The sequence below is a fragment of the Rhizobium sp. CNPSo 3670 genome, assembly GCF_057784555.1.
In genome coordinates, this window is record NZ_JBXSOL010000008.1 from 57,672 (window position 1) to 113,523 (window position 55,852).

59 protein-coding genes (2 of these 59 only partly in view) are annotated in these 55,852 nt (G+C 60.8%); 12 read left to right on the top strand and 47 right to left on the bottom strand.

Annotated elements, in window-relative coordinates; translation table 11 throughout:
• From flhA to AC13QO_RS10340, 18 genes are all read right to left on the bottom strand, one after another.
• Positions 1–1,054, bottom strand: partial view of a flagellar biosynthesis protein FlhA gene (gene flhA / locus AC13QO_RS10255; protein ID WP_085776975.1) — the 5' portion only. The gene continues 1,034 nt to the left of window position 1, outside the view; 1,054 of the gene's 2,088 nt are visible here — the first part of the coding sequence; it begins with the start codon at positions 1,052–1,054; its stop codon lies off the left edge, out of view.
• 89 nt (positions 1,055–1,143) lie between these two features.
• Positions 1,144–1,410 carry a flagellar biosynthesis protein FliQ gene (gene fliQ / locus AC13QO_RS10260; RefSeq protein ID WP_011424049.1) on the bottom strand — a complete coding sequence of 89 codons (267 nt, stop codon included), beginning with the start codon at positions 1,408–1,410 and terminating at the stop codon, positions 1,144–1,146.
• A gap of 90 nt (positions 1,411–1,500) precedes the next feature.
• Entirely contained in the window at positions 1,501–1,926 is a 426-nt protein-coding gene (gene flgD / locus AC13QO_RS10265; RefSeq protein WP_085776974.1) for a flagellar hook assembly protein FlgD, read from the bottom strand.
• A complete protein-coding gene (flbT, locus tag AC13QO_RS10270; RefSeq protein ID WP_012482697.1) occupies positions 1,917–2,366 on the bottom strand; it encodes a flagellar biosynthesis repressor FlbT in 450 nt (149 codons plus the stop codon). The genes flgD and flbT overlap by 10 nt, the downstream gene beginning before the upstream one ends.
• The gene (gene flaF / locus AC13QO_RS10275; RefSeq protein WP_064800698.1) at positions 2,363–2,710 is read right to left on the bottom strand and encodes a flagellar biosynthesis regulator FlaF; all 348 of its coding nucleotides are present in this window, start codon (positions 2,708–2,710) and stop codon (positions 2,363–2,365) included. The genes flbT and flaF overlap by 4 nt, the downstream gene beginning before the upstream one ends.
• 31 nt (positions 2,711–2,741) lie before the next feature.
• Positions 2,742–3,794 carry a flagellar hook-associated family protein gene (locus AC13QO_RS10280; RefSeq protein ID WP_085776973.1) on the bottom strand — a complete coding sequence of 351 codons (1,053 nt, stop codon included), beginning with the start codon at positions 3,792–3,794 and terminating at the stop codon, positions 2,742–2,744.
• Between the two features lie 3 nt (positions 3,795–3,797).
• On the bottom strand, positions 3,798–5,285 hold the full coding sequence (flgK, locus tag AC13QO_RS10285; RefSeq protein WP_085776972.1) for a flagellar hook-associated protein FlgK: 1,488 nt from the start codon (positions 5,283–5,285) through the stop codon (positions 3,798–3,800).
• Positions 5,286–5,304: 19 nt separating this feature from the next.
• Positions 5,305–6,609, bottom strand: coding sequence for a flagellar hook protein FlgE (locus tag AC13QO_RS10290; protein ID WP_085776971.1), 1,305 nt, complete (start codon positions 6,607–6,609; stop codon positions 5,305–5,307).
• A 126-nt stretch (positions 6,610–6,735) separates the two neighbouring features.
• Positions 6,736–7,407 (bottom strand): transcriptional activator Rem, encoded by a 672-nt coding sequence (rem, locus tag AC13QO_RS10295; protein ID WP_064709879.1) that lies wholly within the window; start codon positions 7,405–7,407, stop codon positions 6,736–6,738.
• 280 nt (positions 7,408–7,687) lie between these two features.
• Entirely contained in the window at positions 7,688–8,272 is a 585-nt protein-coding gene (locus tag AC13QO_RS10300) for a lytic transglycosylase domain-containing protein (protein ID WP_488540586.1), read from the bottom strand.
• Positions 8,193–9,635 (bottom strand): flagellar hook-length control protein FliK, encoded by a 1,443-nt coding sequence (gene fliK / locus AC13QO_RS10305; RefSeq protein WP_488540587.1) that lies wholly within the window; start codon positions 9,633–9,635, stop codon positions 8,193–8,195. The genes AC13QO_RS10300 and fliK overlap by 80 nt, the downstream gene beginning before the upstream one ends.
• Entirely contained in the window at positions 9,632–10,927 is a 1,296-nt protein-coding gene (motC, locus tag AC13QO_RS10310) for a chemotaxis protein MotC (protein WP_085776968.1), read from the bottom strand. Before motC ends, fliK begins: the two co-directional genes overlap by 4 nt.
• A 10-nt stretch (positions 10,928–10,937) precedes the next feature.
• Positions 10,938–12,266: a MotB family protein gene (locus tag AC13QO_RS10315; protein WP_488540588.1), complete on the bottom strand. Its 1,329-nt coding sequence runs from the start codon at positions 12,264–12,266 to the stop codon at positions 10,938–10,940.
• Entirely contained in the window at positions 12,263–12,892 is a 630-nt protein-coding gene (locus AC13QO_RS10320) for a hypothetical protein (protein ID WP_085776966.1), read from the bottom strand. Before AC13QO_RS10320 ends, AC13QO_RS10315 begins: the two co-directional genes overlap by 4 nt.
• Before the next feature lie 202 nt (positions 12,893–13,094).
• On the bottom strand, positions 13,095–14,057 hold the full coding sequence (locus AC13QO_RS10325; RefSeq protein ID WP_285193455.1) for a flagellin N-terminal helical domain-containing protein: 963 nt from the start codon (positions 14,055–14,057) through the stop codon (positions 13,095–13,097).
• A 299-nt stretch (positions 14,058–14,356) separates the two neighbouring features.
• Complete coding sequence (locus AC13QO_RS10330; protein WP_085776964.1) at positions 14,357–15,268, bottom strand: flagellin N-terminal helical domain-containing protein; 912 nt, start codon at positions 15,266–15,268, stop codon at positions 14,357–14,359.
• A 245-nt stretch (positions 15,269–15,513) separates the two neighbouring features.
• On the bottom strand, positions 15,514–16,422 hold the full coding sequence (locus tag AC13QO_RS10335; protein WP_085776963.1) for a flagellin N-terminal helical domain-containing protein: 909 nt from the start codon (positions 16,420–16,422) through the stop codon (positions 15,514–15,516).
• Between the two features lie 282 nt (positions 16,423–16,704).
• Positions 16,705–17,610 carry a flagellin N-terminal helical domain-containing protein gene (locus tag AC13QO_RS10340; protein WP_085776962.1) on the bottom strand — a complete coding sequence of 302 codons (906 nt, stop codon included), beginning with the start codon at positions 17,608–17,610 and terminating at the stop codon, positions 16,705–16,707.
• A 430-nt stretch (positions 17,611–18,040) separates the two neighbouring features.
• Between AC13QO_RS10340 and AC13QO_RS10345 the strand changes: the two genes are divergently transcribed.
• Positions 18,041–19,957: an O-linked N-acetylglucosamine transferase, SPINDLY family protein gene (locus tag AC13QO_RS10345; RefSeq protein WP_488540589.1), complete on the top strand. Its 1,917-nt coding sequence runs from the start codon at positions 18,041–18,043 to the stop codon at positions 19,955–19,957.
• Between the two features lie 79 nt (positions 19,958–20,036).
• On the opposite strand, the gene fliP is transcribed toward AC13QO_RS10345, so the two are convergent.
• The 13 genes from fliP to flgF all read right to left on the bottom strand — a co-directional run bounded on the left by fliP (position 20,037) and on the right by flgF (position 28,960).
• On the bottom strand, positions 20,037–20,774 hold the full coding sequence (fliP, locus tag AC13QO_RS10350) for a flagellar type III secretion system pore protein FliP (protein WP_085776960.1): 738 nt from the start codon (positions 20,772–20,774) through the stop codon (positions 20,037–20,039).
• Complete coding sequence (locus AC13QO_RS10355) at positions 20,771–21,274, bottom strand: flagellar basal body-associated FliL family protein (protein WP_285193452.1); 504 nt, start codon at positions 21,272–21,274, stop codon at positions 20,771–20,773. The genes fliP and AC13QO_RS10355 overlap by 4 nt, the downstream gene beginning before the upstream one ends.
• Positions 21,275–21,286: 12 nt before the next feature.
• Complete coding sequence (gene flgH / locus AC13QO_RS10360; RefSeq protein WP_488540590.1) at positions 21,287–22,003, bottom strand: flagellar basal body L-ring protein FlgH; 717 nt, start codon at positions 22,001–22,003, stop codon at positions 21,287–21,289.
• Complete coding sequence (locus AC13QO_RS10365; RefSeq protein ID WP_085776957.1) at positions 22,000–22,539, bottom strand: MotE family protein; 540 nt, start codon at positions 22,537–22,539, stop codon at positions 22,000–22,002. Before AC13QO_RS10365 ends, flgH begins: the two co-directional genes overlap by 4 nt.
• Complete coding sequence (locus tag AC13QO_RS10370; protein WP_488540591.1) at positions 22,536–23,657, bottom strand: flagellar basal body P-ring protein FlgI; 1,122 nt, start codon at positions 23,655–23,657, stop codon at positions 22,536–22,538. The genes AC13QO_RS10365 and AC13QO_RS10370 overlap by 4 nt, the downstream gene beginning before the upstream one ends.
• Entirely contained in the window at positions 23,654–24,136 is a 483-nt protein-coding gene (flgA, locus tag AC13QO_RS10375; RefSeq protein WP_085776955.1) for a flagellar basal body P-ring formation chaperone FlgA, read from the bottom strand. Before flgA ends, AC13QO_RS10370 begins: the two co-directional genes overlap by 4 nt.
• A gap of 16 nt (positions 24,137–24,152) precedes the next feature.
• Positions 24,153–24,941 (bottom strand): flagellar basal-body rod protein FlgG, encoded by a 789-nt coding sequence (flgG, locus tag AC13QO_RS10380; RefSeq protein ID WP_011424026.1) that lies wholly within the window; start codon positions 24,939–24,941, stop codon positions 24,153–24,155.
• A 19-nt stretch (positions 24,942–24,960) separates the two neighbouring features.
• On the bottom strand, positions 24,961–25,302 hold the full coding sequence (fliE, locus tag AC13QO_RS10385; protein ID WP_097600328.1) for a flagellar hook-basal body complex protein FliE: 342 nt from the start codon (positions 25,300–25,302) through the stop codon (positions 24,961–24,963).
• Positions 25,303–25,305: 3 nt separating this feature from the next.
• Positions 25,306–25,722 (bottom strand): flagellar basal body rod protein FlgC, encoded by a 417-nt coding sequence (flgC, locus tag AC13QO_RS10390; protein ID WP_064693821.1) that lies wholly within the window; start codon positions 25,720–25,722, stop codon positions 25,306–25,308.
• A gap of 5 nt (positions 25,723–25,727) precedes the next feature.
• Positions 25,728–26,120 carry a flagellar basal body rod protein FlgB gene (gene flgB, locus AC13QO_RS10395; RefSeq protein ID WP_085776953.1) on the bottom strand — a complete coding sequence of 131 codons (393 nt, stop codon included), beginning with the start codon at positions 26,118–26,120 and terminating at the stop codon, positions 25,728–25,730.
• Positions 26,121–26,279: 159 nt separating this feature from the next.
• Positions 26,280–26,822 carry a flagellar protein gene (locus AC13QO_RS10400; RefSeq protein WP_097600327.1) on the bottom strand — a complete coding sequence of 181 codons (543 nt, stop codon included), beginning with the start codon at positions 26,820–26,822 and terminating at the stop codon, positions 26,280–26,282.
• A 2-nt stretch (positions 26,823–26,824) separates the two neighbouring features.
• A complete protein-coding gene (fliI, locus tag AC13QO_RS10405; RefSeq protein WP_488540592.1) occupies positions 26,825–28,222 on the bottom strand; it encodes a flagellar protein export ATPase FliI in 1,398 nt (465 codons plus the stop codon).
• Between the two features lie 3 nt (positions 28,223–28,225).
• Positions 28,226–28,960 carry a flagellar basal-body rod protein FlgF gene (gene flgF / locus AC13QO_RS10410; RefSeq protein ID WP_285193450.1) on the bottom strand — a complete coding sequence of 245 codons (735 nt, stop codon included), beginning with the start codon at positions 28,958–28,960 and terminating at the stop codon, positions 28,226–28,228.
• A gap of 253 nt (positions 28,961–29,213) precedes the next feature.
• On the opposite strand from flgF, the gene motA reads away from it, so the two are divergent.
• The 6 genes from motA to AC13QO_RS10440 all read left to right on the top strand — a co-directional run bounded on the left by motA (position 29,214) and on the right by AC13QO_RS10440 (position 34,516).
• Positions 29,214–30,086: a flagellar motor stator protein MotA gene (gene motA, locus AC13QO_RS10415; protein ID WP_285193449.1), complete on the top strand. Its 873-nt coding sequence runs from the start codon at positions 29,214–29,216 to the stop codon at positions 30,084–30,086.
• Positions 30,087–31,037 carry a FliM/FliN family flagellar motor switch protein gene (locus tag AC13QO_RS10420; RefSeq protein WP_488540593.1) on the top strand — a complete coding sequence of 317 codons (951 nt, stop codon included), beginning with the start codon at positions 30,087–30,089 and terminating at the stop codon, positions 31,035–31,037.
• Between the two features lie 65 nt (positions 31,038–31,102).
• Positions 31,103–31,690, top strand: coding sequence for a flagellar motor switch protein FliN (gene fliN, locus AC13QO_RS10425; RefSeq protein WP_285193447.1), 588 nt, complete (start codon positions 31,103–31,105; stop codon positions 31,688–31,690).
• A 27-nt stretch (positions 31,691–31,717) separates the two neighbouring features.
• The gene (gene fliG / locus AC13QO_RS10430; protein ID WP_488540594.1) at positions 31,718–32,758 is read left to right on the top strand and encodes a flagellar motor switch protein FliG; all 1,041 of its coding nucleotides are present in this window, start codon (positions 31,718–31,720) and stop codon (positions 32,756–32,758) included.
• Between the two features lie 232 nt (positions 32,759–32,990).
• A complete protein-coding gene (gene flhB, locus AC13QO_RS10435) occupies positions 32,991–34,070 on the top strand; it encodes a flagellar biosynthesis protein FlhB (RefSeq protein ID WP_085776946.1) in 1,080 nt (359 codons plus the stop codon).
• A 5-nt stretch (positions 34,071–34,075) separates the two neighbouring features.
• Positions 34,076–34,516: a hypothetical protein gene (locus AC13QO_RS10440; RefSeq protein ID WP_085776945.1), complete on the top strand. Its 441-nt coding sequence runs from the start codon at positions 34,076–34,078 to the stop codon at positions 34,514–34,516.
• 47 nt (positions 34,517–34,563) lie between these two features.
• Here the strand turns inward: AC13QO_RS10440 and visR are convergent, their stop codons facing one another.
• From visR to AC13QO_RS10505, 13 genes are all read right to left on the bottom strand, one after another.
• Positions 34,564–35,310, bottom strand: a complete 747-nt coding sequence (gene visR, locus AC13QO_RS10445; RefSeq protein WP_085776944.1) for a transcriptional regulator VisR — start codon at positions 35,308–35,310, stop codon at positions 34,564–34,566.
• Between the two features lie 8 nt (positions 35,311–35,318).
• Positions 35,319–36,065: a transcriptional regulator VisN gene (visN, locus tag AC13QO_RS10450; protein ID WP_097600319.1), complete on the bottom strand. Its 747-nt coding sequence runs from the start codon at positions 36,063–36,065 to the stop codon at positions 35,319–35,321.
• A gap of 446 nt (positions 36,066–36,511) precedes the next feature.
• On the bottom strand, positions 36,512–38,203 hold the full coding sequence (fliF, locus tag AC13QO_RS10455; protein WP_488540595.1) for a flagellar basal-body MS-ring/collar protein FliF: 1,692 nt from the start codon (positions 38,201–38,203) through the stop codon (positions 36,512–36,514).
• A gap of 194 nt (positions 38,204–38,397) precedes the next feature.
• Positions 38,398–38,787 carry a chemotaxis protein CheT gene (gene cheT / locus AC13QO_RS10460; protein ID WP_064800665.1) on the bottom strand — a complete coding sequence of 130 codons (390 nt, stop codon included), beginning with the start codon at positions 38,785–38,787 and terminating at the stop codon, positions 38,398–38,400.
• A gap of 16 nt (positions 38,788–38,803) precedes the next feature.
• Positions 38,804–39,361: a chemoreceptor glutamine deamidase CheD gene (gene cheD, locus AC13QO_RS10465; RefSeq protein WP_085776941.1), complete on the bottom strand. Its 558-nt coding sequence runs from the start codon at positions 39,359–39,361 to the stop codon at positions 38,804–38,806.
• Positions 39,358–39,747, bottom strand: coding sequence for a response regulator (locus AC13QO_RS10470; RefSeq protein ID WP_011424008.1), 390 nt, complete (start codon positions 39,745–39,747; stop codon positions 39,358–39,360). Before AC13QO_RS10470 ends, cheD begins: the two co-directional genes overlap by 4 nt.
• Complete coding sequence (gene cheB / locus AC13QO_RS10475) at positions 39,748–40,791, bottom strand: protein-glutamate O-methylesterase CheB (RefSeq protein ID WP_085776940.1); 1,044 nt, start codon at positions 40,789–40,791, stop codon at positions 39,748–39,750.
• Positions 40,788–41,696, bottom strand: a complete 909-nt coding sequence (cheR, locus tag AC13QO_RS10480) for a protein-glutamate O-methyltransferase CheR (RefSeq protein ID WP_085776939.1) — start codon at positions 41,694–41,696, stop codon at positions 40,788–40,790. Before cheR ends, cheB begins: the two co-directional genes overlap by 4 nt.
• Positions 41,693–42,160, bottom strand: coding sequence for a chemotaxis protein CheW (locus AC13QO_RS10485; protein ID WP_011424005.1), 468 nt, complete (start codon positions 42,158–42,160; stop codon positions 41,693–41,695). The genes cheR and AC13QO_RS10485 overlap by 4 nt, the downstream gene beginning before the upstream one ends.
• Positions 42,161–42,164: 4 nt before the next feature.
• Positions 42,165–44,447, bottom strand: coding sequence for a chemotaxis protein CheA (locus tag AC13QO_RS10490; RefSeq protein WP_488540596.1), 2,283 nt, complete (start codon positions 44,445–44,447; stop codon positions 42,165–42,167).
• Between the two features lie 17 nt (positions 44,448–44,464).
• Positions 44,465–44,830, bottom strand: coding sequence for a chemotaxis response regulator CheY1 (cheY1, locus tag AC13QO_RS10495; protein ID WP_003570362.1), 366 nt, complete (start codon positions 44,828–44,830; stop codon positions 44,465–44,467).
• Positions 44,827–45,123, bottom strand: coding sequence for an STAS domain-containing protein (locus tag AC13QO_RS10500; protein WP_064809596.1), 297 nt, complete (start codon positions 45,121–45,123; stop codon positions 44,827–44,829). The genes cheY1 and AC13QO_RS10500 overlap by 4 nt, the downstream gene beginning before the upstream one ends.
• 63 nt (positions 45,124–45,186) lie before the next feature.
• Positions 45,187–46,818, bottom strand: a complete 1,632-nt coding sequence (locus AC13QO_RS10505; RefSeq protein ID WP_488540597.1) for a globin-coupled sensor protein — start codon at positions 46,816–46,818, stop codon at positions 45,187–45,189.
• A gap of 641 nt (positions 46,819–47,459) precedes the next feature.
• On the opposite strand from AC13QO_RS10505, the gene AC13QO_RS10510 reads away from it, so the two are divergent.
• The gene (locus tag AC13QO_RS10510) at positions 47,460–48,881 is read left to right on the top strand and encodes an ArnT family glycosyltransferase (RefSeq protein ID WP_488540598.1); all 1,422 of its coding nucleotides are present in this window, start codon (positions 47,460–47,462) and stop codon (positions 48,879–48,881) included.
• Positions 48,882–48,886: 5 nt separating this feature from the next.
• On the opposite strand, the gene AC13QO_RS10515 is transcribed toward AC13QO_RS10510, so the two are convergent.
• Complete coding sequence (locus AC13QO_RS10515; protein ID WP_434712063.1) at positions 48,887–49,192, bottom strand: helix-turn-helix transcriptional regulator; 306 nt, start codon at positions 49,190–49,192, stop codon at positions 48,887–48,889.
• Positions 49,193–49,225: 33 nt separating this feature from the next.
• Here AC13QO_RS10515 and ybaL point away from each other — a divergent pair, with 33 nt between their 5' ends.
• The 4 genes from ybaL to AC13QO_RS10535 all read left to right on the top strand — a co-directional run bounded on the left by ybaL (position 49,226) and on the right by AC13QO_RS10535 (position 55,007).
• The gene (gene ybaL, locus AC13QO_RS10520; RefSeq protein WP_488540599.1) at positions 49,226–51,046 is read left to right on the top strand and encodes a YbaL family putative K(+) efflux transporter; all 1,821 of its coding nucleotides are present in this window, start codon (positions 49,226–49,228) and stop codon (positions 51,044–51,046) included.
• A gap of 54 nt (positions 51,047–51,100) precedes the next feature.
• The gene (locus tag AC13QO_RS10525) at positions 51,101–51,481 is read left to right on the top strand and encodes a hypothetical protein (RefSeq protein ID WP_085776931.1); all 381 of its coding nucleotides are present in this window, start codon (positions 51,101–51,103) and stop codon (positions 51,479–51,481) included.
• A gap of 85 nt (positions 51,482–51,566) precedes the next feature.
• Positions 51,567–54,116: a protein translocase subunit SecD gene (secD, locus tag AC13QO_RS10530; protein ID WP_097600310.1), complete on the top strand. Its 2,550-nt coding sequence runs from the start codon at positions 51,567–51,569 to the stop codon at positions 54,114–54,116.
• Between the two features lie 174 nt (positions 54,117–54,290).
• Positions 54,291–55,007, top strand: a complete 717-nt coding sequence (locus AC13QO_RS10535; protein WP_488540600.1) for a sensor histidine kinase — start codon at positions 54,291–54,293, stop codon at positions 55,005–55,007.
• A gap of 124 nt (positions 55,008–55,131) precedes the next feature.
• On the opposite strand, the gene AC13QO_RS10540 is transcribed toward AC13QO_RS10535, so the two are convergent.
• Entirely contained in the window at positions 55,132–55,569 is a 438-nt protein-coding gene (locus tag AC13QO_RS10540) for a response regulator (protein ID WP_488540601.1), read from the bottom strand.
• A 29-nt stretch (positions 55,570–55,598) separates the two neighbouring features.
• Positions 55,599–55,852 carry the end of a helix-turn-helix transcriptional regulator gene (locus AC13QO_RS10545; RefSeq protein ID WP_085776927.1) on the bottom strand. 451 nt of this gene lie beyond the right edge of the window, so only the last 254 of its 705 coding nucleotides appear in the window; its start codon lies beyond the right edge, outside the window; it ends in the stop codon at positions 55,599–55,601.

Genomic DNA, 55,852 nt, shown 5'->3' on the forward strand with positions numbered 1-55,852 from the left:
CCTTCTCCAGTTCCTTGCTCTGGACGACCTTCTTTTCCTCCTGTTCGCGGCGAAGCTTGTTTTCAGCCTCGACCTGCCGCGGAATGAACCAGGCGCCGAAGGCGAGAAGACCGCCGAGGACGGTGAAGGGAATGGTCGGCAGGCCCGGCATCAGGCCGAGAACGAACATCAAGACGGCCGAGACGGAGAGCGCGCGGGGATAGCCGCTCAGCTGGTTGACGACAGCCTGGTCCGTGGAGCCCGTCGTACCGCCGCGTGACACGAGAAGGCCGGCTGCGAGCGAAACGATGAGGGCCGGCATCTGCGAGACGAGGCCGTCGCCGACGGAGAGCTTGACGAAGACGTCGGCCGCTTCGCCGATGGGCATGCCATGGCGGAAATAGCCGATGATGATGCCGCCGAAGACGTTGATCGCGGTGATGATGAGGCCGGCGACGGCATCGCCGCGCACGAATTTCGACGCACCATCCATCGCCCCGAAGAAGGAGCTCTCCTCTTCGAGCTCCCTGCGCCGGCGCTGGGCTTCCTTTTCGTCGATGATGCCGGCCGAGAGATCGGCATCGATCGACATCTGCTTGCCGGGGATGGCGTCCAACGTGAAACGCGCGCCGACTTCGGCGATACGCGTGGCACCCTTGGTGATGACGATGAAGTTGATGGTGATGAGGATCAGGAAGACGATCAGACCGATGACGAAGTCGCCGGACATCACGAGACTGGCGAAACCGGCAATGACGCCGCCGGCCGCATCGTGGCCTTCATTGCCGTGGGACAGGATGACGCGGGTCGTCGCGATGTTGAGCGCCAATCGTGTCATCGTTGCGATCAGCAGAATGGTCGGAAAAGACGAGAAATCGAGCGGCTTCTGGATCCATAGCGCGACCATCAGGATCAGCACCGAGAAAGCAATCGAGAAGGCCAGCCCCATATCGATCAGGAACGGCGGGATCGGCAGGAAGAGAATGCAGATGATGCCGATGATGCCGAGGGCAAAACCGATATCGCGCAGGCTCGGGGCGACTTTCGGAAGGGGGAGTGCAGGTGGTTGCGCCATGACGATTCCGTCTCTTCATGAGAGGAGGCGGACATGAGTCCGCCCAATTCGGATCGAGAACTAAATGGCGAAGCTTGCGCGAAGGTGGCTCAGAAACCCGACTGAATGCGCGAAAAGACCAGATTGGTGAAAATGGAGATCTGCGAGCCGACGAAGGGGGCGGTGATTCCGACCACGACCAGCACCGCGACAATCTTTGGCACGAAGGTCAGTGTCGCTTCCTGTACCTGGGTCAGCGCCTGGATCAGCGCGATGACGAGACCCACCACCATCGCAGCGAGAACCGCCGGACCGGAGGCAATCAGGACCGTCCAGATTGCGGCCTGGAACAGATCCAATGCATCAGCTTCATTCATCTGAAGGCAACCTCATATCGCCTCGAAGCAGCCCCGTATGACAGGGCTGCGATTGATCGGCATTGTCAGGCGCGCTGACACCCCTTTGCGTCAGGAGCTGCTGCTCGGCGCCTCGTCGGCGACAGTGATTCCCGCCTGCACGAGTATCTTATCGCCATCCGTGGTCGTCGCAATGATGCCGTCGGAATAAACCTTGACGGAATCGATGACGCCTTTGACGGTGCCGTCGGCGCTTTCCATATATTTGCCGACATAGCTGCTGGCCTGGGTCAGGCTCGAGCTTGCCAGGAGCGTATCCAGCTTGGTGTTGGTCTGGATCGTCTGCTCGACCTGCGAGAAGGTGGCAAGCTGAGCGACCTGTTCGCTTGCATCCATCGGATCGGTCGGATCCTGGTTCTTCATCTGCGCGATGAGCAGCTGAAGGAAGTTGTCGTAGTTCAGCGTCGCCTTGCTCTGAGTTGAGCTCGAGCTCGTGGTGGTCGAACTCGTCACGCTTGACGTTGCGTCTACCGCCATGGTGCGATCTCCCTGCGAATCTGCTCGACCATCGTCGGCGGCAGTTCGTGATTGTTGAGGATATTGTCTTCGATCGCGTAGAGACCGCGGATCGCCTTCAAGGCGTCGAAGGCGCGGCCGGTCGACACAAGCGCATCGATCCGCTTCAGCTCAGCGAGGATCTCTTCGTTCTTGAAGCAGGTGAGCAGCATGGTGATCGACTTGCGGAACATCGCCGTCGAGTGGTCCTTGCCCTCGGGATTGATGAGGATCATCTGCGCGATGAAATAGAGCTGGCGCAGGGGCGTCGTTGCGCCTTCAGGCTGGAGGACGTGATTCTCGAGAAGGAACGTCACATCGTTCAGGAATTCCAGCGCGACCTTGCGGTCGACACGCAGGACGGCGCCGTTGATGAAGATTCTTTCTCCGGCCTTCAGAGAAATGCGAAGTGTACTTTTCATTTAAGTCCATCCCTGATGATGGTGGTAACGTCGATGATGCCCTGGTAGTTATTAGACAGACGTTTTCTGATCCTGTCGCATTCCTTCAATATCCAGATCGCAATCGAGATGAGGTTAGCCCTGAGCTGGATATCCAGCTGGTTTTCCGGATGTTTCAGATCCTCGATAAAGCTGATCCAAACCCGGCGCGTATAAAACAGGGCTTCGATGGCTTCCCGACCGTATTTTTCCTTGTCGCGCGCCAACGCCAGCAGTTCTATGGACCGGTCAAGAACCTGCCATTCCCGCTCTTTCGCGTCGGCCACCGAGTCCTGCATGACTTCGGCATATGAGAACTGATACATTCATGCATCCTTCTGTGCGCGCCTTTGATCATCAAAGGTAGTTTACGAGACTCAACTGCTGGATCTTCGAGACGATCGTGTAAGCGGTTTCAAGCTGCGTTTCCAAAGTCTTGACGAGGGTCGAGGCTTCGTAGGGATCGACGCCCTGGAGATCGACCAGCTTGTTCTTGATGATGTTCGACTGAGCGTCGAGAGCGTCATTGGACTTCTTGACGCGCTCCTGGGAGAGGCCAAGCTGACTTGCCTGCGTCACGAGGCCGCTTGTGGCCTTGGCCGTGTAGCTGATCGCCTGCTTGGACACCGTCGTCATTGCATCGGTGCTGAGGTTCTGGCCGAGCAGGGCGGTGGTCATGACCGAAGCAAGCGCCAAATAACGCATGCCTTCGGAATTGGCATTGGTCGAAGATTCGATCACTTCCGAGTTGCTGATGCGGCTCGTCATGTTCTGACTCGACGCCTGCGACCAGCCGGTCCCCGCAGCCGTCCAGTTCGCTTCGCTGAACATCGGCTCGACCGTCGACGTGATGAAGGTCCCCATTTCAGCGCCGGTGAGGTCGCTGACCGCTTTCGGCGGAACGAGACCGGCCGCATAAGTGTTGAGCGCAGTAACGATGGCGGCGCTCGTGGCCGTCGTCTTGTCGGTCAGCGGCTGCACGTCCGTGTTGATGCCGGAGAACAGATATTCCCCGTTCACCATGGTGTTGGCCGTATCCATCATGGTCGAAAGTGCGCTGGTGGCCGACTGAATGGCGACGGTTATGCTGCCCGGATCGTGGCTACCCTGCAGCGCCGTCAGCTTCGAAACGAGGCCATCGCCGACGTCCTTCATCTTGGAAAGACCGAGCTGCGAGGATTCCATGCGTGCGCTGACAAGCGAATTGCTTGATTTGATTGAATCGATTCTGTCGGTCTCGCGGGTGAAATCTACGCTTCTGGCCGCATTGCCGCCGAGCGAGACGCCGATATCCGCATAGACCCCCGTGGTCGCTTCCATCGTCGCCTTCGTCATCTGGTTCTGCGCCTGACGGATCGTCAACCGCATTGCATTCTGAATGGCCGAACTTGAAATAAATGAGCTCTTCATGGCTTAACTCGCAATATCCAGCAATGACTTCAGCATTTCGTCTACGGCGTTCAGAATCTTGGTCGCCGCTTTGTAGGACTGCTCGATATCAAGGAGCAGCGTCAGCTCCTCGTCGAGGTTGACGCCGGTCTCATTGGAATAGGCTTCGTCGGAGCGCGACAGTGCCGCCGAAGTGTTTTCGGCCGCCGTCGTAGCGTTGCTGCGGTACTGCTCGAGCCAGCCGAGGGAATTCGTGGCATATTCCATGATGCTGACGTTGGAATCGATGCCCGTCGTGGCGTCGAAGCCGACCGGCGCTCCAGCTGCCGGGTCGAAATCCATGTCGGATGTCATCGCCGTATAAAGGCGGTCGAGTTCAGCCGTATAACCGCTGACGCCTGACGTGTTCAGGACGACGCCGGCGGCGTTGACGCCACCATCGCGCAGACGCATCGGATCGCCGCCCTGCGAGGTGATTACGCGGGTGCTGACCGTGATGGTCGACGCCATCCCGGCGACCGCGGTGGCGCCAGTATCGACCGTGCCGCCGCTCCAGGTGAAGAGGCCTGGCACATAGGCCGGGGGCCCTGCCGTGTTCTGCTCCTTGAAGAGCGAGACGAGGCCACGGGCGATTTCGTCGAGCTGCTTCTGGAAGTTGGGGGCAATCTCGTCGCGAATCTGCAGGAGCGACTGGAGGCTTCCCTGCCCCGTCGTCGTCGAACCCTTGCCGAGCGGCAGCGCAACACCGTCGATATAGACAGAATTGCCGATCGTGGTGGCGGTATAGATATCCTGGGACTTGAACGTCACCTTGCGCGGGATCGTCTCGAAGAGGATCGTTCCGTCCGGCGTGCTCAGCACCATGTCGTTGTTGTCGCGCGTCGTCGCACTGACGCCAACGATTTGCGAAATCTGCTTTAGAACTTTTTCGCGTTCATCGAGAGCGCCGGATGCATCCGTACCGGAGGCAGTGGCGGTCTTGACAGCATTGTTAGCCTTCTCGAACTGGCCGAGGAGCGTATTCAGCGTATCGACGGCGGTGGTGATTTCCTTGTCGGCGTTGGCGCGAACGTCCTGAACGGACTGCGAGGCATTGTTCAACGAGTTGGCGACATCCTGGGCGGCGGTGATGGCCCCCTGAGCGGCGACGGTGCTGCCCGGCGAGGTTCTGAAAGCCTGCAGTTTCTGTTGGAAAACACCGAGATAAGTCGACGGCGAGGTTTCGTAGTCGTTGCCACCCATGATCGATTTGAGATCTTCGAGGCCGCCCAGCAGGGTCTGCTGAGCGCTGTCCTGAGAGGATGTCTTCAGATACTGGCGCAGCAGGGCGTCTTCCTGTGCCCGGTTGATCTGGACGACCTGCGCGCCATTCAGGGACGTCGTGAGCATCGCCTGCCGGCGCACATAATCTTTATTGCCCGCATTCGAGATATTGTTCGATACGACACTGCTCTGCGTGCCGGTATTGTTGAATATGTTCTGCGCGGTATTAAGTGCGGACGTGAGCGACATGGCTTACCCGTTACCCTACTTATCTCTTGAGGTTGACGAGGACGTCCATGATGTCGGACCCCGTCTGGAACACTTTCGAATTGGCGGTGTAGCTGCGTTGCGCTTCGATCATCTCGGTCAGTTCGCCGGCAAGATCGACGTTCGAACCTTCCAGAGCGCCTGACTTGATCGTGCCGAGGCCGTTGGTTTGAGGGAAGCCGGTGACGGTAACGCCCGACTGGCCATTGGCACTGTAGACGTTGCCGCTCATCAGCGTCAGCTTGTCCGGGCTTGCGACATTGGCGAGCGGAATACGATAGAGCGGCTTGGTGCTGCCGTCTTCGTATTTGGCGTAGACGATGCCATCGCCATCGATCGTGACATCCTTGACCGGGCTCGCCGCCTGGCCGTTCGGTGTACCGGTGCCGGCAAAGGCGGCGCCCAGCTGCGTGAAGCCGGAGAGATCCATGTTGATCGATAGAGCATTCGTCGTATCGGCAATGGTGAGGGCGCCGCCGGTCAGCATCTTGCCGTTGCGGTCGAATGTAAGGTTTCCGGAGGCGACAACGGCGCCGGCGCCGCCGGTGTAAGGGAAGGAGGTCGTACCGCCCGACGCCGCATCGGCGTTGCGGAAGACCGCGACCTCCCAAGTGCTCGCCGTACCGGTTGCCGGCGGCGGTGTCACGACCGAGGTCTTGGTGAAGTAGAAGTCGTACATCACCTTGTTGCCGAGATGGTCGTAGGCGACCATCGAAAACTTCTTGGTGTCGGCCGTCGTGGTGGCGGCGTTCGCGCTCGGCAGCGTCGCCGGAGCGACCGGAGCGATATTGGCGCCGGAATCGAGATTGCCCTTGAAGACACCCGATGTCGAGGCGATCGCGGTCAGCCCCTCCTGATTGACGTTGACGGGAACGAGGCCGTCGAAGCCGTTGACTACGACGGCGGGAGCGCCGGAGTCGTAGGAATAACCCATCAGCTGGAAGCCGGCGGCATTGACGAGATTGCCTTCGTCGTCCTTCTGGAAGTCGCCGGCGCGGGTCAGAACCGGGGTGCCGTCGGGACCCTGGACGATGAAGAAGCCATCGCCCGAAATCGCAAGATCGGTGGTGGAGGTCGTGTAAGAAATATCACCCTGGTCGGAGACGGCCTGGCGCACGGAGGTCTGAACGCCGCCGGAATTGTAGTTGCCGCCCGAGGAGGGAAGAACCAACGAGGAGAAGCTCGTCGATACGGCCTTGTAACCGGTGGTGTTCACGTTGGCGATGTTGTCGGAGACGGTGCTGAGGCGGTTGGCCTGCGCGTTCATGCCCGACACTGCCGTCTTCATGCTGCCGAAAATGCTCATCTGAAAACCTCGTTTTACCTGTTAAACTCGAGAGTATTTGTCGGGCCTTGCGTGAAGCTGTCTGTCATGGCGAGCAGCAAGGCCAATATCGAGGTTCAGCCGGGCGCCGCCACCCGGCCGGAAAAATCAGGCCCAATCGATGCAGTAGCCGAGGAAGCGCTTGGAATCGACCGGATCGACGCCGAGCTTCTTGCGCAGCTTTTTGCGCAGCTTCGAGATGTGGCTTTCGACGACGTTCTCCTCGACCTCTTCATCGAAGATGCCGTAGATGGCGTTGAAGATCTGGGTCTTGGTGACCCGGCGACCGCGGTTGGCGATCAAATATTCGAGGATGCGGCGCTCGCGCCGGGGAAGCGCAAAGACCTCGCCGTTGATTTCGGGGTCACGGCCATCCGAGAAGACGCGGATGCCACCGATATCGGTGTAGTTGGCAATGGCCTTCAACCGGCGCCGGATCGCGGCCGCTCTGGCGAGAATTTCGCGCGGATGGACCGGTTTGCGCACCACGTCGTCGACGCCGCAATCGAAAAGCGCAAGGGTGTTTTCGAGCGAGGGCTGATCGCTGACCGCAATCACCGGCGCCATCGAACGGTCCCGGATCGCCCGGGGCAGTTCGAAGCTGCGCTGGCCCTGACCGATCAGGAAGGCCTCGACCGCCGCAATATCCGAATCGGCGGCGGTCTGCACCCACTCGCCGAATTCCGATGGATCAAAGCCGGTGGAGGGAATGCCCTCCCGGCCAAACAGGGATGTGTATCCGTCTTTTACGAGCTCACGCTCATCAACCACTACGATCATTCGTCCGCCTCCGAATCAGTGTGGCACTTCGATGATCTATGGGTACGAATCGCGCGAATCGGCGACAACTCGATAAAGTGAATGGCGGAAATTAATAATTGATTAAGATCCGCGTGGCGATTTGATCTACATCTAGTGGCTACGCCCAGATATCCACACAAAAGTTTCGTGGAAAAGTTAACGCTCGGTTAATTGTGACTTGCGTACCGGCTTGGCGCCGGATTCCTGCCACATTGCGACACAGTTCTGTCACAATTTGGCAATTCTCTCTCTGGTTGAATTAATTCTGGCAGAAGTTACTCGCATTGGGAGTCCACTTGCCATAGCCGGTCGCCACCAAATTGGCGATAACGCGGCAGACATACTGCTTCTGCGCGGGATTGTTATTCGGCCCCGCGTGGTATCTTGCTACCGCCATCGTCCAGGTCTCATGACGGTCATGCAGGTTGCGGAGAAACCTCGCCGCATATTCCACATTGCGATGCGGATCGAACATATCTTCGGCGGAGGGGAAATTCTCGCCGTGATAATAGTGATTGATCTGCATGCATCCGATGTCGATGAGCTTCGCCCCGCTTCTGCGGGCCACATCGAACTGCCTCACCGCATCCTGTTCCGAGGGCGGGAAAATCGCCTTGCCTTCGACGTTCATGGCATAGGGATAGAGTGAGCCCCTGCGGCCGGTCTCCGTCAGGCCGACCGAATAGAGGATGCCTTCAGGGATACCGTATTTGACCGCGGCCGACTGGATTTCGCGTTCGCAGGCACCGGTGGAAGCGGCTGCCTCAGAGGTAAACGCCGCCAGCACCGCTGCTGCGAGCACCGCCAGCAAAGACGTCTTCGATACCGGTCTCGCCTGCGCCATTGAAGCCTCCATCCATCCGTTGCGCCGTCTGATTGTGGCGCTCGCGCGCCTCGCCGCCCTGCCCTTGCTGAGGCAGCGACTGCTGCTGGGAGGCCTGCCCCTGGCTGCCGGCCTGGTTGCCGGCGTCGGCCCGTTCGACGGGGGCCATGCTGATGGTGACGTTGTCGACCGCATAGCCCTGGCTGCGCAGGGATTCGAGAATCTTGCCGTGATCTTCCTTCAGCTGCCGGTAGGCGGCGCCGGTTTCGACCTTAAGGTCGACGTTCAGGGCGTCGCCGGCCAGGCGCATGGTTGCCGTCACCAGGCCGAGATCGATCGGGTTCATCTGGATCTTCAGCGTATTGACCACCTTGCCGGTGCTCGTCCATTCCGCCGCGTTGGAGAGCGTCGAACTCGGCTGCATGGCGCGCGCCCATTCGGAATCACCGGAGAGAGCGGCGGTGACCGCAGCGGAATTGGTATTCTGCGCCAGGCCGATATAGCGGCGCGATTCGAGGACCGAGACATTCTCGAGATCGGTCTTCTTCGCACCGTCCTTGGACCCGGCCTGTTCCGCGCCGAGGTGAACGTCCATCGAAACGCCGCGGCCGTCGGCGCGACTGATCCGGAACGTCCGGCCGTCGGCGGCTTCGGTATTCTCGGCGCCGGGAACCTTGATATCATCAGACTTGACGCTTTCGATATTGCCGCTGACAACCGCCAGGGCGTCGGATGCGTGCCCGCTCGTTTTGGCGTCGATACCAGCGGTCGTCTTCTCGGCAGATCCGGCCTCGTCGGTCTTGGTGAAGGCTTGATGGGCGGCTGCGGCGGCTGGTGAAGCGACCGTGCCATCGGCGGGCTCCTGCTTCAGCAGGCCGAGCACATCGGAGATGCCGCCGTCCTCGGCCCCACCGTCCTTATCCGCATCTGTTTTCGAGATGTCCGTCTTGACGCGCTTGACGCCCTTGGCCTCCTGCGTGGCCTCGTCGGCGGACTGATCCTTGGGATCGGGCTTGCCGACGCCGGCCGGCAATTTGAGCCCATCCTTCGCCGGCTTTGCGACCACCTTTTCGGCATTAGCGACCGTTTCTGGCTGCACTTCGGCCTGTGCCTTCAGTGCGGCGTCGCTGAGATGGATCAGCGGTCTGGCGCCGCTGCGGCTGCGGATCGTCCGCGCCACCTTCCCTGGATCGCCATTGGCGACACTCTGATCCGGCTGTGCATCGTCCGGCGCGCCGTCGACGGCGCTGCCGCCTGTCTCAGCAAGCACATCGGAGAAGCCGCCCTGCTGACCGGCGGCATCCCCCTTTGCAGCCTTTGCAGATTTCGCGGCCGCAGCCGCCTCCGCACCAGAGGCTCCGCCCGAGACGCTCAAGTCCATCATTGTTCGTTGCCTTCCTGCGCCAGAAGACCATCGATCTCGTCGAGCTTGGATCGGCTGGTCGTCACAAATGTGTTGAATGAGGAGTCGGTATCCTGGCTCTGGCCAGTCGATGCCACACCTCCTGGAACAGGCTCGGGAGGCGCGCCTGGCGTCCCCGGTTGCGTGGCTATCGCCGCAGCCTTTTCAGAAGTGATTTCTTGATGAGAAGTGTTAGGATTGGATGCTTGCGTCAAGCTTGCCGGATCCGGCGCACGCAGGATCTGCTCGGCAACGGAGCGCGCCGCCGCCTGCAGCGCCTGATCCCGCGGCGAAAGCCTTTCGCCGTCGATGCCGCTGACATTCTTTGCCGCCTGGTCGATCTCCTCCGTGGGAAGGCCGGCCATGCCGCCATAAAAATCTGCGAGCGGGCCGAAGGCATTATCGGTGCCCGCGCCAAGCAACTGCACATGTTCGACCGCCATGCGCGCCAGCTCGGGCTTGCCCGCTATCGCCGCAGCGCGGGCGATGCGCAGATAGACCTCGCGCTGGCGCGGGGCATCCATGAATGAGAGGATATCGACGACATCCTGCGGTTTCACATCGTGATCATGGGCGACGACGAGCTTGACGAAAAGATCGGCGAACTGACTGGCATAGGGCGAATGCAGGAAGCGCCTGGCATAACGCTGCGAATAGGCGAGCCCCTTGTCGAGCATTCGCTTGTCGACGCAGATGGCGAGGGAACGGCGCAAGGCTGCCTCCTCGACGATTGTGCCCGGCGCGGCAAGGCGTGCCTGGTCGTAGAGATCAAGCGCATCTGTCGGTTTCGTGGCGATCAGCACGTTGCCGCCGATCAGCGCCAGGTATGGACCGATCTTCTTGTCGCGATATTCCCTGGCGGTTTCCTCCAGCGTCTTGGCGACGAGCAGCCCCTTGCCGGTCAGATATTTGCGCAGCACATCGGTGACGCGGTTATCGAAATAGCCGTCGACGTCATGGGCGATCAGATATTCGAGCGTCTGGGGATTGCCGCCGCTCATTGTATAGATCAGCGCCGCATCGACATTGCGGTCATCATCGAAAATCTTTGTATTGGCCGTTCGCAGCCGCTCGTCGATGGTGCCCAGCATGAAGCGCTGCATTTCGCCGGCCGAATGATCGCCGGCGACGACGGAATCCTGCACGAACTGCAGCGACCGCAGCATCTTGTACGGCGCAAGATCGTCCGGATCCTGCGCTTTGCCTGCGGCAGGCGAAAGCATCGCCAGGCCGAGGGCCATAAATCCGACGTAGCGATGCTGCCGACGCGCCATCCGACTATCCCTATTCCGCCTGCACCAGGATCTCGATCCGGCGGTTGACCGCATTGAACGGGTCGGCGGGGAGCTTCAGCCGACGGTCGGCGAAACCGGAGACCTGGGAGACGCGCGTCTCGTCCAGTCCGCCGCGCACGAGCATGTAATAGGCGCTCTGGGCGCGATCCATCGAAAGCCGCCAGTTCTCGTTCTGCCCGCCCTTGTATTGGCGCCCGTCGGTGTGGCCGCGGATGGCGACTGCGCCACCCCTCTCCTTCAGGATCGTCCCGATCTTTTCCATGGCGAGCACCATCTCCTGGCGCGGAACAGCCGAACCGATATTGAACATCGAATCATCGTTCTGGTCGGAGATGCTGACCAGCAGGCCGCCTTCGGCCGCCGTCACTGTCAGGCCTTCCGCGAGCTTGCCGGCAACACCGCCGATCTGTTGGGAGATCTGCGCTTGAAGCTGTTCAGCTTCCTTCTTCTGCCGCTCGGGCTCAGCCGCGCTCTGGTCGGCTTCCTTCTGATGCTCGGCGTCCTTCCGAGCTTCCGCCTTCTTCTCCTCGACCGCTTTGCCCTCCGTCACCTTGCCGTCCTTGGCCTCTGCGGCGCCCTTCATTTCCTTGGCTTCCTTAGCAGGGGCTTCCTTTGCGGGCTTCTGGTCGGTCGCCAAAGGCACCGGCTTCATATCCTCGGCCTTGGCGATCTCCGTCGTCTCGCTCTCGGTCGGCTGCTCCTCGCTCTTGTCGGGCGGCAAGGGTTTTCCGGCCGTTGTCACCTCGACCTGCTTCGTCCAGAAATCCGGATCGAAGGGATCGCGATAGGCTTGCCCGCCATCGGCGCCGGTGGCAGGGCCGGAATCGGCCGCGCCGCCATCGCCCTTGGCGCTGACATTGGCCTGCTGGCCGACCTCCTGGGCGATCTCGGCGAGAACCGAATAGGGATTCTCGAAGAAATCGGCCTCGGAATAATTGGTCTGGTCGCCTGAGGTCGATGTCTGGTCGTCACCATCGGCGGCGGACTTACCCTCGGTCGGATTATCTTCCTTCTGTTTCGACTTTTCCTTCTTCTCCTCGCCCTCGGCATGGTCGACAGGCTTCTTCAGGCCTTTCTCGGTCGGCTTTTCGTCGGCAAGCTTGATCGGATTGAAATAGGTCGCAACCGCGGCCTTGGTCTCCTCGTTGGCGGCGTTCACCAGCCACATGACAAGGAAGAATGCCATCATCGCCGTCATGAAGTCGGCATAGGCAATTTTCCACGCACCGCCATGGGCACCATCGTGATCACCGCCGCCATGCCGCTTGACGATAATGATCTCGTTTCTGCCGTGGTGATGGTTTTCGCCGTCGCTCATTCGAGAACTTTCTTCAAGCTGGCCGCCCAGGCGGACATACGGGTAACGATGACGGACTCACCGATTTCGACGGCTAGATCGACATCTTCGGCCTCGATGTGCCGAACCGCCGTGGCATGTTCGCCGAGCTCGGCTTTCAATATGTCGAAAAGGCCGGTCGGCCCTCTGACAACGACCGGTCCGGCTGCACCTTCGAGAATTGCTTCACGCAGCAGAGCGGCGAGACTTTCGGCAGCCTTGGCCGCAAGCGCTTCCGTCACGACGGGCGCAATGGCGATCGCCGCGCCGGCGCTGACGAGCTGAGCGACTTCTTCAGCGATATCGCGGACGCGGGATGCAATGACCGCGGCCGCCTCCACTTCGTAGCGAATCTTCAGTTCCTCGAGCGCGCGCGTATGGGCCTCGGCCAGAGCGCGCGCCTCGCTTTCGTATTTCTCGGTCAAATCAGCGGTCGCCGCCGCATGGCCTTGCGCATAGGCCTCGCGCCGCTCCGCCTCGATGTCGACCGGAGGTTCGCTCGGCGTCTCCGGAAAACCATCTCCGGCCAAATCGTCGATATCGATGATCGGCGCTGACGGCTTCGGTTCGCCGAAGTCCTTCAAATACCGAGAAAGCGAAATGCTCATAGAAACCATCCAGCATCCGGAAGACGTGCGGCTTGCCCGCCCCCGTTCAAAATGACCTTGCGCGCGACATGTCCTTCGCAGCGAACAAGGGCTTGACCTTGCGCCGGCATGATTTTCGGACGATGCCTTCATGCCGGAAACTAGGAAGTCAAACTTGCGCGAGGATGAATGGCGCCGCCGCCATTGGTGATCGCGCCCAGCTCTACTCCAGCAGAATGAGGATCTTGCTTGCCGCCGTGTTGAGGATCGAGATCGCTTCGACAGCCATCTGCTTCTGAGTTTCGATCGCCTTCTGGCGGATCGAGGCCTCATCCATATCGGTATCGACCAGCGCGCCGACGCTCTTGTCGATCGAATCCGACAGATCGGCCGCGTAGTCGATCTGGTCGTCAATACGCGTCTTCATCACACCGATTGAGGCGGCCGTCGTCGTCAGCGAGGAGAACAGGGAGTCGGTCACATCGAGCATGTCGACGAGCTGGGCGTCAGTGGTGTTCTTGTCGATCGCGATCTCGCTGCCCGTCGCCGGCGTGGTCGACCCGGCGTCCAGCAGGTAATAGTTCCGCGGTCCCGTGCCGCTGTTGTTGATCGCCTGGGCATCAATCGCCTTGGTGAACAGGCCGCCGCTCGCATTGTTCTTGTCGATGAGGATGGTCTGCGACGAAGGGAAGTCGATGGTCTGGGCCTGGTATTCGCCCGTCGAGGCGCGCACGAAACCTGAAATGACCGACCATGTCGGCGGCGCTGCCTTGTCACTGTTCAGCAACCAGTTCTCGCCTGCAAACGACGTCGACCCGACAACGGTCTTCAGCTGCTCCTTATATTCGCTGATCTCAGCATTGATCTTGTCCTTATCGGTGCCGGGCTCTCTTGCCGCAACCAGCTTGGCGCGGATCTGGCTGACGAGATCGATCGCCGAATTCATTGCCGTGTAGGTCGCATCCACCTTGGCAGCCCCGAGACCGAGCGCATCGCCGATCGTGCCGAGATTGGTGCTGTCCGAGCGCATGACAGTGGCGACCGACCAGTAGGAGGCATCGTCTGCGGCCGTCTCGATCCGATAGCCCGAAGACACTTGCTGCTGGGTCTGACTGGCTTCTTTGTTGATGCTGCGCAGCACCGCAAGTGCATTCACCGCGGCCGCGCTGGTAATCTTAACGGTCATCGACAGGGTCTCGGAATAAGATGAAAGGGCAGGCCGGATTGCCGGCGGCGACTGAAGTGGCCTCATGCCTCCGGCGAAATTTCACCGGCGCGTCGCAAAAGCAAATCAACTCAAGGCGAAGTTAACTCGATATCAACTTGTTGGGCAAGAGCGGCGCCAAGAGCGCGACAAGCGGATTATCTCGTACGTTAAGCTATTGATATAAAACAAAGAACCGCGCCGTTTCGGGCGCGGTCCGGAAGGTTTCCTGCTTGCGGCCGATCGGCGGCGCAAGATTCGATCCAGCTTCAGCGGCTGATTTAGCTGCGGAACAGCGTGAGGATGTTCTGCGCGCTGGAGTTGGCGATCGACAGCGACTGGATCGCCAGCTGCTGCTGGGTTTGCAACGCCGTCAGCTTGCTCGATTCCTCTTCCATGTCGGCATCGACGAGGCGGCCGACGCCCGAGTCGATCGAATCGCTGAGCGCTCCGACGAAGTTCTCCTGCAATTCGATACGGGTCGAAATCGAACCGAGCTGCGATGCAGCCTTGGTCATCGCTTCGAGGCCGGCCTCAATGGAGGTCAGGGCCATGGAGATCTCAGCCGAACCGAAGGTGCTGATGTCCATAGAGTAGATCGAACCGATCGTGCCGTAGGATGTGCCGATGATGCCGGAGGTCGTCTCGATCGTACCGGTCGAGGTCATGCCGAAGAGAACGTTGCCCGTGGAGCTCGTGTCCAGGACGTAGTCGGTCGTCTTGACCGAGACATTGCCGTTACCGTCGCGGACAAAGGTCGACACGACGCTCTTGGTGCCATCGGCGCCGGCGACCCAGTTTTCACCGGAGAAGGAAGCCGACTGTGCGATGCTCAGCAGCTGCTGCTGCAACTGACCGATTTCCTCCTGGACCTTGGTCTTGTCGACGCCCTTTTCGGTTGCGGCGACGATCTTCGCCTTGATCTCGCTGATGACGTCGATGGCGCTGTCCATGGCGGAGTAGGCGGTGTCGACCTTGGCGGCGCCGAGGCCAAGAGCGTCGGACACGGCCGAAAGCGCCTTGTTGTCCGAACGCATGGTCGTTGCGATCGACCAGTAAGCGGCGTTGTCGGCAGCCTTTTCGACGCGGTAACCCGACGAGACGTGGTTCTGCGTGTCTTCGAGGCTGTCGTTGATTCCGCGGAGTGTCTGAAGTGCGGCCATTGCCGCGACGTTCGTCAAAATGCTGGTCATGAAATGATTGCCCCTTGTTGGCATCTGGGAAAAAGGGACATTCCGGAATGTTACCGGGAACGGGGATCAGCCTCATGCCTGTTAACCGGTTTTTAATGTCGGTTAACCCGCCGTCTCGTTGAGCTGAGAAGACAACATTATGGTTAATCAATCGTTAACGAAAATAAGAAAGCCGCGCTTCATCGAAGCGCGGCTCGAGCAGAGGTGCCCGCCGGAGACCGGCGGGCCATATTTTCTGGCGTTTATTAGCCGCGGAAGAGCGACAGGATGGTCTGCGAAGAGGAGTTCGCAATCGACAGGGACTGGACGGCGAGCTGCTGCTGGGTCTGCAGGGCGCTGAGTTTGGAGGACTCTTCTTCCATGTCGGCGTCGACGAGACGGCCGATACCGGAGTCGATCGAGTCGCTGAGAGCCGATACGAAGTTCTCCTGAAGCTCGATGCGCTTAGAGATCGAGCCGAGAGCAGCACCGGCGCTGGTCATGGACTTCAGAGCCGACTCAACGTTGGTCAGAGCCGTTTGGATCTGGCCGAGGGTGAAGTTGGTGATGTCCATCGCGTAGACGGAACCGGTTGCGCCGTTCGAAGTACCGAGGATACCCGTGGAGGTTTCAACCGCGCCGGCGCTCATGCCGAACAGGACGTTGCCCGTGGAGCTGTTGTCGAGAACATAGTCGGTCATCACGACCGAAACGGCGTTGGAGCCGTCGCGGACGAAGGAGGCAACGACGTTCTTGGTGCCGTTAGCGCCGGCAACCCAGTTTTCACCGGAGAAGGAAGCCGACTGAGCGACGCTCAGGAGCTGCTGCTGCAGCTGGCTGATTTCTTCCTGGACCTTGGCTTTGTCGACGCCGTTTTCAGTCGCGGCAACCAGCTTGGCCTTGATGTCGCCGACGACGTCGATGGCGCTGTCCATTGCGGAGTAAGCCGTGTCGACCTTGGCAGCGCCGAGGCCGAGAGCGTCGGAAACAGCCGACAGTGCCTTGTTGTCCGAACGCATGGTCGTTGCGATCGACCAGTAGGCAGCGTTGTCGGCAGCCTTGCCGACACGATAGCCGGACGAAACATGAGCCTGGGTGGTCTGGAGACCCTGGTTGACCCCGCGCAGAGTCTGAAGGGCTGCCATTGCAGCGTTATTGGTGTTGATGCTCGTCATAGTAAGTTTGCCCCTTATTGGCAGATCTTAAAAAAGGGACATTCCGGATTTTCGTCCGGCCCACAGCGATCAGCATCATGCCTGTTAACCATTCTCGTTAGGGTTAACTCGCCGTTTCGATGGGCCTAGAAAACAGCAAGATGGTTAAGGAAAGCTAAATTCAAAATGGAAATTTCGTAAAAATATCTGATACTTAGACGGACGCTCATTAACCTTATGTTAAAACATTTCGCGGCCGGGGCTGACCCGGCCGCGAAACTTGAAAGCCTTGTGCCGACCGCTTTAGCGGAAGAGCGACAGGATGTTCTGCGAAGAGGAGTTCGCGATCGACAGCGACTGGATCGCCAGCTGCTGCTGGGTCTGCAGGGCGCTGAGTTTCGACGATTCTTCTTCCATGTCGGCGTCGACGAGACGGCCGATACCGGAGTCGATCGAGTCGCTGAGAGCCGACACGAAGTCTTCCTGGCTGTCGATGCGGCTGGAGAGCGAGCCGAGAGCGGCACCGGCGCTGGTCATCGACTTCAGAGCCGATTCGACGTTGGTCAGAGCCGTCTGGATCTGACCGGCGGTGAAGTTGGTGATGTTCATCGAGTAGATAGAACCGGTCGCGCCCGTCGACGTACCGAGGATACCCGTGGAGGTTTCGACCGTCCCGTTGCTCATGCCGAACAGAACGTTGCCGGCGGAACCGCTGTTGAGAACGTAATCGGTCGTGGTGATCGATACTGCGTTCGAGCCGTCGCGGACGAAGGAGGAAACGACGCTCTTGGTGCCGGCAGCGCCAGCAACCCAGTTCTCGCCGTTGAAGGAAGCCGACTGGGCGATGCTCAGGAGCTGCTGCTGCAACTGACCGATTTCTTCCTGCACCTTGGCCTTGTCGACGCCGTTTTCAGTCGCGGCAACCAGCTTGGCCTTGATTTCGCCGACGACGTCGATGGCGCTGTCCATGGCGGTGTAAGCGGTATCGACCTTCGCAGCACCCACGCCGAGGGCGTCGGAAACGGCCGACAGTGCCTTGTTGTCCGAACGCATGGTCGTTGCGATCGACCAGTAAGCAGCGTTGTCGGAAGCCTTTTCGACGCGATAACCGGATGAAACGTGGTTCTGCGTCTTGTTGAGGCCCTGGTTGACATTGCGCAGCGTCTGGAGAGCGGCCTGTGCGGAAGAATTCGTGTTAATGCTTGTCATAAATCTGTCCCCTGGAAACTAGATACAAAAAGGAGGACATACCGGACTGTATTACCGGCGATGACGGACCAGCTTCATGCTACTCGGCGCCTGCTTGTTTGGCCCAAACCCGTCATGTCCAGGGCAATCTCGCAGCCAATGCTTGCCAACTTCTTAAAAATGGAGGCTCCGCTCCGGCACCTTACATCCCATAGTTAATACCGGCTGAATCTATCCCTTCGCATGCTAACGTATCGTGAAAGAAGCCGTTTTCTCTGGGGCGAGACGGTGTCTTCATGAGGCGCACCTGTTTCAAGCAAGCTTCGAATGGCAACATGCCAGGTGCCGGGATAGCATCATCGGATCAATCCACCCGTTGCCTGGGAGGACGGATCGTGCGCGCCCGGCGATCGACAGCCATGCCAGAAAATTTCCTTCACGGAGTTGGGTTTTGAACAGCAAAGTTTCGTTCTCTGCGGCATCCAAAGATTACCAGGCAGGCCGCTACACAAAGTCCTTGGCGACGCTCAACCAGCTCATCGATACTCAGCAGGACGCCAAGACCTATGCGCTGCTGGCCAAGAACCTCGTGCAGCTCGGCTTCAAGGCCGATGCCGCAAAAGCCTATGGCCTGGCCGGCAATTGCGAAGGACCGAACGCCTACGAATATCAGAAGCAGGCTGCCAAGCTGCACTACGAAACCGGCCACGAGGACGAAGCGCTGCTGATCGCCATGCGCAACCTCAGCAGGGCGCAGGAAGATGCCGAACTCGCCTTCATCATCACCGCGATCTATCTGAAGCGCCAGCAGCGAGATATCATCCGCCCGTTCAAGACGGTTCTGTCGGAAAGCATGAACCCCGATCACATGCGCCTGGCGGCCCTGCTGCTCAGCGACGATCTCAACGACGCGACCAACCAGACGCTTGCGCGCAACCTCTTCAAGCGCTTTCCAGGCAATCACGCCTTCCGCTTTCTTCACCTTGTATTCGCTCGTGAATTCAACGATTTCGAAGAGTCGGCCAAGCATCAGGCAGTGATCGACGAGGCCCTCGCAAAGGGTGATCTGGAGATCCTGCGCAAGGACAATCCATTCTATCATCTGCACTGGTGCGGCAACGAAGATTTCAACCGATATGCAACGATCGGCACGACCCCGCTTAACCAGGAACGGGTCGCGTTCCGCCGCAACCAGCCGCACACATGGTCAAACAAGATCCGCATCGGCTATATGTCATCGGACTTCTGGGATCGCCACGCGACGATGAAGCTGCTGCAGCGCATTCTCGAACTTCACGACAAGGACAGGTTCGAGGTGACGCTCTTCTGCCATACGGGCCCCGAATACCTTAAGCATAACGACACCGACCGCAGCCGCTGGGGCAGGATCGTCGACATTCACGGTTTCTCCGACCAGGCGGTGCTGGAAATCGTACGCGAGCACAATATCGACATCATGGTCGATCTGAAGGGTCATACGTCGGGCAGCCGCGCGTCAGCCTTCAACCTGCCGCTGGCACCTGTTCATGTCGGATGGCTCGGTTTTCCCGGCAGCACCGTCAACATTGACCTGGACTACGTCATCGGCGACCATTCGGTGCTGCCCGACGTGGCCAAGCCATTCTTCCACGAGAAATTCTGCCGGCTTCCGGAGAGCTACCAGCCGAACGATCCGATGCATCGCCCGAAGCCGCGTCCGGTCACCCGCGAGCAACTCGGCCTGCCGGAAGAGGCCTTCATCTTCGCCTCCTTCAACGGCAACCGCAAGATCACGCCCGATGTGGTCAACAGCTGGTGCCGCATCCTCAAGCGGGCGCCGAACAGCGTGCTCTGGCTGATGGCCAATTCGCCGCGCAACCAGGCGAACCTGCTGAAGCAGTTCCAGGCCGCCGGCATTGCGCCCAAGCGCATCATCTTCTGCCCGCGCGCGCCCTACGAAGATCACATCAGCCGCCAGCAGGCAGCCGACCTCGGGATCGACACCTTCCCTGTCAACGGTCACACGACCACCTCGGAGCAGCTCTGGGGCGGTCTGCCGGTTTTGACGGTCAAGGGCACCAACTTCGCCTCGCGCGTCAGCGAAAGCCTGCTCAGGGCGATCGATCTACCCGAGCTCGTCGCAAGCGACCTGCAGGCATACGAGGATCTCGCCGTCGAGCTGGCGCAGAATCCCGAGCGGATCGCCGAATACAAGGCACATCTGAAGGAGCAGCGTTATATCGCGCCGCTGTTCGACGCCGAACGTTTCTGCCACCACCTGGAGAAGGCCTACGAAATCATGGCCGAACGGGCGAAACAGCGCCTGGCGCCCGAGCACATGGATATTCCAGCGATGCCCCCGCGGACGGCCCCCTTCGCGGCCGAGTAACGGTTCGACTGCATGATGAACCCCGCCGGAGCGGATCCGGCGGGGTTTTCTTTTATCGAAATATAGAGAGCTCAGCCGATCAGCTGAACGAGCGCACCAGGCTGCCGACGAGCAGGTTCCAGCCGTCGATCAGCACGAAGAAGAGAATCTTGAAAGGCAGCGAGATCGACGTCGGCGGCAGCATCATCATGCCCATCGCCATGGTGATGGTTGCAACGATGAGGTCGATGACGAGGAACGGCAGGACGACCAGAAAGCCGATCTCGAAACCGCGACGAATCTCCGAAATCATGAAGGCAGGGATCAGCACGCGGTAGTCGATCGGATCGGTCGTCTGGATGTTCTGACCGCGCTCGCGCGCAAGATCGACGAAGAGCGCCAGATCCTTGTCCCGGGTATTGGCCGCCATGAAGGTGCGGAAGGGTTCGGCGATACGCTGGACCGCCTCGGTCTCATTGATCTGGTTGGCAAGCAGCGGCTGCACGCCATTCTGCCAGGCCTGATCGAAGGTCGGCGACATGACGTAGAAGGTCATGAAGAGCGACAGCGACAGCAGGATCATGTTGGAAGGCGTCGAGGAGATGCCCATCCCTGAGCGCAGGATCGAGAAGGCGATGACGAAGCGCGGGAAGCTCGTCACCATGATCAGGATGCCCGGCGCGACCGAAAGAACGGTCAGCAGGCCGAATGTGCGGATGATCCAGGCGGCGACGGAGCCATCGACCGGCACGTTCAACAAGTCGGTCGGCAGCTGCTGTGCCACCGCCAGTTCCGGTACCACCATCATGGCGGCAAGGAAAACTATGAAACGAATCATTCGATGACAAAGGTCCTGAACATGACCTTCGATACCCGCCCTTGCGAGCGAAGGTCAACACGTTCCTGGATGTCATCCTTGAGATATTGAAAGCCGCGCGGCCCCTCGATCTGCTGCAGGGAAACCGTCCTGACATAGGCGAGGATATCCTGGTGAATGTCCTCGGCGACCTTGACGTCGGGCGGCCCGTTGAACAGCAGCGCGACTTCGAGTCGGACCCAGTTTTCCGAAGGGTAGGCAAGGTTCGATGTAATCGGCTCGAGCTGGACGACGTTGTTGGCCTCGGTCGAGATGCGCGCCAGGCCTTCCTCGGCCTTCTTCTTGGCATCGGCTTCCTTGGCCTGCTCTACCTCCTTGGCGCCCTTGATCTCGGGCGCGACGATCGTGCCGACCGCCCAGCCGCCGCCGGCGCCGAGAAGCGTCAGGACGGCAATGCCGACGATCGTCAGCAGGCCGGATTTCTTCTTCGATTGACCTGCGCTTATGTCTTCGTCTGCCATCGTCGTTCGGCCTCAAAGCGGCGAGAAAAGATCGACGGCCTGCTGGCCGCGCGGAGGCTGCTGCACTTCCATCAGGCGACCCCGGCCGCCATAGGAGATGCGGGCTTCGGCGATCTTGTCGTAAGAGATCTGGTTGTCGGCGTTGACGTCCTGCGGACGCACGATACCGGCGACGTTCAGGATGCGCAGCTCCTGGTTCAGACGGACTTCCTGCGAACCGGAGATGACGAGGTTACCGTTTTCGAGAATGCCGGTGACGACGGCCGCAACGAGAAGCGTGAGCTTGTCGGTGCGCTCGATCTTGCCCTTTCCGTCGGTGCTGGTGTCGGAACCATAGGTCAGATCGGTCTTGGATTCAGGCGTCCAGCCGAAGATCTGGGCATTGATGTCCCAGTTCATGCCGCTCGAATTCGTGCGGCTGCGGTTGGTCTCGTTGTCGAAGGAGGCCTTGTCGTTGATCTGGATGTCGACGGTCAGAATGTCGCCGACGTTCAAAGCGCGTGCATCCTTAAAGAGCGCGGCCTGCGAATCGCTCCAGAGCGAATAGCCCTGCGCCACGGCGCGCGGCTGCTTCGGATAGAGCGCCATCTGCGGGGTCTGGCCATAGGCAAGTCCGCTGCCGATCGGGCTCATGGCGGGGGCACGGCCGATCTCGCTGACTGCCGTCGGAGACTGGCAGCCCGCAAGAAGTGCGAGGGCGGAGATCGCGGCCGGGAAACGCATATTCATGAAGGATCCTTCGACGTATTGGGATCGGACGCACTGGCGATGACGCTGGCGATAGCCGCGGCCTTCTTCGAGTCCATCTCGTTGAGGATGAGGCTCGACTGGCGCGGGCCGAGCCGCATGATGACGGCCGACGCTACTTCGATGTTCATATCCTGCAGCTGCAGTGCCGCCGCATCCGGCTTCATCTTCTTGTAGATATCGGTGAGGCCGGCTTCGGCCTGCTTGAGGAAATCGTCGCGCCGCTTCAGCCAGTCCTGGTATTCGGCCTTGCGCTTGTCCATCTCTTCCATCCGGGCGTCGATGTCGGCGCGGAGCCTTTCCAGCTCCTGTTTCTGCAGCAGGTAGCGCTGGTCGCGGGCGGGATCGGCGATGTTGGTGCAGAATTGCTTGATCTCGTCCTGAGACGTGATGTCTCCCTCCGGATGCTCCTGTGCGAAGGCGCCGGGGATCGACAGAAGGACGAGGCCGGCTGCCGGCAGCGCCAGGCGGCGCAGCAGCTGCAGCACGGTCATGTCAGGATTCAGGATCGTCATCATTGCAGCACAAGCTCCGCCTGCAGGGCGCCCGCCGACTTGATGCCCTGGAGAATGGCGATGATCCCATCCGGTTTCACGCCGATATTGTTGAGGCCGGCGACAAGGGTCCTGAGGTCGGGACCGTCGATGATGGCAACGCGCCCACCGGTCTGCTCGGCCGCAATGTCGGTCTGCGGCTGAACGGCAGTCCGCCCGCGCGAGAAGGGCTCGGGCTGAATGATCTGCGGCGTCTCGGTGACCTGAACAGTCAGAGTGCCGTAGCTGACGGCGACCGGCGAGACGCGGACATCGGAGCCGATGACGATCGTGCCGGTGCGCTCGTTGATAACCACCTTGGCCGGCGTATCGGTTTCGACAATGAGGTTTTCGATGTCGGCCATCAGCCGGGTGAGATCGGCCGTGCGCGGTTTCTGGATCACCACTTCCTGCGAATCCTTGGCTTCGGCGACCGGGCCGCCGAAGCGCGCGGAGGCATAGCCATTGACGATGTCGGCAATGCGGATCGCCGTCGAGAAGTCGGGATTGCGCAGCTGCAGGACGAGATTGACTGAATCCTTGAAGTGGGACGGCAGTTCGCGTTCGATGATCGCGCCGCCGGGCACGCGGCCGGCGGTGGTGACGCCTTCGGTCACCGTCGCCGCCTGGCCCTGCGCCTGAAAGCCGGAGACGATAACGGAGCCCTGAGCGACAGCGTAGATCTGGCCGTCGGCGCCGGAAAGCGAGGTCATGACGAGCGTGCCGCCGCGCAGCGAGGTGGCATCCCCGAGCGAGCTCACCGTAACATCGAGACGGCTGCCGGGGCTTGCGAAGGGCGGCAGGTTGGCGGTGACCATCACGGCCGCGGTGTTCTTCGCGTTGGACTGGCCGCCCTGTGTCGAGATGCCGAGATTCTGGAGCATTGCCCGCATCGACTGCTCGGTGAAGGGAGAGGAACGGAAGCCGTCGCCGGTTCCCTGCAGGCCGACGATGAGACCGTACCCGATCAGCTGGTTATCGCGGCCGGCCTGAAGCGAAGCGATATCCTTGATGCGGGACGTCAGCGCCCAGGCGGGCGCCACGTCGGCCAAACTCATGGCGACAACCGCAACAAAGGTGACGATACGGAAGAACAATTTCATTTCGCCCTCACATGGATCGTGCCGTCCGCAAGCACCGTGCCGCTGACGATGACGCCGGAATCCATATTACGCGCACGGACCACCTGCCCCGTCGCACCGTCTTCAAGCGGCGTGCCGGCGGCGGAGATCGTCATTGCGCCGAGAGAGAAGACCAGGCGGATCGAAGAGCCGCGCGTCACCGTATAGGGTTCGCGCAGCGCTGAAACCGAGATCGTACGGCCCGGCAGCAGCGTGCGTTTGGAAACCAGGCCTTCGACCTGCGAAATCGATTTGGCATAATCGCCGGCGAGGTTGGGGTTGGTGACCTCAACCTCCTGAAGCTGGCTGCCCGACAACGTGTCGCCGGGATAGATGATCGTCGTCGGGACGACGGCATAACCCATGCCGGCATCCGCATTCACGGGCAAGATGATGCCCGCGATTGCGATCGTGGCTACCGCCACCCATCCTGAGATGCGTCCTGCCCGGCAAAACATCATGTTTCGGCCCTTCCCTTTACTTCAGGTTCTTGCTGACGATGGAGGCCATTTCATCAGCCGTGGTGATCACCTTGGAATTCATTTCGTAAGCACGCTGAGCCGATATCAGCTCGGTGATTTCCTTCACCGGGTCGACGTTCGAGGATTCCAGATAACCCTGCTTCATATAGGCAAAGCCTTCCTCGTCAGGGTTGCCGACGACCGCCTCGCCCGAGGCCGGCGTTTCCTGGAAGAGATTGTCGCCGATCGGCTGAAGGCCCGCTTCGTTGACGAAATCGGCAAGCGTCAGCTGTCCGAGAACGGTCGGATCGGTCTGGCCCGGCAGCTTGGCCGAGACCTCGCCGGAGCGGCTGATGGTCAGTTCGGTCGAACCCTGAGGGATGGTGATCCCAGGCAGGACTTCATAGCCGTCGATGGTGACGAGCTGGCCCTGGTCATTCTTGTTGAAAGCGCCGGCGCGAGTGTAGAGCGTCGTGCCATCGGTCGACTGGATCTGAAAGAAGCCCTTGCCGATCAGCGCCACGTCGAGATCGTTGCCTGTCTGCGTGAGTTCGCCTTGCAGATGCAGGTTGCGGACCGCGGAGGTCTGGACGCCGAGGCCGATATTGGCGCCTTCGGGAACGACGGCCTGGTTGGCCCGGTTGGCGACGCCCTTGGCGCGTTCGGTCTGGTAGAGAAGGTCGGTGAACTCGGCGCGAGCCCGCTTGAAGCCCGTTGTGTTGATGTTCGCAATGTTGTTCGCGATGACTTCCAGATTGGTCTGCTGGGCATCCATGCCCGTTGCTGCGATGGCGAGCGCTCTCATGTGTTCGTCCTCAAATCAGTTACATCTGCATCTTGGTGACTTCGAGAAAGGCCGAAACGACCTTGTCGCGGATGGCAATCGCGGTCTGCAGCGTCTGCTCGGCCTGGAGCATGGAATCGACGACTTCACGGGTCGTCGCCGTGCCCTTGATGCCGGCGAAGGACATGCTTTCGGCACCCTTCAGGCTGTTGACGGCGTCGGTCGCCATGCCGCCCAGCACGGAGGCGAAGCTCAGGCCGTTGGCCGCACCTGCGGTGCCCGGCATGGCTGTTGCGGAGGACGAGGCGGAATTTTCGGAGTCGACGGCGCCGAGCGCGCGGGTCATCGAAAGATTGCTGACATTCTGGACGCTGCTGATCATTGATTATTGGCTCTTCAGAAGATCGATCGTGGACGAGATGAGGTCGCGGGTCTGCTTGATGGTCTGCAGATTGGCATCATAGGAGCGATTGGCTTCACGCATGTCGGCCATCTCGACCAGGATGTTGACGTTCGGCAATTTGACGACGCCCTTGGCGTCCGCCGCCGGATTGCTGGGGTCGAATTCGGTGCTGAAGTCGCCTTCGTCGACACCGACCTTCTTGACGTTGACGGTTTCGACGCCGCTGGTGCGGTCCATCTGCTGGCCGAAGGTGATCGTCTTGCGGCGATAGGGATCGGCGCCCGGCGTGTCACCGGTCGAGCGGGCGTTCGCAATGTTTTCCGAGACGATGCGCAGGCGCGTCGATTGCGCCTCGAGCCCCGAACCGGCGATTTTCATAGCTGCGGAAAGCGGATCCATGACAATTACTTCCTGACCGTCATCAACATCATGCGATTGAAGGAGCTGACCAGCGAGGTGTTCAGATCGTATTGGCGCTTGATGTCACCCGACTTGGAAAGCTCCTCGGCCAAACCGACGGTGTTGCCGGATTCCTGAATGCCGATCTCCTGGTCGAGGGCCGCTTCCTTGACGTCGATATCGCCGCTTGCGCTGAAATCGTTGCCGCTGAAGTGCGCCGGATTGGTGCGCGCCATGGTGATGTCGGATCTGTCCAGCACGGCATCGAAGGGCGTGACGTCCTTGGCGCGGAATTTCGGCGTATTGGCATTCGCGATGTTGCCGGCAACAACCTGCTGACGGATCGTCAGCCATTCCGCCTGTCGCGAAGCCAAGTCGAAAAGTTGGATCGGTTGCATGAGAACTCTCCGTTTTTACTGTCCGGAACCTAGAGCGGTAATCTTGCGTGGGACTTACGGGAATCCGGCCATCGAGGCGCTTCGCCCAAGGCCGCCAGAGAAAAGGGCTCCTGCCGGTTTGCGGGGGAGCCCTCTTGTCTTCAGCCTTTGCGAAGAGGTTCAATCGTTCTTGTAGATATCGCCCTTGGAGGTGATGATCACCCACTTGCCCTCGCGCTGCTCGATCATCGCCAGGCGGCTTTCGTCGGGCAGGACCGAGCCGATGCGCACCACATACATGCCCGAGGGGTCCTCGATCAGCGCTCGGCCGTTGGACACATGCAGAAGGCGGAAGGAAGACTTGCCCGGGAAAGGCTGGTCTTCCAGCATCGCGGCGCCGTCACGCTGCTTGCCGAGATCGGAGACCGTCGCCGTCGTCAGCGGATCGACCGGCGGAGCCTTCTTGGCTGCCTCGTTCTTGTTGACCATGGCCAGCGGTGAGACGCTGAAGACGTTGCGGGCGGGCCAATCCGGCAGTTCGCGCGAATTGCTGCTGGTGGCGACGTTGATGCCGAACTTGTCCGCATTGAAGAAGACGTACCAGGGAAAAAAGGCGGAGGCGCCGGCAAGCGCCAGGCCGGCGAAGGTGAGAAACCGATCCAGAGTGGCGGTCTTGTCGCGCGGCTTCAGAGAAGCGATGCGTTCATCATCGAAATCAGCCACTATTATCTCCTCTGCATGGGTGCGCCCTGATTGCCCATGCCGGCAGCAGCCTTGAGCGCGCCGGCGAGATCGGCAAAAGCATCGACCGAGTCGCGATCGCCTGGAGACTGTTTCAGGACGTCGTAAATGATAGGGACCTGCTTGACCGCCATGTCGAGATCAGGATCGGCGCCTTGGCGATAACCGCCGATCAGCCGCAGGTCCCTCGTTTCCTCAAAGCGGTGGATCAACACCTTCAATCGCGACACCAGCTTTTCCTGATCCGGCGTCCAGGCCTTGCGGGCAAGACGCGAGATCGAGGCGAGCGGATCGATCGGAGGATAGCGCCCTTCCTCGGCAAGACTGCGCTGCAAGACGATATGGCCGTCGAGAATGCCGCGCGTCGAATCGGCGATCGGGTCGTTATGATTGTCGCCATCCACGAGGATCGAGATGATGGCGGTGATCGTGCCGGCGCCCTCCGGGCCAGGACCAGCGCGTTCGAGCAGGCGCGGCAGCTCGGTGAAAACGGAGGCGGGATAACCGCGGGCGATCGGCGGTTCGCCGGAGGCGGTCGCCACCTCGCGGATCGCATGGGCGAAACGGGTGACGCTGTCGACGATGAAGAGCACGTTCTCGCCCTTGTCGCGGAAATGCTCGGCGATGGTGACCGCCGTCAGCGGCGCCATCTTGCGCAGCATCGGGCTTTCGTCGCTGGTCGCGACGACGGCAATCGCCTTCTTCATATTGCTGCCGAGCGTATCCTCGATGAATTCGCGCACCTCGCGGCCGCGTTCGCCGACGAGCGCGATGACCACCTTGTCGAAGGCGTCGGCGCGGGCAAGCATGGACAGAAGCGTCGACTTGCCGACGCCGGAGCCGGCAAAGATGCCGAGACGCTGGCCGAGGCAGAGCGGCGAAAAGATGTCGATCGCGCGCACGCCGGTCTTGAAGCCGGTCGCCACGCGCTGACGCGTCATCGAGGGTGGCGCGCCGGTGGAAATCGAGCGGCGATCGAGACCTTGGGCGATCGGACCAAGCCCGTCGATCGGCTCACACAGCGAATTGATCGTCCGCCCGCACCAGCTGTCGGATGGCGAAATTCGGAAGGCGCCCTTGCGAATGACCGTGTCATGGATGCCGATCGGCTCACCGGGTTCGATCGGGCAGACATAGATCAGCTCCGGCTCGACACGCACGACCTCGCCGAGATGGATGCCGGTCGCCGATTTATGCGCGACGAATTCACCGAGACGAACATGACGGGAGAGACCACGAACAGTATAGTGGCCGGCAGCGATGGTCTGGACGCGACCGCCATGAGCGACGGCGAATTCCGGCGATGCGTATCGATCGACGAGACCCGCCAGATGCGCGAGCTTCGGAGAAAGGCCGTCTTCGGACAGTAGCGTTGTGCTCATTGCTTAGCGGCTGCCCCCAAGCGTCTGGACGGCCTGCTTGAACGAATCCTCGCTGTCGCGCATCAGCGAGGAAATGCTTTCGAATGCACGGTTGACTTCGATCAGCTGAGTGATCTCGCGCATGGCGTTGACGTTGGAATTTTCCAGATAACCCTGCTCGACACCGACATTGAAGCGGTCGACGACGGCGCGCGGCTGGTCGGTCGTCATGATGCCGCTGTTTTCGTAACGCAGGTAACCCTTGCTGATATCGGCCTCGAACAGGCCGAGGGAGCCGACCTGGCGGTCGCCCTGATAGATGATGCCGTCGGAGCCGACAGCCGGCTCGCCGCCCTTGGTATCGAGCTGGATCGGTGCGCCACCGGCATCGAGAACCGGATATCCGCGGATCGAAACGAGTTCGCCGGTATCCTTGAGCGTAAAGCGGCCGTCCCTCGTGAGCACACGGCCGGCCGGCGTATCGAGCGCAAACCAGGCATCGCCCTTGATGGCGAAATCAAGCATGTTGCCGGTGTGCTGCAACTCGCCGTTCTGCTCGTTCAGATAGTCGTTGCCCTGAGAAACGAAAGCGACCTTGGTGTTCAGCTTGTTCTTGGTGGCCGCCACCATCTCGTCGAACTTCACCTCGGTGGCGCGAAAACCGGTGGTGTTCACGTTCGCCATGTTGTCGGCGATGGTGTTCAGGCGCTTTTCAAGCGCCATCTGCGACGACAGAGAAACGTAAAGACCGGATTGCATGTCTGTAAGCTCCAAGCATTGGCGATGAACGGAACGAAAAGCCGGGCGTCGTCTGATCTGGTTCGGCCGGAATTTCGCTGAGGCGGCATCTCAGAAACGGGCGCGAGCGCCCATTCGTCTCCTTTAGATTGGCGGCAGATGCTTGCGCGAAGCTGGCACGTGGAAATGCCCGGGACCGAGCCTTTCATCAGCCTCACGCAAGGCAGAAACCCTATCCGTCCTAGAGAAAAGCAACGTTCAGATTGGGCTGACGATGAACATCATTATCGGATTTATTGTTGTCTGCGGCTGCATCGTCGGCAGCTTCATGGCGATGGGCGGCGAAGTGGACGCGCTGTTCCAGCCCTTCGAATTTCTCATCATCGGCGGCGCCGGCCTCGGCAGCTTCATCATGGCGAACCCGATGAAGGTGGTGAAGGATTCCGGTAAGGCGCTTGCAGAGGCCTTCAAGCACGCCGTCCCGAAGGAGCGGAACTATCTCGATACGCTCGGCGTGCTCTACTCGCTGATGCGCGACCTGCGCACCAAGTCGCGAAACGAAATCGAAGCCCATATCGACAATCCTGCTGAATCGACGATCTTCCAGTCGGCTCCGACGGTGCTGAAGAATAAGGAACTGACGGCGTTCATCTGCGATTACGTGCGCCTGATCATCATCGGCAACGCCCGTAGCCACGAAATCGAGGCGCTGATGGACGAAGAGCTCAACACCATCATGCACGACAAGATGAAGCCCTATCATGCGATCCAGATCATGGGCGATTCCTTCCCGGCGATCGGTATCGTCGCGGCGGTTCTCGGCGTCATCAAGGCGATGGCCCACATCAACGATTCGCCCGAGGTGCTCGGCCATCTGATCGGTTCGGCGCTCGTCGGCACCTTCCTCGGCATTCTGCTGTCCTACTGCGTCTGCTCGCCGCTGGTTTCCCAGATCAAGGTCGTCCGTAACAAGCAGCATCGCCTCTATGTCATCGTCAAGCAGACGCTGCTTGCCTATATGAACGGCTCGGTGCCGCAGGTCGCTCTCGAATACGGCCGCAAGACGATCTCGGCCTACGAACGTCCGTCCATCGATGCCGTCGAACAGGAAATGATGAACCCAGGCGGCGAGAACAAGGCGGCTTAAATGACCATGAGCGATGCTTCACATGACAAACCGGCAATGGATCCCGCCCTTCTCGCCAAGCTGACCGGCGGGCTCGGAGACAGGGGCAGGGTCGCCAAGATCTGCAGCGCCTTTGGGGATGTTTACAGCGAGTTCTTTCCCGACGTCATCAAGAGCGAGACCGGCCTCGACGTGACCGTCAGCTATCTCGGCTGCGAGATCGGCTATAAGAACCACCTGATCGACGACCTCAGCCACAACGTCACGCTCGTCGACGCGACGTTGCGCAACTGGTCTCAGAACGTCGCGCTTGCCTGCGGCAACGGTTTCGTCATCACGCTGATGGAACACCTGCTCGGCGCCACCGCCGATACGATCGAGGAGCCGGCCGAGCGGCTGCTCTCGGTCATCGAACTCGATCTGGCGGTCATGGTCTTCGACAAGATCGCAAAGGTGCTGCGCTCGGCGGTGAACGCACCGGGCGGTTTCGAGCCCAGTCTTTCGGCCCCGCATGCGCATGACTCGCGCTCCCGGCCGGCGGAGGACAAGCCGGACGAATTTGCCGCCGCCGTCAACATGTCGATCACGCTCGCCGGCATTGTTTCGGAATTCTCACTGATCATTCCGCAGACGGCGCTGCTCAAGACCAAGGTGACGCCGCCAAAGCCGAAGCGCCAGACCGGCGGCAATTCGCCGGAATGGACCGAACAGCTCGGCGATCAGGTCCGCCGCTCGCATGTCACGCTCGAAGCCAGGATCAGGTTACAGGACCTGACGCTGCGCACCATATCGAAGCTGATGGCCGGCGACGTCATTCCGTTCCGCGACAGCGGCGACGTACGCGTCGAGGTCAGCGCCAACAGCAAGGAATTGTATATATGCGAATTCGGGCGTTCTGGCGAAAACTACATGGTCCGCGTCAAGGATACGATGAACTCGGATGACGAACTCATCCGTCACTTAATGAATTGATCGGTTCTCTGGCTTCTGGGCTGCAAAGGCAGTTTGAGGCAAGTTTCAACTGGAATAGTGATTTCATGGCAACGAAGAAAACACAGCAGAACAGTGACCTCTCCCTGGATATGCCGGGCAGCGAAGCCGATCTCGACCAGGCGATCGACGATCTGCGCGGCGTGCTGAAGAAGGACGCCGATGGCGACCTGTCGCAGTTTGGCGGTGAGCTGGAGAATGACGACTTCGCGGCAGGAACGGATCTGGCCGCCTTCGGCGGCGAGATTTCGGATTCCCCTTTCGGCGGCGATGATTTCGGCGGCGATTTCGGCGCAGGCAATGCCAGCCCGGCTGCAGGCATGGATTTCGGCGGCAGCTCTTCGTTCGAGGCGTCCTCGGCGCCGCTCGGCAGCGCGCTGACCTCGAACTTCGAGCTGATCATGGACATTCCGATCGATGTCCAGATCATGCTCGGCACCAGCCGGATGCAGGTCTCCAGCCTGATGAATCTCAATGAAGGAGCGACGATCGCTCTCGACAAGAAAATCGGCGAACCCGTTGAGATCATGGTGAACGGCCGCAGGATTGCACGCGGCGAGATTACAGTTCTTGATAACGACGACACCCGATTCGGCGTGAAGCTGATAGAAGTTTTGAGTACGAAAAAAGCCTGATCCCTGTGGGGACGGAGAGGTTAGACCATGATGGACTTTGACGATTTCGGCGGCGCGCTAGCCGGGAAACCGTTGACCCAGGCTGAAAAGGCGGCGGCGGTCCTTCTCGCCATGGGAAAGGGTGTCGCCGGCCGGCTGTTGAAATATTTCACTCAGGCCGAGCTGCAGACCATTATCGCATCTGCCCAGTCGCTGCGCGCCATTCCGCCGGACGAGCTCCTGTCCCTCGTCTCCGAGTTCGAGGACCTCTTTACCGAGGGCGCCGGACTGATGGACAATGCCAAAGCAATCGAAGCCATTCTGGAAGAAGGCCTGACCCCCGACGAGGTGGACAGCCTGCTCGGCCGCCGCACGGCCTTCCAGGCCTACGAGACCTCGATCTGGGATCGCCTCAGCGAAGCCGAGCCGGCATTCGTCGCACAGTTCCTGCTGCGCGAACATCCGCAGACCGTCGCCTATATTCTGTCGATGATGCCCTCCGCCTTCGGCGCCAAGGTGCTGCTGCAGCTCCCCGACAACCGCCGCGCCGACATCATGAACCGGACGGTCAACATGAAGGCGGTCAGCCCCAAGGCGGCGCAGATCATCGAGAACCAGGTGATGACGCTGCTTGCCGAAATCGAGGCAGAGCGCAACGCTGCCGGCTCGACGAAGGTCGCCGATCTCATGAACGAGCTCGACAAGCCGCAGGTCGATACGCTGCTCACCTCGCTCGAATCGATCAGTCGCGAATCGGTCAACAAGGTTCGGCCGAAGATCTTCCTCTTCGAGGACCTCATGTACATGCCGCAGCGCAGCCGCGTCCTGCTGCTCAACGATATTTCGACCGACGTGCTCACCGTCTCGTTGCGCGGCTCGCCGGCCGAGATCCGCGAATCGGTTCTGTCCGCCATCAGTCCGCGCCAGCGCCGTATGATCGAATCGGATCTGCAGAGCGGCATCGGCGGCGTCAACCCGCGCGAGATCGCCATTGCGCGCCGCGCCGTGGCGCAGGAGGCGATTCGCCTGGCCAACTCAGGCCAGATCGAGCTCAAGGAGAAGGAAGGCGAAGCTTCGGCCGCCGCCTGAGCTTCTGAGACTGTTGACAAATCCGGCCGACAAACAGGCCGTTGTTGATCGCCGCGCCTCAGGCGACTACCCTTCATCGATCGGCCGCATTCTATGGCGTGTCGCAGAGCACTCGGTTTCTGCGGCGCGCTTTGGGTTTTTGCTTTGACGCATCTCGTCAACCCAGAATCGCTGCCCGGTTCGGGGTGGCAGGCATGAGCTGCGGCCTGCTTTTTTGACGGAGGGCCGCGACTTGGCAGATGATGACAAGGACAGCAAAACAGAAGCCCCGACCGCGAAGAAGCGAACCGACGCCGCGGAAAAAGGCAATGTGCCGTTTTCGCGCGAGCTGTCGATCTTCGCGACCATCCTCGCCACTTTCATCTATCTGGTGTTCTTCCTTCCCGACAGCGTCGGCCGCATGGGCGAAACGCTGCGCGACATTTTCGAACAGCCCGACCAATGGAAAATCGAGACGGGCCCGGACATTCTGGCGCTCTTCGTCCGGCTCGGCTGGTCGAGCGCGGCGCTGCTGGCACCCGCCCTCATCCTGTTCATGGTCTTCGGCATCGCCTCCTCGATCTTCCAGAACCTGCCGACGCCTGTGCTCGAACGGATCAGGCCGCAAGCCTCGCGCATCTCTCCGGTGAAGGGCTGGTCACGGCTCTTCAGCCTGCCCGGCCTCGTCGAGTTCGGAAAGTCGCTGTTCAAGGTCGTCGTCGTCGGGGTCGTCCTGTTCTTCGTGCTCAGGAGCGAATATTTCGGCTCGATTGATGCCATGTTCTCCGATCCGCAGACAATCCTCGTGCGAATGATGACGGCGATGCGCAAGATCATCATCGTCATGCTGATCGCTACCGCGATCGTGGCGATCGCCGACCTTTTCTGGACGCGCCATCACTGGTTCACCGAGCTCAAGATGACGCGCCACGAGGTGAAGGAAGAAAACAAGCAGGCGCAGGGCGACCCTTTTGTCAAAAGCCGGCAGCGCTCGCTGATGCGCGACCGCGCCCGCCGGCGCATGATCGCCAACGTGCACCGTGCCACGCTTGTCATCGCCAACCCGACGCACTACGCCGTGGCGCTGCGCTATGCGCGTGAGGAGAACGACGCGCCGGTCGTTCTGGCAAAGGGCCAGGACCTGATTGCGCTCAAAATCAGGGAGATTGCCGAGCAGAACGGCATCCCGGTGTTCGAGGACCCACCGCTCGCGCGCTCCATGTTTGCGCAAGTCTCGGTCGATAGTGTCATACCGTCAGTCTTCTATAAGGCCGTTGCGGAGCTCATACACAGGGTCTACGCCGCAGACGCCAAGAACAAACGGGTAAGATAAGCCGAATGAAAAAATGCCCTCACTCTGCCCAGCGTGAAAAGATCCTCGCAGAGGCGATCAGCCCGGTCGCCACCGAACTGCGCCTTCTGGATGCCTCTGACCTCATTTCACTGCTGCGCTTCGAGTATTACGGCAATCTGGCCGATCTCGTCGCTTCGGCGGCGGAGCTTTTCTTTCATCCCGGCACCGTCAATTTCGGCCTTGGCGGAAATTATACGCTGGAATGGGGCGGCAAGCCGGAAGTCGTTCTCGACCTGGAAATCAAGCCGCGCGGCGTCACCGTCTATGCCCAGCTCGCCCTTGCCGACAATCATGCCGGCATTGAAATCAACCACATCGCCTTCGAAGATCCCTCCTCCGATCCCGACGAGAATACTGCCTTTCTGGAAAAGAGCCTTCGGCAATCCCGCTACAGCGTGAAACCGCCGCGCGCGCTCGCCAGCTGATTTGCCTCAATGCATTTTCGCCGTCCCTGAAGTCAGGTCTCCCCGGTTCAGCTGATGTAGCCGAGCCGGATCGCCTTGGCGATCGCCTGGATGCGGTTGACGGAATCGAGCTTGATCGTCGCCGAGCCGAGATAGGCATTGACGGTGTGTACGGACAGACCGAGTTTTTCGGCGATCTCTTCGCTGATACGGCCATCGCCGGCGAGCTGGAGACAGGCGACTTCGCGTTCGCTCAGCGCTTCGGCGGCCGCCGAGCGGCGTTCGTCCAGCGAGAGCAGATCCATCATCACGTGGCAGCAGCGGCCGTGCAGCTCGACGATCGTATCGCTGGCAGGATCGATATCATCGCCGGTGAAAAGGATGAAGCCATTGCCGACAGCGCCGAGCCGCACCGGGAAGGCGAGGCCGGAAAAAGGCAGAATTCCATCCTTCAGGCGCGTCATGAAGGGCGAGAAATCCGCCGGACCGGGGGCCGCCCTGTCATGAGCGCCAGCCCATGAAAGCGGCAGCAGCGATTTTTCGATATGGTCGAGAAGAATATCGCCATAGGCGTCCGTGAGGGCCTTGCCAAAACCGGTATTCGAAGGGCCCCAATTCTCGAGCTCGCAGACAAGCCGCTGCTTTGCCGGTAGTCCCGAGCCGCTGACACGGTAGATCGCGAACCCCTGAGCGTCAGCGAGCTTCTGCATCGCAATCAGCCGCGGAAAAAGATCCGAACGGCTGGAAATCCTGTTCATCCGCACCATGCGCAGCGGATCGGCGCCGTTCATCGCCCTGCTTGATGGATGTCCCATGGATTCCCCTATACGAGATTGTTGCGGACCGCGAAGGCAATGGCCTCCGACCGGGTCTTGGTCGCCGTCTTGCGCATCACGCTGGTGATGTAGTTGTTGATGGTATTGCGAGATATTCCGAGAATCATCGCAATCTCGTCGCTGGTCTTGCCCTCGGCGATCCAGAAAAGGCATTCCAGCTCGCGGTCAGTCAGTTCGAAATCCCGATCGTTCCTTGCGCCGCCGCAGCGAAGGAAGCTCGCGACATAGCCGGCAAGCAGTCCCACATCCCGCAGGCGCTCCGGCGACAGGATGAAGCCTTCGCCGAACAGGAACATCAAGGCGAGCCGCGAGCGGCCGACATTGAAGGTCAATGAGCAATACTGGCGGCTGGCGCCATCAGGCGCATCGGCGTGATCTGGCAGAAGAGCGAAGCTCGGCTGGAAAACCTGCATGCATTTTTCCAGCTCGGTCGAACGGGCATAGCCGCCGACCAGATCGTTGGCGATATCCTTGACCAGATCGAACGGCCAGTCAGACGATACGATGAAATCGAGGCCGCTTTCCTGGATGAGATCACAGCGCGCCAGAAGATAGTGCGAGGCACCCACATAGTCCGTCAGCGCGCGCAGACCGGACTGCAATCTGCCAGTGTCGGCGACACCGTGCAGGCGCCGAATCAGCTCGTCGCGCGGCAAGAGAGCCGGCGCCACCACGCTCGCGAAATTCGCCATTTGCCTCTCGCCTTTGCTCGCCTGAGATATCGTCATATCCATTGGCAATTTCCTGGGGCTGAGGAACGATCAAACTCGGTGCAGCAGCATTTTTTTTGTAAAGGATTCAATTCAAGCTCCGCTCGAATCCCATTTCGAATCACTCAAGGGTAAGCCAGCCGGTGTAAATCACCATCTCCGACTTCTAGGGATTTACTTTCGCTGCTGCTCATGCCGTGATTCGAGGACGACTCGCGCCCCTCAGAATACTGGAAAGGGTAAGATGATTCTGGCTGTACCGCAACTTCATTCGCGTTTTACGCGAGTGATCCTCAACAGTTTTATCCAATTTCTTGAGGCGATCTGATCTATTCCCCATTCGACACCCGCGGCCAAATACAGACTGGGTAATGAGATATCAGCTCTCTTGCGGGCGACCGATAACAATCCTGCTCAGGTAGTGAAAAGCCTGAATAACACGAAAAAGGCCGGGTTGCCCCGGCCTCCTTTTATGCTGCGTCGTCGATCGCCCATTTCCTGAGGATCTTGGCGGCGCGCTCCTCGTTGATTTCCACCATACGGGCAAGCTTGCGTTCCGGGCCCTCCTTGACGCGGCGGTTGAAGTTGCCATCGTCGTCGCCGAGGCTGAGCAGATCCTCGGTGCTGTCGAAGCCGAAATCGGAGCCGAAGCCGTCCATGAGGGCGCCTCCAGGGGCGCCGGCCGCCGGCGCGAAGTCCGGAAGTTCGAGGCCAGCCGCTTCCGGCGTGGCGTCGCCAAGCACCGAGCCCACGCCGTTGCCGCTGACGCTGCGTACCAGCGGCCGCAGGCCCATCCAAACCACTACGAAGGCGACCGCGACGAAGGCGAGTGAGTTGATGATGCCGGCAAGGTTGCGGCTCAGCATATCCATGACGCGGACACCGCCGGTGGCGTCTTCCAGCAGCTGATTCTCGAGGAAATCCATCGCCGTGACGGTGACGACATCACCACGCTTGGCGTCGATGCCGGCCGCCGAAGCGACGATCTTCTGCATTTCGGCGATATAGGCATCGATCTTGGCCTGGTCGGCGGGCTCGCCGACCATCTTGGCGATGCGGCCTTTGTTGACCACGACGGCGATCGAAAGCTTCTCGACCTGATAGCTGTTGCGGGTCGTGGCCGTCGTCTTGCTGTTGATTTCGTAGTTGGTCTGCTCTTCGCGCTTGTCGGACTTGTCCTGAGATTCCGGACCGCTTGAGCCGCCGGCATCAGGGGCCGCCTGGGGAATGTTCTGTTCGACGGTCGTCGCGTTGTCGGACTGCCTCTGCTGCGACTGCTGGGCTTCCTTCGTAGAACGGACGGAGCGTTCGACCTTGGATTCGGGATCGTAGACCGTCTCCTGAATCTGCTGAGCATCGGTGTTGAGGTCGGCGGTGACGCTGGAGCGGAAGTTATCCATGCCGAGGAAGGGCGCTAAGGCCTTGTCGATGTTGGATTCGACTTCCTGCTGAACGTTCTGGACGATGTTGAGCGAGCGGTTCAGCGAGCTGTTGCTCGCCTCGTCGCCGGACGCGAGAAGCTGGCCGGCAGAATCAAGAATCGTGACGTCATCGACATCAAGCCCCGGCACGGCCGAGGCGACGAGGTGACGGATCGAGGTCGCGGCGCCGCGCCCGGTGGCGGCGCTGGCGCGAATCATCACGGAGGCGGTCGGTTTCTGCTCCGCCTTCCGGAAGTTTCCGACTTCGGGCATGACGATATGGACGCGCGCCGCCGTTATGCCCGAGATCGACTGGATGGTGCGTGCGATTTCGCCTTCCAGCGCTCGAACCCGCGTCACTTCCTGCATGAAGGAGGTCAGGCCGAGGGAGCCGACATTGTCGAAGAGTTCATAGCCGGCATTGGCGCTGTTCGGCAGGCCGCGCTCGGCAAGCATCAGGCGGGCCTTGCCCGTCATACCGGCGGGAACGGTGATGCTGGAACCGTCCGTGCCGACCTGGAAATTGATGTTGGCTTCGGCAAGCGCCATGCTGATCTGGTTGAGATCGGGAGCGTCGAGACCGACGTAAAGCGTTTCTTGGGCCGGTTTGTTGACGAAAAGGGAAGCGGCAAGGATGATTGCGATGGAAACGGCGCCGACGCCCCCCAGAATCATCAGGCGCGTCCGGCCCAGGGCACCAAAGTTCTTAAATATCTGAACTAATTGATTTAACAGATTCATTCTGTTCTCGCACGATCCGTCAAAGACAAAGCAGGCTTATTGCCTCACCTGACCAATAATCGGCGAAACTTGTGCGAGCGTTTCGTGAGGAGCGCGGGAGCAAAAGGCTGATGCATGTCGCGCAGCGATTTTGCGAGAACGACGTGCGTGAAAAGAGGACCTGAGGCGCGAGAGGCGGCGTGGAACCGCGCGCTTCAGAAGAAGTCGAAGTCGCCGGCGGCTTTGCTCAGCGGCTGAGAATGACCGTGGCGCGTGGAGCCGCCAAGCGCCTTCTGCATTTCCGCCAGCTTGACGAGGCTGAGCGCGGTGGCGACGTCGACCGTCCAGCCGAGCGGGATTTCGCCGGTGATGGTGTCGATGAATTCGGCAAGGCCGCGTGACTTCTGCACGGCCAGATCGATGCCCTGCATGACCTTCATGGCGTCCGGCGAGTTCAGAATTTCAGCGCCGCCGAGCTCGAGTAGCTGCGGTTCGATGCGCTCGATCAGGTAGGCCACATCGTGGAGTTCCGAAACGATGCGCATCAGGATGTCGCTCAGCGCTTCGACAGGCGCGGGCGGCTCCATCACCGGAGTAAATGTCATATGAAAATCCTCGCCATCAAAAAAATTCGATACTGGTTTCGGCGGGCTTCTGCGGAGCGGCGGGACGCTGCTGCTCGAGAGCGACGGTTCTCTGCGTTTCGGCGCCGGTCAAGGGGTATTGCCGGGCACGACCGGAGACCGGCCAATATTCGAGCTTGCGCCCATGCTCTCCGCCGGTGGAGGAGCCGACCACCGGAATGCCTTCATCCCTGAGGAACTGCATGGCGAAGGCCGCATTCTGCTCACCGACGTTGGAGAACGTCGAGATCGTCTTTGCGCCGCCGAAGATCTTTGCCTCCAGCCGGTCGCGCCGGGCGCCCTGCTTCAGGAGACCGTTGATCAGCAGTTCCATCAGATGCACGCCATAGCGTGTGGCATCGCCGCCTGATGTCGGCGACGTCGCCGAACCGGGCAGCAGAAAGTGGTTCATGCCGCCGATGCCGGCGACGGGATCTCTGAGGCACGCAGCCACGCACGAGCCGAGAATGGTCGAGAGAACCGCATTCGGATCGCTCAGAACCTTGTACTCGCCCTGAATGATGTGCACGCGGCGGGCTGCCCCCTCAGTGATCATTTCAAAGCTCCAAACACGGCTTCGATGGCCGCTTTCATCTTCTCGATCGTAAACGGCTTGGCGAGCACGTTGTTGGCGCCGAGCTGGGCCGCCCTCTGTACCAGCGCGCGATCGCCCTGGGCGGTGAGGATGATGAAGGCCGCCTTCTTGGTGTTCGGGTTGGTGCGCACGGCCTGGAGGAAGCCGATGCCATCCATCTTCGGCATGTTGAAATCGGAGATCACGAGGTGGTGCGGCTGCTCGGTCATGATTTTCATGCCCTGCTCGCCGTCGCCAGCGGATGTGATCTGCTTGAAACCGAGCTGGGTCAGCGCGTCGCTGAGCAGCAACCGGCTCGTTACCTGATCATCGACGATCAGAACTTTGATTTTCTCCGCGATCGACATTTATTCGGTCCCTTCCTTTCGGGCGGCTGTCAATTTCAGTATTTCTTCACCGATGGCAGTCAGTGGCAGCTGCTGCTCGACGGCGCCAAGTTCGTGAGCAACCCTTGGCATTCCGTAAACGACGCAGGTTTTTTCGTTCTGGCCGAGCGTTCTGGCGCCCGCGTGGCGCATTTTCAACAATCCGGCGGCGCCATCGCGGCCCATTCCGGTCAGAATCACGCCGACGGCGTTGCGGCCTGCGAGTTCTGCTACCGAATCAAAGAGCACGTCCACGGACGGGCGGTGACCGTTGACAGGCGCCCGGTCGACTAGACGGCAGCACGGGGCAGAGCCGCCGCTGACCTGGAGATGACGTTCGCCGCCCGGCGCCAGATAGATCTTGCCGATCTCGAGACGGGCGCCGTCGGTCGCTTCCTGCACCACCGGCGCGCAGAGACGGTTCAGCCGTTCTGCGAAACTCTTGGTGAAGGTCGGCGGCATATGCTGGGTGATGACGGTCGGCGGGCAATTTGCCGGGAATTTCTGCAGTACTGCGATCAGCGCCTCGACGCCGCCTGTGGACGAGCCGATCGCGACGATCTTGCGGCCGACGCGAAAATCGGCCACGGAAGGCGGGGGCGCGACGGCGGCCGCCGGTTGGGAAAACTGACGCTGCGTGCGCGCGGCCGCCTTGACCTTCTCGGCAAGATCGCCGAACGGCCTGGGTTCGCCGGGGCCCGGTTTGCCGACGCAATCGAAGGCGCCGATCTCAAGCGCCGCAAGCGTCGCTTCGGCGCCGCGATGCGTCATCGTCGAGACCATGATCACCGGCATCGGCCGCAGCGTCATGATCTTTTCTAGGAAATCGAGGCCGTTCATATTCGGCATCTCGATGTCGAGCGTTACGACGTCGGGGTTCAACCGTTTGATCGCCTCGCGTGCTTCCAGCGCGTCGCCGGCCTGGCCGATGACACTGACTTCCGGGTCGGAGCTCAGCACTGCGGTAATCAGACCCCGCATGGTCGGCGAGTCGTCGACAACGAGAACTCTTGCCGGAGCGCTCATGCCTTCCTCCCGAGACCCTTGGTCGTGTAGCGATAGGTCGTGATGCCGATATTGTCGAAGACGTGCTTCGCCTCACCGGAGACGCGCTCGGAATGGCCGATATAGAGGTGGCCGCCTTCCGGCAGCAGGCCGGCGAAACGTTGCCAGATCTTCATCTGGGTCGGCTCGTCGAAATAGATGACGACGTTGCGGCAGAAGATGACGTCGAACTTGCCCTTGAACGGCCATTGCGCCATCAGGTTCAGTTCGTTGTAGGTGATCAGCCGCTTGACGCGGTCGTCCACCTGGAACTTGCGGCGGCCCTGCACCTCGACTTCGCTAAACCATTGCTTGCGCATGGCTGGCGAGACGGTTTCGAGCGCACTTTCGTCGTAAGCGCCGGCCCGGGCGATGGCGAGGATTTTCGGATCGATGTCGGTCGCCAGGATCTTAAAGTCGTAGTCGGCGACATTCGGCATCAGCGATAAAACGGTCAGCGCGATCGAATAGGGTTCCTGTCCGTCGGAGGAAGCGGCCGACCAGATGCGCACCCTGCCGCCCGATCTCGCCCGCTGCAGAAGTTCCGGCAGAACATGGTCGCGCAGGTGCTCGAAATGATGGTTTTCGCGGAAGAAGCGGGTGAAGTTGGTCGTCAGATGCGAGAGCATTTCGCGGCGCGCCGCGGCGCCGGCCGGCGAAGCGACAAGGTCGCAATATTCACGGAAACCCGACAGACCAAGATTGCGGATATGCTTGGACAGACGCGAATAGACGAGCGAGGCCTTCGTCTCATTGAGGAAGATGCCGGCATCCGAGTAGATCATGGCGGCGATTTCCGTGAGGTCGCGGCGCGTCAACGGATATTCTCCGTTAGCCAGCACCTCATCGGCTCCCTGCCTCTGATCTTTTGCACCCATTGCACTCATGCGGCTTCGCTTTCGGTCTCGGAAAAGAGGGCTTCAAGTTCGATCAGGCAGATCATGCGCTTGTCGATGGCAAGAATGCCCCGGGCAAATTGGCGCTCGAGGTCGGAAGAGATTTCGGGCGTCGGCTGAATGATCTCGTCGGTGACCGTCAGAATGTCGGAGACGGCGTCGACCAGGAGGCCGACGACTTTGCGGCGGACCTGGGCAACGATGATGACATGACGGGCTGTGGGATCGGCGGGCTTCATGCCGAGACGAGCGGCAAGATCAATGATCGGCAGCACCGCGCCGCGCAGGTTGATGACCCCCAGCATATACGCAGGCGAGTGCGGCATCGCGGTCGCCGGGGTCCAGCCCCGGATTTCGCGGACCGACATGATGTTCACGCAAAATTCCTGATCTCCGATGCGGAACGCGATCAGCTCGCGATCCCCCTGGTTCAGACTTTTTACAGCGTACGACATTCCCTTACCCTACCGCTGCTAACGACATTTCCGCTTTGAGCGACTGGCCGCGCGAGGCGCCGACAACCGCGTCGACATCTAGGATGAGAGCCACGCGGCCGTCGCCGAGAATGGTGGCGGCGGCGATGCCGGGCACATGAGTGTAGTTCGCTTCCAGGCTCTTGATGACCACCTGGCGCTGACCCTGGATAGCATCGACCATCAGGGCGCGCTGACCGCCGCCTTCCGATTCCACCAGCAACGCCACGCCCTCAACGGGGTTGGCCTGCGTCGCGCGGAAGTTCAGGATGCGACCAACATCGACCAGTGGGCAGAATGAGTTGCGGATCGAGATCAGCCGGTGGTTCGCGCCGAAGGAGTGAATCGCGGATGCTTCCGGCTGCAGGGTTTCGACGATCGCCGTCAGCGGCACGACCAGCGTCTGGCCGGCGACGGTGACCACCATACCGTCGAGAACGGCAAGGGTCAGCGGCAGGCTCATGGTGAAGACCGAGCCGTGGCCCGGCTTGGAGGTGATGTTGATGCGGCCGCCGAGCGCCTGGATCGAGCGCTTGACGACATCCATACCGACGCCGCGGCCCGATATGTCGGAGATCTTGTCGGCGGTGGAGAAGCCCGGCAGGAAGATCAGATTGTCGATTTCCTCGTCCGACAGGTTGGCGTCGGCCGGGATGAGATCGTTGTCGATCGCTTTCTGGCGAACCTTCTCGCGGTTGATGCCGGCGCCGTCGTCGGCAAGCTCAATCAGGATGCGTCCCGAACGGTGCTTGGCGGTGAGGCGAACCGTACCTTCGGTGTTCTTGCCGGCGGCCGCGCGCTTTTCCGGCGTTTCGATGCCGTGGTCGACGGCATTGCGGATCATGTGGGTCAGCGGCTCGGCGAGCTTGTCGATAACCGTCTTGTCGACTTCAGTGTTCTCACCTTCGGTGATCAAGCGGATCGACTTGCCGGTCATGTCGGCGATTTCGCGGACGATACGCGACATGCGCTGGAAGACCGGCTTGACCGGCTGCGCGCGGATCGCCATGACCGAGTCCTGGATCTCGCGGGTGAGCTGCTGCAGCTCCTCCAGACCCATGTTGATCGAAGACGTGCCTGTCGTGTCGTTCTCGATGACGCTCTGCGACAGCATTGCTTGGTTGATGACCAATTCGCCGACCAGGTTGATGAGGCGGTCGACGCGATCGAGATCGACGCGGATTGTCTGGCCGGCGCCGGCGGCGTTGTTCTGGGCGGCGGCATTGGCCGCGGCGGCTGCGGCGGCGGCCGATTCCTTCTTCTCGACGCGGACGGCGGCTGCCGCCATTTGCGTGATGTTGGAAGCGGTCTCGGCGGCGGCGACGGCAGCGGCCGTGGCTTCGGACCGTGCAGCGGAAACACTCTCAGTTGCCTCGGTCTCGTCCAGGATCGACAGGTCGAAGGGAACCGGCACCATCGGCAGTTCCTCGTTGCTCGAAGCGGCGTCAACTGTCTCCTCGACCGGCTTGACCGTCAGCTCGCAATCCCACTCGGCGAATTCGAAGACGGCGCGGATGGCATCCTCGCCCTTGTCGGTCTTGAGTGTGACGTTCCAGAAGAAATAGGCAGCCTCCGGATCGAGCTCCTCGAGACCCGGCAGCTCATTCATATTGCAGTAGATCGTCATTTCGCCGAGGCGCGAAAGGTCGCGCAGCAGCAGGGTGGCGTCGTTACCCTTCGAATAGAGTTCGTGGCGCGGCTTGAAGGTGATCTCGTAGGCCGGCAGGCCGGTCTCTGCGCCGTCCTCGTCGCCGAAATCGTCGAAGGAAAAGGGGATTGGCTGGAAGCCGCTGTCGTCGGTCGGCTTGGGGGCTGGCGCCGGAGCGGCCGGAGCGGCCTTTGCGGCGGCCTTGGGCGCAGGCGTCTCGGCCGAAGGAGACGGTAGCTCGCCATTGGCCAGAGCCTCCAGCTCCTTAACGAGGCCGCGGCTGCGGCTTTCATCGACGCTGCCGCCGTCGCGCGCAGCATTGGTCAGGTCGGCGAGCACGTCGGCCGACTTCAGCATCACCTTCAGGACGTCCTGGGTCGGCTCGAGCTTGTTGGAACGAACGCAATCGAGAGTGGTCTCGAATACATGGGCGAAGGCAACCAGATCATCAAGGCCGAAGGCGCCGGCGCCCCCCTTGATCGAATGCACGGCACGGAACACCGCATTGACGGTTTCCGGATCGCGATCGCCATCGTTCATTTTCAGAAGACCGGATTCCAGCTCGGCGAGCTGTTCCTCGCACTCCTGGAAAAAGATCTCTTTGATTTCGTTCATATCCATAGGAGCAAATCCTGGGTTTAAGCGGTTACGCGCTCAATTGCATCGATCAGCTTGGCCGGGTCGAAAGGCTTGACGATCCATCCGGTGGCGCCGGCCTGGCGGGCGCGGTTCTTCTTTTCCGCGTCGCTTTCGGTGGTCAGGACCAGGATCGGGATCGCCCGATATTTCTCGTTGCGGCGCACACCTTCGATGAAGCCGAACCCGTCGAGGCGCGGCATGTTGATGTCGGTCACGATCACGTCAGGATTGGATTCTTCGAGAACCTCGAGGCCCTCGACGCCGTCTTCCGCCTGGATCGTCTCGAAACCGGCATTGTTCAGCGTCACGAGCAGCATGTTTCGGATGGTGCGGGAATCATCCACGGTAAGCACTTTTTTCTTCATTGCCGAATCTCCTTGGCAAGCAGGTGGTCAATATTGACGCCAACCAGCTGCATGGTTTTGTGAAATGCGTCGGACACCTTGGAGAAGGTGAACGGCTGCTTGTCCTGCTCCCAGGTCTTCTCGGCGGACATCAGGACCTGAGCGCAAAGAGCCCCGATCCGCTCGACGCCCGATGCGTCGATCGAAAGACCGCTGCCCCTGAGGGAGATGAGTTTTTCACGCAAGGCGGAAGCCTCGTTGAGATCCAGCACCGCTGTCAAATTCAGCGTCTTGCCACTCTTCTTTGCTACCATCAGCTTGTCCTTGTCCCCTTGTCCCCGGCCCGAAAAGATGAGCTGCGGCGATCATCCGATAGGTTAGTAAACATTCCGCCCACCTCTGACGCTCGCGAGCGCCTGCGGAAGGCCAAAATCGTCATTTTCATATTCGTCTTCGACCGCGGGACGGCCGGCCGCTTCGATCGTGCGGGACGGCGCAGCGCGAACCGAGCCCAAGCGCCCGGAATGCGCATTTTCGCGGGCTATGCGGAATTCGCGAATCGTCTGGCCGAGCTCAAGAATGACGGTATGGAGGTGGTCGGCGCCTTCAGCGGAACGTTCGGCCAAACCGGCGTTGTCCGCCACCTCTGCGCCAAGTCCTTTGACGTCGGCCGCCACGCCGTCGAGGCTTGCGGCATGCTCGCCGGTCCTGGTGGCGATGCCCGATATGGCGGCGTTGATGTCGGTGACCTGCCGCACGATGCTGCCGATCGAGTCCTGCGTTCGTCCGACCATCTGCACGCCGGCGTCGACCTGCGCCTTGGTCGTCGTCACCAGCGTCTTGATCTCGCGGGCGGCGTCGGCCGAGCGCTGGGCAAGCGCACGAACTTCCTGGGCGACGACCGCAAAGCCGCGGCCGGAATCGCCGGCGCGAGCCGCCTCGATGCCGGCATTCAGCGCCAGAAGATTGGTCTGGAAGGCGATCTCGTCGATCGCGCCGATGATCTGGCCGATCTTCTCGGCCGACTGCTCGATATCGGCCATTGCGCTGATCGCGCGGCCGACGACCTCGCCGCTTTGCTCGACCGCAGCGCGGGTAGAGGCGGCCGCCTGTTCGGCGGCGCGGCTGTCGGCGGCGCCGTCGCGCACGCTTCCGGCAATGCCGGCAAGGATAGCGGCGGAAAGCTGCAGCCGCTCGGCCTGGCCGGACGCCGTGCCGGCGAACTGCCGCGACTGGCCAGCAAGCGAGGCGGTCGCCGTCTCGGCCTTATCAGTGCGTTCGGTCATGGCGGCGAATTCTGCCTGGAGGCCATCCAAGGCGCCGTTCAGGGCGGCGGCGATCCCGGCATAGGCACCGTCGGCGTCGACAGGCGCGCGCCGCGTTAGGTCGCGGGCGGCGAGGCCTTCGATGACGTCGCCGAATATCCGGGCGATCTCCGCTTCACTTTCGGCGCGCTGATCGGCAAGCGCGCGGCTCTGGGCAGCGCGTAGCGCATTGAAGCGGAGCGAAACGGCGATTTCGACATCGACCATGACGATGCGGATGATCGCAGTCATCAGCTCGGAAATTTCGCGGGCGCGGCGCTTGGCCGAGGGCAGCAAGGGGCGGCCGGCAATCTCTTCGGCGAGGCCGGAAAGAACATGTTCCAGCACGACGCCGTGGCCGGCTACGTGCCAACGCGGGTCGAGGCCCATCTTGCTTTCGGTGTCGGAGAGAACCTTGACGCGCTCGGCATAGAGGCTGTCGAAGCGGGCATCCGTCAGCACGTCCCAATGTGAGGACTGCAGATCATGCAGACGATCGACCTGTCTGTCGCTCTCGAAGTTGCGCGCAGCGTCGGGATAGGACTGGAACCTGTGGAAGAGATCGCGCAGTCCCGCTTTCAGATGCGCTTCGAGGGCCGGCCGGTTACGGCGCACCAGTTCGCACTGATCGGCATCGAGACCGGCAAAACGCAGGCGATCACGCAAGCTGCCTGCCTGCGCTCCACGAGCCTGATCTGATGGCATGTCCTGCCTCAACGCCTGTCCCCGACCCACTTTCCAGGCGAATGCCCGGCAAAAAACTTTTGCAGCATTCGATCAACGCAAGCGCGGAGCCGGTCTTCACCACCGGCGACGACCGGCAGGTAAAGCCCCTGATCAGCTATGTTTCGAAGCTGTCTGAAGAGATGGATACCGGATCGACCCGGTACGGCGGTACGGCGTCATGCCTGCTGGGAACGAGCACATCTTCCCATTCCGACGTGTAACCCAATGTTTATGGTTAATTCCTTGCCCGAAGGTTAATAAGTCTTTCCAGGAACAGGCTTTTGGAGCAATTCAAGGCAGTTCGCAGGAATTACTTCCGCGGAGTTGCACGGCTGCTACAAGGCACACGCAAGCTTCGTGTTATAGGCCGGTCGACAACCAAGACATGACGTCGACAAGGACAGAGCAATGATTGTTCTCGGATTGGGTTCCTGTTTGATCGCAACGGGCATACTTGCCGCCATCGCCCGCCTCGATTTCCTTGCCGCAAATCGCGACATCCGGATGCTTCGGGTGTTCTGAAGCCTCTCTGGCTTCAAGCCGATCCAATCCCCGTTGGCAGTCCGGTGCCTTTGGTGTAATCGCACTCGCGCCTTTCACGTCAGCGGAACACTCGGTTCATGTCTCCCAGATCTGGTCTTCTCATCGTTCTCGGCTTCACGCTCTGGCGCGTCGTCACGCTGTATTTCGATGCCACAGACCTGTTTGTCGACGAAGCACAGTACTGGTTCTGGTCGCAGAATCTCGATCTCGGCTACTATTCAAAACCGCCGATGATCGCCTGGGTGATCCGGGCGATGACGGAGCTTTCCGGCTCCAACGCCATCTATTTCATCAGGCTGCCCGGGCCGCTGATCCACATGGTGGCGGCGCTGGTGCTGATGAAGCTGGCAAGGCGCTTCGTCGGGCCGGAGATCGAGGGCTGGACGGGCGCCACCTACATCACGCTTCCCGGCGTGGCGCTCTCTTCGGTTTTCTTCTCGACCGACGTGATCCTGCTGTTCTTCATCGCCGTCGCCCTGCTCGCCTATTTCAGCCTGACGAAGCGGCGCTCTGTGGCACTGGCGCTCGTTGTGGGTCTCGCCGTCGGCCTTGCCTTTTTGACGAAATATGCCGTTCTGTTCGTCGTACCAGGCGGCGCGATCGCCCTCCTCCTCATCCCCGCGGCGCGCATCGCTGTCCGGGACTTCATCATCGCGGTCGCGGTTGCCGCTGTCGTCGCCTCGCCGAACCTCTGGTGGAACCTGCAACACGACAATACGACGGTGCGCCACACGCAGGATATCGCCCACTGGAGCGATCTCGGCATCAATCTGCGCCGCGGGCTCGAATTCTTCTCCGCCCAATTCGGCGTCGTCGGGCCGATCATCTTCTTCGCAATGCTGTGGGCGGTCTATCGAATGATCAAGGGCCGAAGCGACGACCGCGAAAAGATGCTGATCTGGCTGTCGATGCCGGTGGTGGTGCTGATCACCCTGCAGGCGACCGTTGCCAAAGCCTATGCCAACTGGGCCGTGACCGCCTATGTCGCGGGGACCATTCTTGCCGTCTGGCTGCTTTACCGGATGTGGCCGAAGGGGCTGAGGCTGTCGCTCACCATCAACGGCATCGCAAGCCTGCTCTTTCCGCTGGCGACCATCTTTCCGCAGCAATTGCTGCTGCCGAACGGCGACGAATTGATGAAGCGCTATCTCGGGCGCGCCGAGGTCAGCCGCGAGGCGGGAGCCCTCGCAGCTCAGGCGGGCACCGACATCATCGTCACCGACAACCGCGACATGGTCGCTGATCTCTTCTATACGCTGCGGGATGCATCTTACAGAATCTATGCGCGCGCACCCGCAGGCCTGCCGGAGAGCTATTATGAGCAGGAATTCGCCCTGCCCGCCGACATCGCCGGCAAGGTGCTTTTCCTGACGGACACGCCGCTAACCTGCGCCACTGAAACGCCGGAGCTGCTGAAGAGCTGGCTGCCTGCCGCAGGCTACTACAAGCGAAAGACGCTTTACGTTTACAAGGTTTCTGCCGTCTGCCTGGCGCCCTGAGGGCTTCAGCCTGGTCGATTGGGCAGGCAGAGGCCGGTGCCGGCGCCTTCTATCTCAACGAACCTGACGCCGCCTTCCTCAAAGGCGAGGCGCAATTGCGCTTCGGTCGCACGGTGGATATCGTGGTGGCGTCCCTCATAATCGCGGATGGTGCTGCGTGAGACGGCCGCCTTCTCGGCGAGCTCGTTCTGGGTCCAGTCGAGCAGACCGCGTGCAGCCCGGCAGAGAGCGGGGCTTAGAATTGTTTCTCTCGCGCCTTGACCCATGATCTCAAAGTACCCATATTGGTTGATATAGATCATATATGTCATAATACGAACGAATTTTCCAGATCGGGAGAAGTGATGCCGCACGATACGCCCTTGATTTCGACAATCGTCGGCGGCCTCGTGCTGGCTTTCATCTTCGGCGCCCTTGCTCATCGGCTGCGCATGCCGCCGCTCGTCGGCTATCTGATTGCCGGTGTGCTGGTGGGACCACATACTCCGGGTTACGTGGCCGATCAGAGCCTCGCGCCGGAGCTTGCCGAAATCGGCGTCATCCTGCTGATGTTCGGCGTCGGGCTGCATTTCTCCCTCAAGGACCTACTGTCGGTGCGCGGCATTGCGCTGCCTGGCGCGGTCGTGCAGATCGGTTTTGCCACCTTGCTCGGCTGGGGCCTCGGTGCATTGATGGGCTGGCCGACCGGCGGCAGCCTGGTTTTCGGCTTGGCGCTTTCAGTTGCCTCTACCGTCGTGCTCCTCAAGGCTCTGCAGGAGCGCCGGCTCATAGAGACGGAGCGCGGCAGGATCGCCGTCGGCTGGCTGATCGTCGAAGACCTCGCCATGGTGCTGGCGCTGGTGCTGATCCCGGCTGCAGCCAGCATCGGCGGCGACGGCCATGGTCCCGTCGAGCCGCTGTCGGCGGGGCTGAACAGCGTGTTCGGCCTCGATCTCGGCATCGGCGGCATGATCGCCATGACGCTGGTCAAGGTAGCACTCTTCGTGGCTCTGATGCTCGTCTTCGGCCGCAAGCTCATTCCCTGGACGATGCATCGCATTGCCCATGCCGGCTCGCGCGAGCTCTTCCGGCTCGGTGTGTTGGCCATCGCCCTCGGCGTCGCCTTCGGCGCGGCCAAACTCTTCGGCGTGTCCCTGGCGCTTGGCGCCTTCTTTGCCGGCATGGTGCTTGCCGAAAGCGAGCTCAGCCACCGCGCAGCCCAGGAAAGCCTGCCGCTGCGCGACGCCTTCGCCGTGCTCTTCTTCGTCTCGGTCGGCATGCTGTTCGATCCGAACATCCTGATCGACAGACCGCTGCCGATCCTCGCCACCGTCTTCATCATCGTCATTGGCAAATCCGTCGCCGCCTTTCTGATCGTGCTCGCCTTCAAGAAGCCGCCCGGCACGGCGCTGACTATTTCGGCAAGCCTCGGTCAGATTGGCGAGTTCTCCTTCATTCTCGCCGCTCTCGGCGTCGAGCTCGGGCTGTTGCCGGAGGAGGGCCGCGACCTGATCCTTGCCGGCGCCATTATCTCGATCATCGTCAATCCACTGCTGTTCTTCCTCTGCGACCGCGCGCGGCCTCTTCTCGAAGGTGCAAGGCGCGAGGAAACCGTGGCCGAGCCGGCTTCCGCCGCCGATGTGGGTGCCGTTCAGGAACAGGCGCCGCCCGAGGACGACGACGTGCGTCCGACCGCGCTTACCGGCCACGCAATCCTCATCGGTTACGGCCGAGTCGGCAGGATCGTCGGACAGAATCTCAAATCGTCAGGCACGCCCTTCCTCGTCATCGAGGATTCCGACAAGCGCATAGGCGAATTGAAAGCGCAGGGGATCGAAGCCTACATGGGCAATGCAGTGGCGCGGGAAACGCTCGATCTCGCCAATCTTTCGTCTGCACGCAGCCTCGCCATCGCCATCCCGAACGCCTTCGAGGCCTGCCGCATCGCCGAGCAGGCGCGCAGCGTCAATCCCTCGATCCTTATCGTCGCCCGCGCCCATTCCGACGCCGAGGTCGACGAGTTGAAACAATACGGCGCCGACACCGTCATCATGGGCGAACGCGAAATCGCCCTTGGCATGGTTGACCGGCTCGCTCAAGTGCATCATGAGAGTGTTTCCTATGAAGACAGGCAGGAGCCTGCTACAATCATCCCGACGGGCACTGCTCCGCCGGAACGACAATGAGAGATTGGCGCGCTTTTGAGCCGATACGGGAGTGACATCGCCGGGACGGAGGAGGTGGAGCTGGACCAGCACCGTCTGACGAGCCGTATCGCCTTTTCCCTCCTCTTTGCCATTCTTGCCTATATCGGCCTGCTTTTCGGCGGCAATCTCATCATTGCGCCGGCGACCGCCGTCAATACGCTTTCCTCTTCCGGCCGCGATCCGCAGCCGCCGCAACTGAGCGCGCGCGATGCCGTGCGCGGCGTGCTTGCCGCCGAGCGCAGGCTTGCGCCGAAACAGACCGCCTACGACGCCGGACCGCCGGCCCTTGCCGCCGCCCCTGCTGTCGACTTTACCGGCTGGGACATGGCCGCTCCTCTTGCGGCATTCGAGCCTCCGCTTCATCAGGCAGTTTCCAGGACCCATCAGGCGCGCGCGCCCCCGATCATCGCCTGAGGCCTGCGCCGAGCGGCGCATCCGACCATTGACGACATGCCGCCAGCGCCCGGGCGCCGGCCCTCGATTATCTAAGGAATACAACATGCGTAATTCACCATGGCTGGTGTTCACCTATACGGTGATCATCGTGATCGGGCTATTGATCGCCCTGCCGAACGCCCTGCCGCAATCCGTGCTCCAGCGAATTCCGGCCTGGCTGCCGCATGAGCAGGTATCGCTCGGCCTTGACCTTCGCGGCGGTTCGCACCTCGTTCTGGAAGTCGACGAAGCTGATCTGACCAAGGAGCGGCTGCAATCGCTGCTGCAGGACGCCCGCCGCGTCCTGCGCGAAAAGGGCATCCAGCCCAAGGCCGTCGTGCGCAGCCAGAACCAGATCGTCGTGACGCTCGCCGATGCCGCGCAGAGCGACGCGGCAGTCACCGATCTTAAGACGCTTGCCAACCCGATCAGCACCGGCCTCAGCGCCGGTCAGGCGGATCTCAACGTCACCGCAAACGGAGCAACCATCACCGTCGGCTTCTCGCCGGCCGGCATCTCCGCCAATGTCGACAACGCCGTCCAGCAGAGCCTTGAAGTCATCCGCCAGCGTGTCGACCAGGTCGGCGTCTCCGAGCCGACCATCCAGCGCATCGGCGGCAACCGCGTGCTCGTCCAGCTTCCCGGGGCGCAAGATCCGTCGCGCCTGCGCGAACTTCTCGGCTCCACGGCAAAGATGTCCTTCCACATGCTGGCGCCGAACAATCAGCCCGGCCCCGGCGTCACCATGCTGCAGGACGACGAAGGCAGATCCTATCCGGTTCTCGACCGTGTCGAAATATCGGGCGACCGCCTATCGGATGCCCGCGTCAGCTTCGATCCTAACACGCGAGAGCCCATCGTCAGCTTCCGCTTCGACAGCGCCGGCGCCACCCGCTTTGCAGAGATCACCCGCCAGAATGTCGGCAATCCCTTTGCCATCGTCCTCGACAACAAGGTGCTGAGCGCCCCCGTTATCCGCGAGCCGATCACCGGCGGCTCCGGCCAGATCTCCGGCAACTTCTCGGCAGACAGCGCCACGACGCTTGCCGCCATGCTGCGCGCCGGCGCCCTGCCCGCCAAGCTGACCGTTATCGAGGAGCGCACGGTCGGCGCCGATCTCGGTGCCGACGCCATCAAGATGGGCATCTATTCCGGCATCGTCGGTTTCGCCCTTGTTGCAGCCTTCATCTTCGTGCTCTACGGCACCTGGGGCATCCTGGCGAACGTGGCGCTGCTGATCCACACGATCCTGACCTTCTCGGCGCTCACGCTGGTCGGCGCGACGCTGACACTGCCCGGCATTGCAGGCGTCGTTCTCGGCATCGGCCTTGCGGTCGATGCGAACGTCCTTATCAATGAACGTATTCGCGAAGAGACCCGCAAGGGCAAGGGTGCCTTTGCCGCTATCGATACAGGCTTCAACCGAGCCTATTCGACCATTATCGACGGCAACATGACGGCCCTGATCGCTGCGGCGATCCTGTTCTGGTTCGGTTCCGGGCCGGTTCGAGGCTTTGCGGTGACCATGGCGCTTGGCCTGATCATCTCGATGTTCACCTCCGTCGCGTTCGTTCGCGTCGCGATGATCGAGATTACCCGCCGCCGCAAGTTCAAGGTGCTGAACATCCGGCCGTTGATCCCTTTCAGCCCGTATGACAAGCACATCCAGTTCATGAAGGCGCGCTTCTTCGGCGTCACCGTTTCGGCGCTGCTTTCGATCGCATCGGTCGTGCTCTTCATCCATCCCGGCCTGAACTACGGCGTCGATTTCCGCGGCGGCATCCAGATGTCGGTCAAGACGAAGGAGGCGGCCGATCTGGCAAAGTTCCGCGAGGGTCTCGATAGTCTCGGCCTCGGCGAAATCACGCTGCAGACCTTCGGCGACAACAACAGCATTCTCGTTCGCGCTCAGCGGCAGGAAGGCGGCGAAGAGGCACAGACGGCGGCGGTGACCAAGCTGAAGGCCGAAGTCGCCAAGATCGATCCGAGCGCTACCGTCGAAGGCACCGACGTCATCGGTCCGAAGGTCAGCGGCGAGCTTGCCTCGGCCGGCATCCTATCGGTCGTGATCGCCAGCATCGCGATGCTGCTCTATATCTGGGCGCGGTTCGAATGGCCGTTTGCCGTAGGCGCCATCGTTACGCTGGTGCTCGATGTCACCAAGGCAATCGGCTTCTTCGCAATCACCGGTCTCGACTTCAACCTCACGGCCATCGCAGCCATCCTGACGCTCGTCGGCTATTCGGTGAACGACAAGGTCGTTGTTTACGACCGAATGCGCGAAAACATGCGGCTCTACAAGTCGATGCCGTTGCGCGAGATTATCGACAAGTCGATCAACGAAACTCTTGCGCGAAGCCTCTACACCAATGCGACGGCCTTCCTCGCCCTGGTGCCGATGGCGATCTGGGGCGGCAGCGCCGTCTCCAGCTTTGCGATCCCGATGGTCTTCGGCATTCTTGTGGCCGGCGCCTCGTCGATCTTCATTGCCGCACCGATCCTGCTGTTCCTGGGCGACTGGCGCCGCCGCCACGCCAAGGCGGCAACGGCGACCGATGCGGCAGCCGAAATCATCCCGCCGGAAGAGGGTCGCTCGCGCAAGTCGGCGAGCTGAAAACGGGTTGTTAACGTATCCTTGAAGAGGGCGCCGGTTGCAGAGCCGGCGCTCTCTTTTTATTGTTGCCTATTGCCAGGATAAAATTATGCAGCAATTCAAGCTATTACAGCGTCCATCGCGCGGCTGAAAAAGAGAGCGCGACGATGCATCAGAGATCGGGGAAACCGCGCGATGTCACCCAACCCGACGAAACCGCTTGAAACCAATATTGCCGGCGACAACGAAGAACGCATTAAGCGCTTTCTTGCAATCGCCTCGCACGACCTGCAATCGCCGCTGCGCCATATCGCCATGTATGCCGAGCTGCTGCTCGACGATCTTGAGGAGACACTCGACAGCGAGCAGCTTCAGAGCCTCAAGATGATCCTGGAAAAGGTGCAGGCGGCCCAGCGTCTCACCAAGGCACTGATGAGCCTTGCCGGTGGCGCACCGCAGGTGACGCTGGAAGAGGTCGACCTGAAGGTCTTGGCCGAAAAAATTTGGAGCGAACTCATCGAGGAGACGGGGGCTCTCGACGCGACGTTCGCCAGTCGGGACCTCCCCTCCATCCGCACCGACCCGGCGCTGTTCGGCTTGGTGCTCAGGCAGCTCATGTCCAACGCCCTCACCTATCGGAGCTCATCGCCGCCGCATGTGGCCATGACGGCGGAGCAAGAGGGGGCGAACTGGGCCATCCGGATTTCCGATAACGGCACTGGCATCGATCCCGCTTATCGAGAGCGGATCTTCGAGCCGTTCTGGAAATTACCGAAGGCGGGGGCAGCCCCTGGCGCCGGCCTCGGCCTGACGACGGCGCAGGAACTTCTGAAGGTGCTTGGCGGCGATATCCGTCTCGAGCATTCCGACGAAAACGGCAGCCACTTCGCCATCCGCCTTCCCGCCGGCTGAGGCACATATTGCAATCGCTCAGCCTCGTTTGCCGTGCTTGAAGCGCACCGCGATCTCAGATTCGGCGGACGTGCTTCCTTTGCGCATGTCGCTACCGCAAAGCCTTCGCGCTGTTTTGCGCGGCTCAAATGCTGTAATCGTCCTTCCAGAAATCCGGCACATTGTAGTGCACATATTCGCGGATGATGTGCTGCAGCGTCTGGACGTCGATTTCGTCCTTGCCGATGCGAAAGTCGACGCCGTAATCCGGGAATTCCTGGAAATAGCCGCCCGATATGTCGGTCGAGACGACGCCGATCGGGCCGGTATAGCCGATGCCGCGCAGCTCCGGCACCGTCTCGCGGAAATCGGCATTGGGCAGAAGGCGATTGTCGAGCAGGATGAGATCGAAGCGCGCCGCGCGGATCTTTTCCAATGCGTCTCCGATCGACGGCGAATATTCGACTTCGACCGCCGGCTCGGAGAGATCGGCGATCTTCTTTTTGAGCGCGCGGAATTCGATGAACTCGTCATCGACGAAGAGAACCTTGACGGCGTTCTGTCGGACCGTTTTGGTGATCATTTCAATTTCCCCAGTCCCGAAGCCGATTTTCACGAAACCAAACCATTCCTCAGGGCGATCGCCACCATGTGGACGCGGTTCACGGCGTCGAGCTTGCGCGCGGCCGCAGTGATATGCGAATTGACCGTATGTTCAGACAGACCGAGGATGATGGCGATTTCGGCCGAGGTCTTGCCTTCGCTGGTCCATTTGACGATTTCCGCTTCGCGCTGGGTCAACCGCCCGGACATTTCCTGCGTCAGGATTTCCTCGTAGAGCTTGTCGAAAATGCGCATGGCATCAA

Excerpts from the sequence above, each read along its gene's own strand:
- flgC (WP_064693821.1), bottom strand. The coding sequence starts at position 25,722 with ATGGATCCGCTTTCCGCAGCTATGAAAATCGCCGGTTCGGGGCTCGAG.
- flgA (WP_085776955.1), bottom strand. The coding sequence starts at position 24,136 with ATGATGTTTTGCCGGGCAGGACGCATCTCAGGATGGGTGGCGGTAGCC.
- secD (WP_097600310.1), top strand. The coding sequence starts at position 51,567 with ATGCGTAATTCACCATGGCTGGTGTTCACCTATACGGTGATCATCGTG.
- fliI (WP_488540592.1), bottom strand. The coding sequence starts at position 28,222 with ATGAGCACAACGCTACTGTCCGAAGACGGCCTTTCTCCGAAGCTCGCG.
- AC13QO_RS10355 (WP_285193452.1), bottom strand. The coding sequence starts at position 21,274 with ATGGCAGACGAAGACATAAGCGCAGGTCAATCGAAGAAGAAATCCGGC.
- ybaL (WP_488540599.1), top strand. The coding sequence starts at position 49,226 with ATGCCGCACGATACGCCCTTGATTTCGACAATCGTCGGCGGCCTCGTG.
- visN (WP_097600319.1), bottom strand. The coding sequence starts at position 36,065 with ATGGATATGACGATATCTCAGGCGAGCAAAGGCGAGAGGCAAATGGCG.
- flgH (WP_488540590.1), bottom strand. The coding sequence starts at position 22,003 with ATGAATATGCGTTTCCCGGCCGCGATCTCCGCCCTCGCACTTCTTGCG.
- cheY1 (WP_003570362.1), bottom strand. The coding sequence starts at position 44,830 with ATGAAGAAAAAAGTGCTTACCGTGGATGATTCCCGCACCATCCGAAAC.
- AC13QO_RS10320 (WP_085776966.1), bottom strand. The coding sequence starts at position 12,892 with ATGAGCATTTCGCTTTCTCGGTATTTGAAGGACTTCGGCGAACCGAAG.
- AC13QO_RS10505 (WP_488540597.1), bottom strand. The coding sequence starts at position 46,818 with ATGCCATCAGATCAGGCTCGTGGAGCGCAGGCAGGCAGCTTGCGTGAT.
- AC13QO_RS10370 (WP_488540591.1), bottom strand. The coding sequence starts at position 23,657 with ATGAAATTGTTCTTCCGTATCGTCACCTTTGTTGCGGTTGTCGCCATG.
- flgF (WP_285193450.1), bottom strand. The coding sequence starts at position 28,960 with ATGCAATCCGGTCTTTACGTTTCTCTGTCGTCGCAGATGGCGCTTGAA.
- flgK (WP_085776972.1), bottom strand. The coding sequence starts at position 5,285 with ATGTCGCTCACGTCCGCACTTAATACCGCGCAGAACATATTCAACAAT.
- AC13QO_RS10330 (WP_085776964.1), bottom strand. The coding sequence starts at position 15,268 with ATGACCAGCATTTTGACGAACGTCGCGGCAATGGCCGCACTTCAGACA.
- fliG (WP_488540594.1), top strand. The coding sequence starts at position 31,718 with ATGATGGACTTTGACGATTTCGGCGGCGCGCTAGCCGGGAAACCGTTG.
- AC13QO_RS10510 (WP_488540598.1), top strand. The coding sequence starts at position 47,460 with ATGTCTCCCAGATCTGGTCTTCTCATCGTTCTCGGCTTCACGCTCTGG.
- flgD (WP_085776974.1), bottom strand. The coding sequence starts at position 1,926 with ATGGCGGTAGACGCAACGTCAAGCGTGACGAGTTCGACCACCACGAGC.
- AC13QO_RS10515 (WP_434712063.1), bottom strand. The coding sequence starts at position 49,192 with ATGACATATATGATCTATATCAACCAATATGGGTACTTTGAGATCATG.
- AC13QO_RS10335 (WP_085776963.1), bottom strand. The coding sequence starts at position 16,422 with ATGACGAGCATCAACACCAATAACGCTGCAATGGCAGCCCTTCAGACT.
- AC13QO_RS10490 (WP_488540596.1), bottom strand. The coding sequence starts at position 44,447 with ATGGATATGAACGAAATCAAAGAGATCTTTTTCCAGGAGTGCGAGGAA.
- fliP (WP_085776960.1), bottom strand. The coding sequence starts at position 20,774 with ATGATTCGTTTCATAGTTTTCCTTGCCGCCATGATGGTGGTACCGGAA.
- cheT (WP_064800665.1), bottom strand. The coding sequence starts at position 38,787 with ATGACATTTACTCCGGTGATGGAGCCGCCCGCGCCTGTCGAAGCGCTG.
- fliQ (WP_011424049.1), bottom strand. The coding sequence starts at position 1,410 with ATGAATGAAGCTGATGCATTGGATCTGTTCCAGGCCGCAATCTGGACG.
- AC13QO_RS10440 (WP_085776945.1), top strand. The coding sequence starts at position 34,076 with ATGAAAAAATGCCCTCACTCTGCCCAGCGTGAAAAGATCCTCGCAGAG.
- AC13QO_RS10470 (WP_011424008.1), bottom strand. The coding sequence starts at position 39,747 with ATGTCGATCGCGGAGAAAATCAAAGTTCTGATCGTCGATGATCAGGTA.
- AC13QO_RS10280 (WP_085776973.1), bottom strand. The coding sequence starts at position 3,794 with ATGAAGAGCTCATTTATTTCAAGTTCGGCCATTCAGAATGCAATGCGG.
- AC13QO_RS10535 (WP_488540600.1), top strand. The coding sequence starts at position 54,291 with ATGTCACCCAACCCGACGAAACCGCTTGAAACCAATATTGCCGGCGAC.
- AC13QO_RS10300 (WP_488540586.1), bottom strand. The coding sequence starts at position 8,272 with ATGGCGCAGGCGAGACCGGTATCGAAGACGTCTTTGCTGGCGGTGCTC.
- AC13QO_RS10485 (WP_011424005.1), bottom strand. The coding sequence starts at position 42,160 with ATGTCGTACGCTGTAAAAAGTCTGAACCAGGGGGATCGCGAGCTGATC.
- motC (WP_085776968.1), bottom strand. The coding sequence starts at position 10,927 with ATGGCGCGTCGGCAGCATCGCTACGTCGGATTTATGGCCCTCGGCCTG.
- cheB (WP_085776940.1), bottom strand. The coding sequence starts at position 40,791 with ATGAGCGCTCCGGCAAGAGTTCTCGTTGTCGACGACTCGCCGACCATG.
- flaF (WP_064800698.1), bottom strand. The coding sequence starts at position 2,710 with ATGTATCAGTTCTCATATGCCGAAGTCATGCAGGACTCGGTGGCCGAC.
- AC13QO_RS10540 (WP_488540601.1), bottom strand. The coding sequence starts at position 55,569 with ATGATCACCAAAACGGTCCGACAGAACGCCGTCAAGGTTCTCTTCGTC.
- cheR (WP_085776939.1), bottom strand. The coding sequence starts at position 41,696 with ATGAGTGCAATGGGTGCAAAAGATCAGAGGCAGGGAGCCGATGAGGTG.
- AC13QO_RS10365 (WP_085776957.1), bottom strand. The coding sequence starts at position 22,539 with ATGATGACGATCCTGAATCCTGACATGACCGTGCTGCAGCTGCTGCGC.
- AC13QO_RS10420 (WP_488540593.1), top strand. The coding sequence starts at position 30,087 with ATGACCATGAGCGATGCTTCACATGACAAACCGGCAATGGATCCCGCC.
- flgB (WP_085776953.1), bottom strand. The coding sequence starts at position 26,120 with ATGCAACCGATCCAACTTTTCGACTTGGCTTCGCGACAGGCGGAATGG.
- AC13QO_RS10340 (WP_085776962.1), bottom strand. The coding sequence starts at position 17,610 with ATGACAAGCATTAACACGAATTCTTCCGCACAGGCCGCTCTCCAGACG.
- rem (WP_064709879.1), bottom strand. The coding sequence starts at position 7,407 with ATGATCGTAGTGGTTGATGAGCGTGAGCTCGTAAAAGACGGATACACA.
- fliN (WP_285193447.1), top strand. The coding sequence starts at position 31,103 with ATGGCAACGAAGAAAACACAGCAGAACAGTGACCTCTCCCTGGATATG.
- AC13QO_RS10325 (WP_285193455.1), bottom strand. The coding sequence starts at position 14,057 with ATGACCGTTAAGATTACCAGCGCGGCCGCGGTGAATGCACTTGCGGTG.
- cheD (WP_085776941.1), bottom strand. The coding sequence starts at position 39,361 with ATGATCACTGAGGGGGCAGCCCGCCGCGTGCACATCATTCAGGGCGAG.
- visR (WP_085776944.1), bottom strand. The coding sequence starts at position 35,310 with ATGGGACATCCATCAAGCAGGGCGATGAACGGCGCCGATCCGCTGCGC.
- flbT (WP_012482697.1), bottom strand. The coding sequence starts at position 2,366 with ATGAAAAGTACACTTCGCATTTCTCTGAAGGCCGGAGAAAGAATCTTC.
- fliF (WP_488540595.1), bottom strand. The coding sequence starts at position 38,203 with ATGAATCTGTTAAATCAATTAGTTCAGATATTTAAGAACTTTGGTGCC.
- AC13QO_RS10315 (WP_488540588.1), bottom strand. The coding sequence starts at position 12,266 with ATGAGCGACGGCGAAAACCATCACCACGGCAGAAACGAGATCATTATC.
- AC13QO_RS10500 (WP_064809596.1), bottom strand. The coding sequence starts at position 45,123 with ATGGTAGCAAAGAAGAGTGGCAAGACGCTGAATTTGACAGCGGTGCTG.
- fliE (WP_097600328.1), bottom strand. The coding sequence starts at position 25,302 with ATGATCAGCAGCGTCCAGAATGTCAGCAATCTTTCGATGACCCGCGCG.
- AC13QO_RS10290 (WP_085776971.1), bottom strand. The coding sequence starts at position 6,609 with ATGAGCATTTTCGGCAGCATGAAGACGGCAGTGTCGGGCATGAACGCG.
- flgG (WP_011424026.1), bottom strand. The coding sequence starts at position 24,941 with ATGAGAGCGCTCGCCATCGCAGCAACGGGCATGGATGCCCAGCAGACC.
- motA (WP_285193449.1), top strand. The coding sequence starts at position 29,214 with ATGAACATCATTATCGGATTTATTGTTGTCTGCGGCTGCATCGTCGGC.
- fliK (WP_488540587.1), bottom strand. The coding sequence starts at position 9,635 with ATGATGGACTTGAGCGTCTCGGGCGGAGCCTCTGGTGCGGAGGCGGCT.